The following is a 55,188-nucleotide window of genomic DNA, read 5'->3' on the forward strand; positions in this document are numbered from 1 at the left end:
TCGGCCAGCTTGGATTCCAGTGCGAGGTGACGGCCCTGCCGGATCTGCCGGGCAAGTTCAACCTGGTGGCGACCTATGGTCAGGGAGAAGGGGGGCTGCTGCTGGCGGGCCACACGGATACGGTTCCCTTCGATGAAGGAGCCTGGACCAAAGACCCCTTCAAGGTGACCGAAGAGGGCAACCGCCTGTACGGGCTCGGCACCATCGACATGAAGGGCTTCTTCGCCTTTATCGTGGAAGCGCTCAAGGAGGTCGACCTCAAGACCCTGAGCAAGCCGCTGCGCATCCTGGCCACCGCCGATGAAGAGACCACCATGGCCGGGGCCCGCGCCATCACCGCCGCAGCCGAACTCAAACCCGACTACGCGGTGATCGGCGAACCAACCGGGCTGGTGCCCGTGGTGGCCCACAAGGGCCACATGTCGGAAGCCATTCGCATCACAGGCCGAAGCGGCCACAGTTCGGATCCCGCCAACGGCGTCAACGCCATGGAGATCATGCACAAGGCCATGGGTCAGGTGCTCAGGCTCCAGCAGGATCTGAAGGAGAAGTACGCGGATCACCGTTTCGCCGTGCCCCAGCCCACCCTGAACCTCGGCTACATCCAGGGGGGCGACAGCCCGAACCGCATCTGCGGCTGCTGCGAGCTGCACATCGACATGCGCCCCACCCCGCAGGTGGGCCCCGACGAGCTGATGGGCATGTTGAAAGAGGCGCTCTCCCCCATCGAGATCCACCAGCCCGGCTGCCTGCACCTGCAGCACCTGCACGAGCCGATCCCCGCCTACGCCTGCGCCGATGACTCCGAGCTGGTGCGCGAGGCCGAGCGGGCGAGCGGCCGGGCCGCCGAGTCCGTGAACTATTGCACCGAAGCCCCCTTTATCCAGCAGCTGGGTTGCGAGACCATAGTGATGGGCCCAGGCCATATCACCCAGGCCCACCAGCCCGATGAATACCTGGATCTGTCGTTCGTCAAACCGACCACGGCGGTGCTGCAGCACCTGATCCGGCGCTTCTGCGTCTAGCCAAACAGGGATGTAAGTAAGTTACATGACAGGCGCCTTGGGACAGGTGAGGGAAATACATGTTCTGAATCGGCTTGTTATTTGACCTTGCGCAGACAATCTGGGTAGATTGTCCCCCTAAGATGACGGAGCATATGTTGTAATCGCACAACAATAAGTGAGGTCGCCTCCCGCCTGGAAGGTCAGGAGGCACCAACAAAATAAGGATGTGGAATGAACGAAAAGTACGCCGCACTACGGGCCAACGTAGGCATGTTGGGCCAACTGCTGGGTAAATCCATCAAGGATCATCAGGGGCAGGCCTTCCTCGACAAGATTGAGACCATTCGCCAACTGGCCAAGTCTTCCCGCAAGGGAAACGAGGCAGACAGAGAGCGCCTGCTCGACACCCTGCGTACCCTCTCCGATGACGAACTGCTGCCCGTGGCCCGTGCCTTCAGCCAGTTCCTCAACCTGGCGAACGTGGCGGAGCAGTTCCACACCATCTCCCGTCGCTGCGAAGAGCAGGTCTGCACCCCGGACCCGCTGGAGCAGATGTTCGACAAGCTGAAAGCCTCCAACCTGTCCCAGGAGGCCATCATCCAGGCCGTGCGCGAGCTGGACATCGATCTGGTGCTGACCGCTCACCCCACCGAGGTGACCCGTCGAACCCTGATCCACAAGCACGTGCAGCTCAACGACTGCCTCGAGGCCCTGGAACTCTCCGATCTGCTGCCCCGCGAGCGGGACAAGATCCAGAGTCGCATCGAGCAACTGGTCAACCAGGCCTGGCACACCAACGAGATCCGCGAACAGCGCCCGACCCCGGTGGACGAAGCCAAGTGGGGCTTCGCCGTGGTGGAAAACAGCCTGTGGCCGGCCATCCCCGAATTCATGCGCAATCTGGACGAGCGCCTGCAACACCATCTGGGTGTGCGGCTGCCCCTGGACGCCGCGCCGGTCAAGTTCACCTCCTGGATGGGCGGTGACCGCGACGGCAACCCCTTCGTCACCGCCAAGGTGACCGCCGAAGTGCTGGAGCTGGGCCGCTGGATGGCGGTGAGCCTGTTCTACAAGGACATCAAGGAGCTCACCTCCGAGCTCTCCATGGCCGATTGCACCGACGCCGTGCGTGCCAGGGTCGGCGACAATCCCGAGCCCTATCGCGCCCTGGTGCGTGAGCTGCGCGAACAGCTGCGAGAAACTCAGGAGTTCCTGACTGCCAAGGTACAGGGCCAGGCGAGCGAGAGCCGGGATCTGGTCAAGAGCACCGCCCAGCTGCGCGAGCCGCTGGAGCTCTGCTACCACTCCCTGCACGCCTGCGGCATGGGCAACATCGCCGACGGCATGCTGCTGGACGTGCTGCGCAAGCTGGCCTGCTTCGGCATCCACCTGGTCAAGCTGGACATCCGTCAGGATGGCGAGCGTCACGGCCAGGTCTTCTCCGAGCTGACCCGCTACCTGGGTGTGGGCGACTACGCCGAGTGGAGCGAAGAGGACAAGCAGGCCTTCCTGCTGCGCGAGCTGAACTCCCGCCGCCCCCTCATCCCGAGCGACTGGGATCCCAGTGCCGAGACCCGCGAGACCATCGACACCTGTCGCGTCATCGCCCAGCACGACCCCGATGCGTTCGGCATCTACATCATCTCCATGGCCGGTGCCCCGTCCGACGTCTTGGCGGTCCAGCTGTTGCTGAAGGAAGCTGGCTGCAAGTTCCGCATGCCGGTTGCCCCGCTGTTCGAGACCCAGGAAGACCTGATGGCGGGCACCGCCGTGATGGAACGCCTGCTGTCGGTGGACTGGTATCGCGGTTACATCCAGGGCCGTCAGTACGTGATGATCGGCTACTCCGACTCCGCCAAGGATGCGGGTATGATGGCCGCTGGCTGGGCCCAGTACGCCGCCATGGAATCCCTGGTGGCGCTGGCTGAAGCCAACAACATCCGCCTCACCTTGTTCCATGGCCGCGGCGGTACCGTCGGCCGTGGCGGCGCCCCCGCCCATCAGGCGATCCTGTCGCAACCCCCGGGATCCCTGCGCGGCGGCCTGCGGGTCACCGAACAGGGGGAGATGATCCGCTTCAAGTTCGGCCTGCCGAAGGTGGCCATCCAGAGCCTGAACCTCTACACCAGCGCCGTGCTGGAGGGGAACCTGCTGCCGCCACCCAAGCCGAAAGAGAGCTGGCGCGCCGTGATGGAGCAGCTGGCGTCTGTCTCCTGCGATCACTACCGCAGTATCGTGCGCGGTCACCCGGACTTCGTTCCTTACTTCCGTGCCGCCACCCCGGAGATGGAGCTCGGCAAGCTGCCGCTCGGTTCCCGCCCCGCCAAGCGCAAGCCCAACGGCGGTGTCGAGAGCCTGCGCGCCATCCCCTGGATCTTCGCCTGGACCCAGAACCGGCTGATGCTGCCGGCCTGGCTCGGCGCCCACAAGGGATTGCAACAGGCCATCGACGACGGCCAGAAGAGCGTGCTGGACGAGATGAGCCGCCAGTGGCCCTTCTTCCGCACCCGTCTCGAAATGCTGGAGATGGTGTTCCTCAAGGCCGACCTCTGGCTGGCGGAATACTATGACACCCGCCTGGTGCCGGAGAACCTGTGGGCACTCGGCAAGCAGCTGCGTCAGGAGCTTGCCGACTCCATCGAGGTGGTGCTGAAACTGCGCCCGCAGGGCGACCTGCTGGACGATCAGCCCTGGATCAAGGAGTCCATCAAGCTGCGCAACCCCTACACCGACCCGCTCAACGTGCTGCAGGCCGAGCTGCTCAATCGCTCCCGCAACCACCCGGAGACCCTGCACCCCGAGCTGGATCAGGCGCTGATGGTCACCATCGCCGGCATCGCCGCCGGCATGCGCAACACCGGCTGATCCCGGACCGTTGCAAACAAGGGCGCCTCGGCGCCCTTTTGCGTCTCTGCCGGGCACGGGGATCCCGATATTGCCGCCAGAACAGCCCCCTCTAAGGGAAAAAAACATCCACAACAAACAGGGCGCCATGATGGCGCCCTGTTTTATTTCGCGATATAGCCTCTCATCAGGAGACCTGGTTGCGACCACGACGTTTTGCCTCATAAAGTCGCTGGTCCACGCACTGAAGCCAGTCATCCATGCGCCTGTAACTCATCTGATAGGGGGTGAGCCCCACGCTGATGGTGACGGTGATCGCCTGGTGCTGGTACAGGAAGGTGTGCTGCTCCACCTGGTGCCGGATGCGCTCCATGATGGTGTGGGCCTCCTCCAGGGTCGTGCCCCGCAGCAGCAGGATGAACTCCTCCCCGCCAAATCGCGCCACCAGATCCTTGCTGCGCACCGCCTGCATCAGGAGCCCCGCCAGCGACGCCAGCACGGCATCTCCGGCAAGGTGTCCATATACATCATTGATTTGTTTGAAGAAGTCGATATCTATCAAGGCCAGGCAGCAGGCCTCCCCTTCGGCGGGATGGTGCTGGACGTGATCCAGCAACACGTTTGCCTGCTGGAAAAAGCTGCTGCGGTTGGGCAGCTTGGTCAAGAAGTCGTGCTCGGCGTTGAAGCGCAGCACCCGCTCCATGCGGCTGCGCTCGTCCTCCAGGTTGCGGGCGTGGATAAGGGTGCCAAGGGCCGTGGTGAGGGGCTCGAGCAGGCTGACATGGGTCTCGTCAAAGCCACCCGGGCGGTTGGCCAGGGCGATCATGCCGATCGCCTCTCCCTTGTGGCGGATGGGAATGCCGAGGAAGCTCTCCAGGTGCGGATGACCACGGGGGGAGACACCGCGACTGGCTGGATGGCTCGGCAGATCATTGCAGCACACCAGGGTATTGTGGGTCACCACGTGCCCAAACAGGTTGTCGAGCTTGCTGAAGATGAGCCCGCCCCGGCTCTGGCGCTGCTGCTCATACCAGGCATGGGTCGCCTCGTCCCAGGAGACATTGGAGATGGAGGGGACATAGAGACTGGGACAACCATCCTCGTACTGGATGATGCCGATGAAACCATAGGAGCTCTCGCTCACGCTCAGCAGGCGCTCGAAGACGGTATCGCAGGCGGAGCCGAGATTGCGATCGAGCAGAAAACTCTGGTGAGCGGCCACCACGATGTCAAACAGCTGGCTCTGCTGCTCGACCCGCTGCTTGGCCATCACAGCCGAGGTAATGTCGTGCGCCAGCTTGACCACCCCCAGCAGGATGCCTGCCTCGTCGGTCACGGGCATGTAGGTGGCATGGAGCCAGAGGGGGCTGCCACCTTGCCTGACCCGGCGAAACTCCCCCGACTGGATCTCGCCACCCAATACCTTCTGCCAGAAGAGATCATGCTCCGCCTGCAGATCCGGCGGCAACAGCATGAGATGGGACTGGCCCACCAGCGCTTCGGGAGGATAGCCCAGCATGTCGCAAAACAGGGGGTTGACCGACACCATGCGACCATCGAGATCGAACTCGACCATGCCATAGGCCCGATCAAGGGCGGTCAGCCTGGCAAGGGTCTCATATCGATCCACCGCGTCGATATCGCGAGCGCAAAGTGCTGTGGTATTCATGGCTACGATTCCTTTCGATCGCCGGCGCATTGCATTGGAATGCGGGGACAAGTGCCCAAATCATAGGATCCGGCACCCGGTTACGCTAACACAGGCCCCGATTGGGTGTGAAGACTGGTTCTTGCCACATCCGGCTCCCGGGCGCAGACTGTCTGGCCTTGCCACGGTTCGAGGAGACCCCATGACACCCGCCATCAACTTGCTGAAAAAGCTCAAGATCCCCCACAGGCTCTACCCCTACGAGTGCGAAGCCCACGACGACTTCGGCAAGCATGCCGCTACCCAGCTGGGTCTGCCCGAGGCGCAGGTGTTCAAGACCCTGCTCGCCCATCACGACAAGCAGGCGGTGGTGGCCATCGTGCCCTCCTCGGGCATGTGCAGCCTCAAGCAGCTCGCCAAGGCAACCGGGCTCAAGAAGGTGGAGATGATGAAGCCGGCGGAAGCCGAAAAGCTGACCGGCTACAAGGTGGGTGGCATCAGTCCCCTGGCCCAGAAGAAGCTGCTGCCCACCGTGCTGGACGACTCCGCCATGGCCTTCGACGAGATCCTGGTGAGCGGTGGCAAGCGGGGGCTCTCGGTCGGCGTGGCCCCCGGGGACATGGTCCGGCTGATGAACTGGATTGCGGCCCCCATCGGCGATCATCACGACTGAACAAACAAAATAGGCGCCATGACTGGCGCCTCTTGCGTCTGGATATCGGATCTGGCGCCTTGCGGGCGAAGCGCCCAAGGAACCCGACCGGAAACCGCCCCGTCCCCGCGGGTGATCTGTCGCCCTCAGCACGCCGCAGAGCGGCAGGCGGCGGTCAGTTCGGAGAGCCGGCGACGCTGACGCCCGGCATGGTCGAAGTTGCCGTCCTCCAGCCAGCGCTCGAAGCACCCTTTCAGGGCGGGCCACTCGCTGTCGATGACGGAGAACCAGGCCGTATCCCGGTTGTGTCCCTTGTCCACCCGCGCCTGACGGAAGGTCCCCTCATAGTGAAAGCCCAGGCGCAGGGCCGCCTGGCGCGAAGGCAGGTTCAGGGCATTGCACTTCCACTCGTAGCGCCGGTATCCCAGAGCAAAGGCATTGGCCATCATCAACACCATGGCCGCCGTCGCCAGCCGTGACTGCTGCATGGCGGGGGAGAAGTGCAGCCAGCCCACCTCGATGCTGCCCGCCAGGGGATCGATGCGCAGGTAGCTCGCCAGCCCCAGCGCCCGTCCGCTCCCCTCGTCGATGATGCCGTAGAACTGGGGATCCCGCTTGGTGGCGACCTCCCGCAGCCAGACCCCCATGGCGACCTCGTCCGCGAAAGGGCCGCTGGTCAGGTAAGTCCACATGGCCCCGCTGTCGGCACTGAATGCCTGCCACAGATCCCCCAGGTGGCGCTCGGGATCAAGGGGCTCGAGACGACAGCCCCAGCCATGCAGTGCGCGGTGGGGAGGGAACTCGGCGCCGCGCCATTCTGGCTGCGCACGCCCCAGAGGCTGCCCAAAGTCGTTGAAAAGGGCGGCGCCGGACAGGGAGGCGTCGCCCCCCTCATTGCAACGTTCAACAGGCACAGGCAATTCCCCCTTCCAGCAGCACTCCGGGCTCGCTGCCCGTGGCGACGGCGAAACCGTCCTGACGCCACCAGTGCAGGCCCCCTATCAGCTCCTTGACCTCAAACCCGAGGGACGCCAGCTTGTAGGCCCCCTGGGTCGAACCGTTGCAGCCGATGCCGTCGCAATAGCAGACATACACCAGGTTCCGGTCCAGTACCGCCGTGGTCGACGCCGTCATGGTCCTGTGGGGGAAGGAGATGGCGCCGGGAATGTGCCCCTCGGCATAGTGTGCGGGGGAGCGGGTATCGATGACCACGATCCCCGCCGCCCCGGCCAGCAGATCGGCGGCCAGATCCGCCGGATCGGTACGAAACTTCAGCTGGGCCTCGAAAAAGGCGCTGGCTTCGGCGGCCCCTGCCACCCCTGTGCTCAATACATGACTCATCCTGAACGCTCCTGATGACTAGATGACGATCTCTGTGGTGACGACGGTGTTGACCGAGTTGGCGATGAAGCACTCCTCATGGGCCTGGTGGTGCAACTGCTCCAGATCCGCCAGGGCGGGCTCCCGCTCTCCCCCGAAGATCACCCTGGGACGCAGGGTGACCCGGGTCATGGCGAGGCGACCTTGTCCGTTTTTCGCCATGATGCCGACCGCTTCGTCCCGGTAGCTCTCTACCCGATAGCCCGCCTTCGCCGCCAGCCAGAGGAAGGTGAGCATGTGGCAACTGGAGAGGGCCGCCACAAACGCCTCTTCCGGGTCCACATGTTCCGCCACCGAGTAAGGCAGCGGCACCACATGGGGAGAGGAGGAGGCCGGCACCCTGACCCCGCCATCAAACGCCCACTCATGGGACCGGCTGTAACGCTGATCGACGAAGGGCTCGTGCTCCCCCCGCTGCCAACTGATGGTGGCACTGTATTCCGACATGCAGACTCCTTGTGTTGCCAATCCGTGCCGCCCGCTGGCGCCACCCTGTGACCACCAATGTAGCGACAAAATGGCCTTGCCACGCCGACCAATTTTGCCAATATGGGCAGACCAATTTCATCGAGCCGCCACCATGACCATCCACCCCACCCGCTCTGCCCATCGGTCGCCAGCCCCACTCCCGCGCCATGCCCTGCGGGCAGGCTCCCTGCCTCGAAAGAGGCGCAACCCCCGAGCCAACGGGAGCACACCATGACCGTTCTGCCAACGCTCTTCGCCAGCCAGCAGCAAGGGGATCTGCCCCTGCACGAACAACTGGTGCGTACCCTGCGCGAGGCCATCCTGGCGGGCCACCTGCCCCTGCACAGCCGCCTGCCCGCCAGCCGTCTCCTGGCCCGGGATCTCGGTATCTCCCGCAGCACGGTGGAACTGGCCTATGGCCGGCTCGAGGCGGAGGGGTATCTGGTGCGCAAGGTGGGCGCCGGCAGCTTTGTCGCCCTGGCGGCGGTGCGCCCCGCGCCGCGCCCGCCCCAGTCAGCGGCGGGCCTCTCCCGTCGCGGTCAGGAGATGGCCCTGGGTGGCGCCTGTCACGACGTGCCCGAGGTGGGCACCACCTTTGCTTCCAGCCAGCCGGATCCCCGTCTCTTCCCCCAGGCACTCTGGGGTCGGCTGATGCAGCAACAGTGGCGCCAGCGCGCCAGCGACTGGATGAACTACGGGGATCCCCAGGGGCTTGGGGAACTTCGCGCCGCCATCAGCAGCTATCTGGTGCAGTCACGCGGCGTGGTGTGCGAGCCGGATCAGATACTGATCCTCACCAGCTCCCAGCAGGGGATCCTGCTGGCGACCCAGTTGCTCATCGATGCCGGTGACACCGTCTGGGTGGAAGACCCCGGTTATCCCGGGGCTCGCACCGCCATGGAGAGCGCCGGTGCCCGGGTGCATCCGGTGCCGGTGGATGAAGAGGGGCTCAACCCTCATGGGGATCATCCTGCACCACGCCTCATCTACTGCACCCCGGCACACCAGTATCCCCTTGGCGTCCCCATGAGCCTGCCCCGCCGCATGGCGCTGCTGGCCGAGGCAGAGCGTCACGGCGCCTGGATCCTGGAGGACGATTACGACGGGGAGTACCAGTATGATCAGCGTCCCCTGCCCGCCCTGCAGGGGCTCGACGGCCAGGGGCGGGTGATCTATGTGGGCACCTTCAGCAAGGTGCTGTTCGGCTCGCTGCGCCTCGCCTACCTGGTGCTGCCCAGGCCGCTGATGGACTCCTTCTGCCGCGCCCGGGCCGCCGTCGACGGCCACAGCAACCAGTTGCAGCAAGCGGTCACGGCAGACTTCATCCGGGGCGGGCACTTCGCCACCCACCTGCGCCAGAGCCGCCTCCTCTACCAGAGCAGACGGGATCTGCTGCTGGCGGAACTGGCCGAGCACTGCCCGGGGCTCACTCCCATCCATAGCGGCGCCGGCCTGCAGTGCGCCGTGCTGCTGCCCCCCGGTGGCGAGGCGCGCTGGACCGATGCCGCCAACGCCTGCGGGCTGGGGCTGCGCCATCTGGGCCAGTTCTACCTGGGCCCGCCGACGCTGGAAGGGTGGCTGCTCGGCTTTGGCTGCCTCGACAACCAGAGGCTGCGCCAACTCTGTCGTCGCCTGGGTCTCTTGATGAAATCCGCATGACCCCCTTCTCAAGAGATCAGATCTGCCAGAGCCTGATAGCGCTGTGTCGACGGGAATGGCCCGTCTATACTGGGCACAATCCCGTTGCCGAACCCGGTCAAGATGCATCGAATCCTGCTCCTTTTGCTCGCCCTCTCCCTCCCGTCCCTCACGATGGCGGCCACCCGCTTCACCCTGATCACCGGGGAAACCCAACAGGATGTCCGCATGAATTATTACCGGGCGGCGATGCGGCTGGCGCTGGAGAAAACACGGCCCGATTACGGCGACTATGAACTGCTCGACGCCATCAGGATGAACAAGGCGAGGATGCGGCTCGAAGTGCAAACGCCGGGCAAGAATGCCCTCTTCATCGTCGACAGCTGGCCCCAGGAGATCCCTCAACCCGGCGTCACCCTGGTCCCCTTCCCCATCGATCTGGGTGTGCTCGGCTACCGGGTCTGTTTTGTCGGCAGCGCCCGTGCCCAGGCCCTGGCCGGGGTTCACACCCTGTCCCAGTTGCAGCAGTTCACGCAAGGGGTGGGCACAGGCTGGCGGGATGCCGACATCCTGCGCTACAACGGCTTCAGGGTGCAGGAGGTGGATAACTATGAGTCACTGTTTCGCCTGGTGGCCCGTGGCCGGATCGATCTCTTCTGCCGTGGTGCCAACGAGATATTGAGCGAGTGGAAAAACCACAGACCCGGCCTGCCGGGGCTGACCGTGGATAGCCATGTCGCCCTCTTCTATCCGCTCATCCACTCCCTCTATAGCCACGCCACCTACAGCAAGGAGCGCGAGCGCCTTTTGCGCGGCCTGCAACTGGCCTGGAAAGATGGCTCCCTGCAGCGCCTCTGGCGCCATCATTTCCAGCCTTCCCTGGTCTTTGCCCGGCTCGATTCACGCCAGATCTTCCGGCTGACCAACCCGCAGTTGCCCGACGAGAGCACCGACTACCGCTCCTATCTCTATGACCCGATGAGGGATGACTTTGGCATCGCTCCCTGACTGGCTCGCCGGTTCTCCCCTGTCAGGCAGGCTCCCCTTGCGCACTCTCTGCCTGGCGCTGCTGCTCTGGTTGCTGCCGACCTGCGTCATGGCCGCTCCCGGCAGCATTCGTGCCTGCATGGAGAACAGTGATTCGCCTCCCTGGTTGCTGATGTCCGGCGAGGGGATAGTGCAGTTCCACCTCAAGGAGGTGGCAAACCGGATCGGGCATCCCATCATTCTCACCCCCCTGCCCTGGAAACGCTGCCTCTCCCTCGTCAGCCAGGGCCAGCTCGATGCCGCCGTCAAGCTGAGCTACAGCGAAGAGCGTGCTCGCACCATAGGGGTCTACCCCATGCGACACGGGGCACCTGATCCCGCCAAGCGCCTGCTTACCGAGAGCTACAGCCTCTACCAGCCAAAAGGCGGACAGGTTCGCTGGGATGGCCGGCAGCTCGTCGCCCATGGCGTCATTGCGGCGCAGTCCGGTTTCTCCATCGTCGCCCAGCTGCAGGAGAGCGGTGTCAGGGTGGATGACTCCAGCAGGGAACCACTGATCCTGCTCAAGAAGGTCGCGATGCAGCGCGCCGTTGCCGCCGCCCTGCAAACCGGGGTCGCAGAACGGACCCTGGCCGCCCACCCGCAGTTGCAGGCCACACTCGAGCGGATCACCCCTCCCCTGGTCGAAAAACCCTACTACCTCATCTTCTCCCACCCCTTCCATCAGGCCCACCCCGATCTCAGCCAACAGGTGTGGGACGAGATTGAGGAGGTGCGACACTCCGCAGCCTATGCCCGCTTCGTCACAGGCATGGCGTCACCGGGGACCCCCTAACCCCAGACCCGCTCCTCAGCCCTGCTCGCGGCACAGGGCAAGCCAGGCCTCGGCGGTGCGGGAGAGGTAGCGATCCCCTGGCCAGATCACCCCGAGCCGCCAGCTCAGCGCCGGGGCCAGAGGGCGCAACACCAGCCCATCCGGCGTCAGCCGCCGACAGATGGGCTCCGGCAGGAAAGCGACCCCCATGCCGCTTCGCACCATGGCGGTGAGAAAGTCCCACTGGCTGCTGCGGGCCGCCACCTGGGGCACGAACCCGGCTTGCTCGCAGGCCTGCTCCAGCCGCTCGCTCAGGGTGAAGGCCTGGGTATAGAGCAGGAAGGGTTCGTCCCGCAGAGCCTCCAGCCGGATCTCTCCCCCCTCGCGCCAGCGGGGCAGGTCCGGCAGCACCACCCGGATGGGGTAACTGTCCAGATCCAGGGCGCAGAGGGCCCCCTCTTCCCTGGTCGGCAGCATGGTGATGGCGAGATCCAGCTCCCCCGCCAGCACCGCCTGCTCGATGCGCCGCCCGCCATATTCGACGATGGAGAGCTCCACACCGGGGTAGCGGCTGCGATAGGTACGAATGAGATCCGCATAGACATGGCCCACCATGGGCGGGATGCCGAGAGCAAGACGCCCGGATTGCAGGCTCTGCAGATCCGCCAGCTCCGCCTCCAGCTGCTGCATCTCCGCCAGGATGGTCTGGGCCCGATTGAACAGCACCTGGCCGCTGTCGGTCAGGGTGAAGCGGCGGCCGACCCGGCTCAGCAGGGGCTGGCCCAGCTCCTCTTCCATGTTGCGGATCATTTTGCTGATGGTGGGCTGGGTGACGAACAGTTTCTCGGAGGCGCGGGTGAAGCTCTGCTCCCGCACCAGCTCGACGAAGTAACGCAGGGCTCGAATATCCATGGTGCTCTCTTGACGGGGATGGCTGGCTAAATCATGCCTCTTTGGCATGATTTTGATAATTTAAATTCATTTTTTGCAGGTTTGGTCCCTCTCTATACTGTGAGCAGGTTCACAGAAAGACGCTTGCCATGAAAACCCTCTGCCTTCGCTGGTTGCAAACCCCCTTCCAAATCGCCCTGCTGGCGGCCATCTGGTTGCTGGCCGACATCGCAGTGCGCACCTTGCACCTGCCCCTGCCCGCCAACCTCACCGGCATGTTGCTGCTGCTGGTCTGCATCCTGCTCGGGGTGGTCAAGGCCCAGTGGTTCAGTGCCGGGGCCCGCTGGCTGCTGGCGGAGATGCTGCTCTTCTTCGTCCCCGCCGTGGTGGCCGTGGTCAACTATCAGGAGCTGCTGCTGCAGGAGGGGTGGCGCATCATGGTGGTCCTGATCGTCAGCACCGTGCTGGTGCTCGGCACCACGGCGCTGGTGGTGGACAGGGTCTATCGCCTCGAGCTGAAGCTGGCCCGCCGGAGTCGCCGCCATGTCTGACACCCTGCTCGGCCTGCTCTGCTTCGCCCTGACCCTGCTCTTCTACTACGCCAGCAAGTGGCTCTATGGCAAAAAGCGCATCCTGCCCCTGATGCCGCTGCTGCTGGCCCCCACCCTGCTGGTGGCCGTGGTGATGTTGTTCCACATTCCCTACCGGGACTACATGGCCGAATCCCACTGGCTGCTCTGGCTGCTGGGCCCCGCCACCGTCGCCTTCGCGGTGCCCGTCTACGAGAATCGCCAGCTGATGCGCCGCCACTGGCTCTCCCTCTCGGTCGGGGTCGTGGCGTCCGTGGTGATGGCGGTGGGCAGCACAGTGCTGCTGGCCCGCTGGCTCAACCTCTCCGAGCTGTTGCAACGCAGCATGGCCATGAGATCCATCACCACCCCCTTCGCGGTGGAGGCAACCCGTTCCGTGGGTGGCAACGCCGATCTCACCGCCCTGTTCGTGGTGCTGACCGGCGTCATCGGCATGGCGGTGGGAGAAAGCGTGCTCACCGTGCTCGCCATCCGCAGCCGCCTCGGCAAAGGCGCGGGCTTTGGTGCCTCGGCCCACGGGGCCGGGACAGCCAGGGCCTATCAGATGGGCAACGAGGAGGGGGTGGTCTCCAGCATGGTGATGATGATCGCCGGCATGGCCACAGTGCTGCTCGCCCCCCTCCTGGGCCGACTGTTCTGGTAACTCCGCCACCCGATAACAGAAGAGGCGCCCTGGGGCGCCTCTTCTCATTGCATCGTGTCACGCAGCCTCAGAGGCTGGCGCAGATCTGCCAGAGATCGTACTGGATGGCGGCGGCCGTCACTTCCCGACCCGCTCCCGGCCCCTGGATCACCAGGGGGTTGGTGCGATAGCTGTCGCTCTCGATGGCGAACACGTTGTCGCAGGGCAAGAGGTTGGCAAACGGGTGATGGGGCTCCAGCGCCTCCAGCCCGACGCGGGCCTTGCCGTCGTGCTCGAAGCGGGCGACATAGCGCAGCACCTTGCCGACCCGGCGCGTCCCCTCGAAGGCGGTCTGGATAGGGTCATCCAGCTCCTTGAGCCTGTCCATGAACTGATCCGCACTCACCTTGCGCAGCGTGACAGGCACCAGATTCTCCAGCTCGATGTCGGCGGAGTCGAGCTCGAAGCCCGCCTCCCGCGCCAGGATGAGCAGCTTGCGGCGCACATCCTGACCGGAGAGATCCTCCCGGGGATCCGGCTCGGTCAGGCCATGTTGCCACGCCTCGTCCACCAGTTCGGAGAAGGGGCGAGTGCCGTCATACTGCTGGAACAGCCAGGAGAGGGTGCCGGAGAAGATGCCGGAGACCCCCTGGATGCGGTCACCGCTCTGACGCAGCATCTGGATGCTGGACTGGATGGGCAGCCCGGCCCCCACGGTGGCGTTGTAGCGCCACTGCACCTGATGGTCGCGGCAGGTCTGCTTGATGCGCTGGTAAAACTCGCTGTCGGCGGCACCGGCAAACTTGTTGGCGGCGATGATGTGGATGCCGAGCTGGGCAAAGTCCGGGTAGTAGCGGCTCACCGTCTCGCTGGCGGTCATGTCGAGCGCGATCAGGGAGTCAAAACTGTGCTGCTCCAGCTGGGAGAGCAGCTCCGGCCAGATAAGCGGCTTGGGATTGAAGTTGTCCTGTACCTTGAGGGGATCCAGCCCCTCTTCGTCCAGCAGCCCGCCCTTGGAGTCGAAGACCCCGTAGAGGGTGAGCGCCAGATTGAGCTCATGCTCGAGGCGCGCCTTCTCGCGGGCGTAGAGCCCCAGCCAGTGACCACCGATATTGCCCTTGCCGAACACCACCAGCCCGACCCGGGTCGGGCGGCTGAACAGGGCACTGTGCAGAGCGATGAGCAGCGGCTCCAGCACGATCTGGCGCAGCACGGCCACCAGGCTCAGGCCGTCTTTGGCCACCTGCACGAACTCCAGAGGCTGATCCGCCAGCAGCTGGTAGAAGCGATGGCACTGCTCGGCGTTGTCGGTGACGCCGGCCCCCACCAGGGCGACCAGGCTGAACCCCTCCTTCTGGATGAGGCCGGTAAAGTTGCCCTGCAACTGGAAGTCACGGAGCACCTCGAAGGCCCCTTGTGCCACCTCCAGGGTGTAGGCCAGACGCAGCACCCGCCGATCCGGCTGGCGCTGCAGGGTGAGCGGATGGAGGCGATGGCGGGCCAGATGGGCCTCGATGGCCGCCACTGTCTGCTCAAAGTCCGTCTGCGGCAGCACCTTGAGCTCGATGAGGGCTATCTGATCCACCGAGGAGACGATGCGGGCACCGCCGGAGCGGGGCGCACGGCGCAGGATGTGGGTGCAGCCTTCGTCCGGATTGTAGCTGCAGCGCAGGGTGAGGCGCTGACGGCTGTCGGCCACCGGCTGCAGGGTACGCGAATGCAGCACCGAGGAGCCCAGGCGCGCCAGCTCGTTGGCCTCGGCCAGGCTCAGGCGCTCAAGCAGACGAGCCTCTTTCACCCGGCGCGGGTCGGCACTGTAGACCCCGGCCACGTCGCTCCAGATGGTGGTGGACTCCCCGTCCGCCAGCGCCGCCAGGAGGCTGGCACTGTAGTCGGAGCCGTTGCGTCCCAGCAGCAGGGAACGCCCCTCCATGTCGGCGGCAATGAAGCCGGTCACCACGATGCGACCAGCGTGCTCAGCCAGGCGGGCCTTGAGCAGCTCGCTGGAGAGGGCGGTATCCACCTTGATGAGGGCACCGTCTTCTGCGCGCAGGAAGCTGCGGGCATCGAGCCAGGCGGCCGCCTCACCCCGGCTGGTGAGCAGGGCAGCCAGCAGGCGGGCGGACCACACCTCGCCAAAGGCGAGCAGGCCGTTGCGCTCGAAGCGGTCAAACTGCCCCTCCAGGGTCTTGGCGATCAGCTGCATGTCGCCCGTCAGTTGCTGGCTCAGATCGAGGTGAAGCTCCCCTTCCAGCAGGCCGTCGATCAGGCTTTGCTGATAGGCGTGCAGGGCGGTGATGGCTTCGCCTGCGGCCTCATCCCCCGCTTCCGCCAGCTCCACCAGCTGGATCAGCCGGTTGGTGGTCTTGCCCGCGGCGGAGACCACCACCAGCTCGTTGCCCCCCACCTGTTGCTCGACGATGCTGGCGACCCGGCGATAACAGACCGGATCCGCCAGGCTGCTGCCGCCGAACTTGTGTACATGGCGCCGCTTGAAGACTGCCTCTGTTGCCACCACACACTCTCCTTGTTGTTGTTCCATTACTTCACCTGCTCTGCCTGTTGTGCCAACTGCGCCTGTTCAAACCCCTGGGCCAGATCGGCCACCAGATCCTCACCGTGTTCGATCCCCACCGACAGGCGCAGCAACTGGGCACTGATACCCGCCGCCTGCTGGGCCGCAGGGGTCATGGCCCTGTGGGTCATGCTGGCCGGATGGGCCACCAGACTCTCCACACCGCCGAGGGACTCCGCCACCGAGAAGAGGCGCAGCCCCGCGAGGAAGGCGCGCAGCCCCGTCTCGTTGCAATCGAGCTCAAAACTTAGCATGGCGCCAAAGCCGGACTGTTGACGGCGCGCAATGTCGTGGCCTGGATGGCTCGGCAGGCTGGGGTGATAGATACGCTTGACCAGCGGCTGCTGCTGCAAGAAGGCGAGGATGCGATCCGTGTTCTCCTGATGGGTGCGCAGGCGCGGAGCCAGGGTGCGCAGACCCCGCAGGGTGAGGTAGGAGTCAAAGGCACCGGAGGTGAGCCCCAGGCAGTTGGCCCACCACACCAGGGAGTCGGCCAGAGCCTGATCCTTGGCGATCGCCACACCCCCTACCACGTCGGAGTGGCCGTTGATGTACTTGGTGGTGGAGTGGACCACCACGTCGGCACCAAGGGCCAGGGGCTGTTGCAGCAAGGGGGAGAGGAAGGTGTTGTCCACCACCACCTGGGCCCCCACCCCGTGAGAGGCCTCGGCGATGGCGGCGATGTCCACCACCCGCAGCAGCGGGTTGGAGGGGGTCTCCACCCACACCAGTGCGGGTTTCTGGGCCAGCGCGGCGGCCAGCGCCACCTCGTCTCCCTGATCCACGAACTGCACCTGGTAGTGGCCCTTGGCCGCCAGATACTCGAACAGGCGCCAGGTACCGCCGTAGCAGTCGTGGGGGGCGATCAGCAGATCCCCCACCTTGAGCAGAGCCGTGGTCACCAGGTGAACGGCCCCCATGCCGGTGCCGGTCACCACGGCGCCGGCCCCCCCTTCCAGGGCCGCCAGGGCATCCGCCAGATTGGTGCGGGTCGGGTTGCCGGAGCGGGCATAGTCGTATTGACGGGGCTCGCCAAAGTCGGCAAAGGTGTAGTTGCTGGAGAGGTAGATGGGGGGCACCACGGCACCGTGCTGCGTATCTGTCTCAATCCCGGTGCGTACCGCCAGGGTGGCCTTGTGGGTCATGTCACTCTCCTTGATGGGTTGCCGGAGCCGGTCCGCCTCGTGGGTCGTCCAGCCCCGCTCTCATTTTCGCTGGCCGGACTGCCGGCCCATGGTGCACCACACTACGCCACCTTAAAAAAGCCGTCAACACTTCTAGACGTCTAAATGGCTTTGCTGTTGGATTGCCATTGAATTCCTTAAGGGTTAAAATCCGCGCTCACGGCCAAACGACTACAGGTGGAACATGGGTACAGAGTGGAACGGCGACTACGTCAGCCCCTATGCAGAGCACGGCAAGAAGAGCGAACAGGTCAAGAAGATAACCGTCTCGATCCCGCTCAAGGTGCTGAAGGTGTTGACCGATGAGCGCACCCGTCGCCAGGTGAACAACCTGCGTCATGCGACCAACAGCGAGCTGCTCTGCGAAGCCTTCCTGCACGCCTTCACCGGCCAGCCGCTGCCCTGTGACGACGACCTGCGCAAGGATCACCCGGACAGCGTCCCCGCCGAGGCCCGCGCCATCATGGAAGCCCTTGGCAAAGAGATCGAAGACTTCGACGCCGAGTAATGCGGCTGCCCATGGCAAACGATGCATCCCTTTCAATGACGCGGCCCGGTGCCGCGTCATGCTTATCTGCCGCCTCCCCCTTCAGCCTGCGTCACTACCAGAGCGACATGCAGAGCCACAGTCATGACCACGCCCAGCTGGTGATCCCCCTCGTCGGCCCCCTCGAGATCGAGGTGCAGGGCCGGGGATGTCGCCTCGCCCCCGGTTTTGCCTGCATCATCGCCCCTGGCCTTCGCCACGACTACGCCGCCGACCCGGCGCACGTGTTTCTGGTGCAGGAGAGCCACTGGCTGCCGGCCGCCCTGGGGGACCACCCCTTCGTCGAGCTGGATGAGGCCCAGCGCCACTACCTCGCCTTCCTGCACCGCATGGTGGCCGAGGGGCGCCACGTGGCCGGCATGGATCAGGTGTGGCTCGGGCTGCTGACCGAGGGACGCGGCATGGGCCCCGCCGTCGCTCCCCGCATAGCCCCTCGTATCGCCAAGGTGCAGCGTCATATGGAAGCCCACCTCGCAGACCCCCTCACCAACGAGGAACTCGCCGCCATCGCCTGCCTCGGCCTGAGCCAGTTCAAACACGCCTTTCGCCAGCAGGTGGGCACGAGCGTCTCCCACTACCTCAGGATGCGGCGCATGGCGCTGGCCCGCACCCTGCTCGCCCGCACCCGGCTGCCCGTCGGCGAAGTGGCCAGCCGCTGCGGCTACCAGAACCAGGGAGCCTTTGCCGAGCGTTTCCTGGCCGAGACCGGGCTGACCCCTTCCCTCTGGCGCCGGCAAAACGGCTGCCTGCCGTAATCAGTCGGCTCTTTGCCGAAGACAATCCCCGGGCATTCGAAGCATGCTGAGGCTCATGCAAGGTATGGGCAACGAGGAGCCAAGATGCAGACCATAAGCTGGCAGGATTTCGAGATGGTGGAGCTCAGGGTGGGCACCCTGGTGCGGGTCGAGCCCTTCCCCGAGGCGCGCCGCCCCGCCTACAAGGTGTGGGCGGATTTCGGCCCCGAGCTCGGGGTGCGCAAGAGCAGCGCCCAGATCACCGACCTCTATCGACCGGAGGATCTGGTGGGCCGCCAGATCGTCGCCGTGGTGAACTTTCCCCCCAAGCAGATAGGCCCCATCCAGTCGGAGTTTCTGCTGACCGGCTTCTATCGCCCGGATGGCGCCGTGGTGATCGCCATCCCCGAGCAGGCGGTGGAGAACGGCGCCAAGCTGGGGTGAGACGACGGCAAGGCAACCAGAGAGCAGAAGCAAGAGAGGCGACCCCAGGGGTCGCCTCTCTTGTTTGATGCTGACGGCCTGGCTTATTTCAGCAGGCTGAACAGCAGGGCCGAGACCGCCAGGGCACCGGTCAGCAGGATGAAGCCGTTGACCCAACGGTGACGGAAGCGGGCCAGCGCCTCCACCTTGTAGATGGCCACCACCGGCATGATGAAGAGGATCATGGCGATGACGGGACCGGAGAGGGTCTCCATCAACCCCAGAATGCCCGGGTTGATGATGGCGGCGCCCCAGATGGCGAAGAACATCAGGGCGATGCCGAGCTTGTCCGCCTTCGCCAGCGGCAGGCCGGTGGGCTTGGCGATCAGGCTTTTCAGGCTCTCGCGGGCACCGAGGAAGTGGCCGAGGAAGGAGGAGCTGATGGCGATGAAGGCGATGAGCGGCCCCAGGGTCACGATCACCGGGTTGTCGGTGATGTTGGCGAGATAGGAGAGCACGGAGACGTTCTGGGCCTTGGCCTCGGCCAACTGAGCCGGGGAGAGGCTCAGCACGCAGGAGAAGACGAAGAAGAGCACGAATCCCACCAGCATGACGGTGGTGTTGCGCAGGATCAGGCCGCTCTTGGTTTCGGCCTGCTCCCCGTACTCCCGGCGCTGCACGTTGGCAAAGCCCGAGATGGCGGCGGCGTGGCTGAAGGCGAACACGGTGACCGGCAACGCCAGCCAGACGGTGTTGAGGAAACTCGTGCCTTCAAAGGCGGTCACTTCCGGCCACTGCCACTGGGGAATGAGGTAGCAGGAGAGGGCCAGCAGGATCGCCGCCAGCGGGTAGACCATGACGGCGAAGGCCCGCAACATCGCCTTCTCGCCGGCCAGCATCACGGCGATCATGGCGAACACCAGCACGCCGGAGAGCATCACCCGATCCGGGGAGGCCAGGCCGAGCTGATTGACCATGAAGCTCTCCACCGTGTTGGTCAGCCCGACGCCGTAGATGAGCAGGATCGGGAAGATGGAGAGGAAATAGAGCGTCGAGATGAGGCGCCCGGCCATCTTGCCGAAGTGCTCCTCGGCCACCTCGGTGAAGTCGGCCTGGGGGCGCGACGACGAGAGCACGAAACGCGCCAGCCCGCGGTGGGCCAGGAAGGTCATGGGACCGGCCAGCACGGCGACGATGATGAGGGGCCAAATCCCCCCCAGACCCAGGTTGATGGGCAGGAACAGAATGCCGGCGCCGACGGCGGTACCGAACAGGCTGATGACCCAATGGGTGTCGTGGCGACGCCAGCCGGTGCTGGCCATGGTGGAGGGGGAACCGGACAGCTCCCGTGAGACGTCTGCAGATAAACTCATCGATAAATCACTTTTACGTAGTATTAAAATCTAAAAACATTGTGCTCCTTTAGCATTTAATTCTCAAAAAGGGAGACTGGCAGATCTCACTGGCAAAGCCCTGTTCCACCAGTGAGATTGGGAGGAAATCTCACCCCGGATTATTCAATTAATCCTGATACAAACCAAAAGCTAGGAATATAAAACCAAAATTAAAACCCACACCGATTTTTTGTTTCGATGAAATGCATGTTTTCAGAATTAACTGAAAATTATGCCAGTGCAGCCAGATTGGATGTGATGATCCACTGCCGTTATCGCCATAACTAGCGAATCTCCCTGAAATCCCCGTAACCAGCCAGTGGATCACACCAATGCAATCAGGCGACCCTGTGGTCGCCTGATTGCATTCCCTGCGAGCTGGTCGACCCGTCAGTGGGCCAGAATGCGTCCCCAGGCGAGATCCGGGTCCCCCATCACGATGAAGTCCGGGTTCTCCAGCGACTCGGTCTCGTTGTAGCGCAGCGGTTGCAGCGCCAGGCTGAGGATGCGCCCCCCTGCCGCCTCCACGATGCACTGGGCGGCAGCGGTATCCCACTCCCCGGTGGGGCCCAGGCGCACGTAGCAATCCGCCACGCCTTCCGCCACCAGGCAGGACTTGAGGGAGCTGGAGCCGAGCGGGATCAGCTCGTAGTGGATGGCCGGGTTGAGGCGACGGGTCAGGTTTTCCAGTTTCTGGCGGCGGCTGATGGCCACCACCAGGGAGTCAGGCTGATCGTGTTCATGATGGATGGCGCTGATGGGACGGCTCTCGCCGTTCGCCTCCTTGAAGGCGCCGTGACCACGCACCGCCCAGTAGAGCAGATCGGATTCGGGGGCATAGATGACCCCGAGCACCGGGACATTGTCCCGCACCAGGGCGATCAGGGTGGCGAAATCGCCGCTGCCTGCGATGAACTCGCCAGTGCCGTCCAGCGGGTCCACCAGCCAGTACTGGCGCCAGTTCGCACGCTGGCTGAAGGGGATGTCGGCCGCCTCTTCGGTCAGCACGGGGACATGGGGAGTGAGCGCCGCCAGCGCCTGTTTGAGGTAGGCATCGGCAGCAAGATCGGCACTGGTGACCGGGGTCGCATCCTCCTTCAACTGGCGTTCGAACTGACCGCCGCGATAGATCTCGTGAAGGATCCTGCCCGCCTCACGGGCGATCTCCTTGACCTCGGGTATCCAGGCCAACAACTCCTGCATGGTGCTTACCTCTGCCTCTGATTGCCAAAAAGACCCTCTGCGGGCTAATTTCCCTGCTCCGCCAGCCATTTGCTGGCCAGCAGCAGGGCACTGATGCTGCGCGACTCGGTGAAGTCCGGTCGTGCCAGCAACTCGTCGATCCGGTTGAGGGGCCAGGGGATCACCTCGAGAGGCTCGGGCTCGTCACCGACCCGCTGCTCGGGGTAGAGATCCCGCGCCAGCAAGATGTCCATCCGGCTGGAGAAATACCCCGGCGCCAGCGACACCTGCTTGAGCAGGGTCAGGCTGCTCGCCCCGAAGCCCGCCTCCTCCATCAGCTCCCGGTTGCCCGCCTCGAAGGCATTTTCACCGGGGTCTATCAATCCCTTGGGGAAACCCAGCTCGTAGGAGTGGGTGCCCGCCGCGTACTCGCGCACCAGCAGCAGGGTGTGGGCATCGAACAGGGGCACCACCATGACGGCACCCCGGTTGCCGCCGCGCATCCGCTCGTAGACCCGCTCCTCGCCGTTGGAGAATTTCAGGTGAAGGGACTCCACCTTGAACAGCCGGCTCTCGGCCACGATCTCGGCCTTGAGGATCTCCGGCTTGCTCTTGTCATGGGCCATGGTCTCGACACTGAGGTGGACGGGATTGCGCTTGTGGGGATCGCTCATCGGAGGCTGACTGCTCGTTAAAAAATCGTGTTTCAAGAGTAAACGACTCCCCTGCCGAACACCACGGGGCAAAGAGGGGAAAGATGTCTGAAAAATCCGTTATAATGCGCCCCGTTTTTCCCATCACCACAGACATCGCGAGGCCCCATGTCGACTCCCCTGCCCTGGCACCAGATTGATACCGTGTTGCTCGACATGGATGGCACCCTGATCGATCTCCATTTTGACAGCCATCTGTGGCAAACCCTGGTGCCGGCGCGCTACGCCGAGCGACTCGGCCTGCCGCTGGCCGAGGCGAAGGCGCAGATAGACACCCACTATCATGCGGTCAACGGCACGCTCGACTGGTACTGCGTGGATTACTGGACCCGGACGCTCGGGCTCGACATCCGCGCCCTCAAACAGGAGATCCTGGAGAAGATCCAGTGGCGCCCCAACGTCATTCCCTTCCTGGCCGCACTCAAGGCCGCCGGCAAGCAGGTGGTGCTCTTCACCAATGCCCATCCCGCCAGCCTGTCGGTGAAGGATGCACGCCTCGGCCTCGCCCAGCACCTCGATCTGATGGTGAGCACCCATGAGCTCGGGTGGTCGAAGGAGAGCCAGCACTGCTGGCAGGCACTGGCCGAGCGGCTGGCCTTCGACCCGGCCCGCACCCTCTTCGTGGATGACAGCGAGCGGATCCTGGCCGCCTCGGCCGAGTTCGGCATCGCCCACCAGCTCGGCATCCGTCACCCCGACAGCCAGATGCCGCCGCTCACCTTCCAGCACTTCCCGGCGCTCGACGACTACGCCGACCTGCTCCCTCTCGGCGCCTGACACGCACAAGGCCCTCTTCACGAGGGCCTTGTCACATCAGCTCAACAGCCTGCCGAGCGCATACCGTTCATGAAAGCCCTCAGGCCGCATCGCGCGGGGCCAGCACCCCCATGCCGGCCAGGTAGTCGAGGGCGCTTGGGGTGAAGCCAACCTCCGTGAGGTGCGCCGCCGTGAAAGGGGCTACATGCAGAGGCAGGCCGCGGCTCACCCGTTCCATCCAGTCCGGATTGCCAAGGGCCGCCGTGCCCACCGCCACCAGATCGGCGCCGCCGGCCAGAGCCCGAACCGCCGAATCTGCGTCGCTAATCTTGCCCGCCACCATGAGCGGCACCCGCCCGGCCAACCCGACCCTTACCGCCTCCAGCAGGGCGCCGCCGTCGGGATCCCCCGCCACCGCCTTGAAGCTGTCCCCCATGGAGAAGTGCAGGTAGTCGATCCCCTCGTTCGCCAGCAGGTGCGCCACCGCCAGCTGATGGGCCAGTTCGATGCCCTGGATATGGGCATAGCTCTCGGGGGAGAGACGCACCCCGACCAGGAAACCCCGGGGTAGACGGGCGCGAATGCCGCGCACGATCTCAACCAGGATCCGCGCCCGGTTCGCGAGGCTGCCACCCCAGCGGTCGGTGCGCCGGTTGTGCAGGGGGTTAAGGAAGTTGCAGAGCAGGAAGTGGTGGGCTGCGTGCAGCTCGACCCCGTGCAGGCCGGCGCCATGGGCCCGCTCCGCAGCGCTCACAAAGGCGTCAATGAGCGTCAGAATCTCCTCCTCGCTCAGCCCCTTGACCCCGAGGGGGTAACGCCCGCCCGGCGCCAGCACGCACGGGCCGACCGGCACCCCGTCGTTCAGCTCGGGCAGAGCCCGCATCCCGCCGTGATGCAGTTGCACCACCGCCAGTGCCCCGGCCTGCCGCGCACTGTCGGCCAGGGCCGTGAAGGCCTGCTGCTGGGCGTCCGTCATCAGGGCAGGCTGCCCCGCCCAGCAGCGTCCGCCGGGCCGCACCTGGGTGGCGGCGGCAATGAGCAGGCCGAAGCCGCCACGGGCGCAGCGCGCCAGCCAGTCGAGCTCGGCCTGGCCGGGATCACCGCCTGCGCCGCTCATGATGTGGGTCAAAGGGGCCAGCACGGCACGGTTCTTGAGCCGCAATCCGGCTCGCTCGAAGTGGAAGCTGTCGCCCAGTGTCTTGTTCATCGTCCTCTCCCGGGATAGCAATGGCATGGCGGCCACTATAAACCCGGGACAGGAGGATATAATCAGGCACACAAGCAAGACATTCATTCCCAGCAAGACACAATAGGCCACCCCTCATGAGTCACCACAAGCTCGACACCCTCTACCTGATGCGCCTGCTGGTCGCCATCGTCCGCTGTGGCTCCTTCGCCGCGGCGGCGGCCCGCCTCGGCATCACCCCGAGCAAGGCGTCAAAAGATCTGCGCCACCTGGAGCAGAGCCTCGGCAGCGTGCTCCTGAGTCGCACCACCCGCCGGGTGCAACTGACCGACGCAGGAGAGCTCGCCTACCGCCAGGCTGACCAGATGATCGCCCTGCACGAGCAGTTGCTGGACGGCCTGCAGCGCCGCCGCTCGGCACTGTGCGGGGAGCTGCGCATCACGGCGCCGGATCTCTGGGGAGAAGTGGTGCTGACTCCGGTGCTGCTGCGCTTTCGCGCCGACCACCCGGAGGTGCGGATCATCGCCGACTTCAGCAATACCCCGGCCGACCTGCTGCGCGACAACCTGCACGTGGCGTTTCGCAGCACTGAGCTCGGCACCCAGCCCTACCTGGCGCGCCCTATCGCGGTGGACGATCTGGTGCTCTGCGCCAGCGCCGACTACCTCGACCGCCACCCGCCCCTCAGCACACCGCAGGATCTGCACCAGCACAGCCTCATCACCCGCAGCCAGGAGTACGGCCGCCACGAGCGCTGGCCCCTGCTTGCCCAGGGGCGCGAGATCCCTCTCGAGGTAGCGGGCGAACTGGCCTTCAGCAGCAAGAAGGCGATTCACCAAGGGATGCGCCAGGGACTGGGGATAGCCCGCCTGCCGCGCTACCTGGTGGCGGCCGAGCTGGCCGAGGGGGTGGTGCGCGAAGTGCTGCCGGACTATCGCCCCAAGGGGGCCCATTTCTACGCCCTCTATACCCAGCGCCGGGCCGAGTCGGCCCTGGTCGGCCACTTCCTCGACTACGTCATCGATGCGCTCACCCCTTCATGAGCAGATCACCAGGTGGTACTGCTTCTTGCCCCGGCGCAGCAGCAGGTAGCGGCCGAACAGCCGATCGTCGGCGGTAAGCGGCTCATCCCGGCGGATCGCACCGTTGACGCTGACGGCCCCCGCCGCCAGCAGCTCGCGGGCGATCCGCTTCGAGTTGGCCAGGCCGCACTCCACCAGCAGGGTCACCAGATCCGTTTCCCCCTTGATCGGGCTGCTTGGCATGCCATCTTGCGCCAGCTGGGCCAGATCGCTCTCCCCAAGGCGCGCTACCTCGCCACTGAACAACGATTCGCTGATGCGCTGCGCCGCCGCCAGCGCCCCCTTGCCGTGTACCAGTTCGGTCAGCTCGTCCGCCAGCACCTGCTGGGCCAGCTTGCGCCCCTGCCGCTTCGCATCCTCCGCCTCCAGCGTCTCAATCTCGGCCAGCGGCATAAAGCTGTAGTAGCGCAGGAAGCGGTAGACATCCTCGTCCGCGGTGCCGATCCAGAACTGGTAGAAGGCGTAAGGGGAGGTGAGCGCCGGGTCGAGCCAGATAGCACCCCCCTCGGTCTTGCCGAACTTGGTGCCATCGGCCTTGGTGATGAGCGGCAGCGTCATGCCATAGACCTGGGCCTGATGGAGGCGGCGGGTGAGGTCCATGCCGCTGGTGATGTTGCCCCACTGGTCGTTGCCACCGATCTGCAGGGTGCAGCCGAGGCGCTGGTTGAGCACGGCAAAGTCCTGGGATTGCAGCAGGGCGTAGGAGAACTCGGTGAACGAGATGCCCTGATCCGGACGGGCCAGGCGCTGGCGCACCGATTCGCGGGCCAGCATGGCGTTGACCGAGAAGTGCTTGCCGATGTCCCGCAGAAAATCGAGGGCGGACATCTGCCCCATCCAGTCGGCGTTGTTGACCAGCAGCGACGCCGCCAGCCCGTCGCTCGCCGGCAACAGGGCGCTTATCTGGGCCGACAGGCTGGCGACCCAGCCCTGCACCGTTTCGGCGCTGTTGAGGGTGCGCTCGCTTGCCTTGAAGCTGGGATCGCCGATAAGGCCGGTGGCCCCGCCCACCAGGGCCACCGGGGTGTGGCCCGCCAGCTGGAAGCGGCGCAGCATCAGCAGTGGCACCAGGTGGCCGATGTGCAGGCTGCCAGCGGTGGGATCGAACCCGCAGTAGACGGTGCGAGGGGTGGCAAGATGGTCGGCCAGCGCCACCGGGTCGGAATTCTGGGCCACCAGGCCGCGCTGGGTCAGCTCATCGAGCAGGTGAGGATTTGTCATGGAGGGCTCCAACAGCAAGAGAAAGAGGGCCATCCTCGCCATTTGCGGTGCTGGCAGATATGTCCCCCAGGGGACAGTTTTGCCACTCCCGTGCTAGCATCCTGCCATCGTGGGGAAACCATTCCCTGACCCGGAGCCCATCGCCATGCCCCTGTCTCCTGCCACGGATACCCTGAGCCTGACCGCCGCCGTCGATGCCCTGCACGGCAGCGGCTTCCCGGCAGCCCTGGTTCGCCTCATCCAGCAACAGGTGGCATTCGACTGTGCCCTGCTGCTCGGGGTGGGGGTGCGCCCCGTCTACCTCTACGACAACCTGCATCATCAGCGGGCCCTATTGTTCGACCGCTACCTCACCCGCCACTTCAGTCAGGATCCCTTCATGCAGGCGCTGGAGCAGGGGCTGGGTGCCGGGGTCTGGACCCTGTCGCAGGTGTCGCGGGGGCGGCTCGACCCCGAGTATCGCCACCACTTCTATCAGGCCACCGGCTGGCAGGAGGAGGTGGGGCTGATCCTGCCGGTGCGCGGCGGCCTCACCCTGATGCTGTTTCTGGGCCGCCTCGACAAGCGCAGCTCCCTCAGCCGTGACGAGCTGGTCAGGCTGGAGGCACTGTTCCCGCTGGTGCATTCGCTGTGTCGCCAGCACTGGCGGGAAGAGACACCCCGCCTGGCCCGCAGTCCGGCCAGGTCAGATGGCACTGACCTCAAGGGGGCGGTGGAGCAGGCTATCGCCAGTGTGGGGGGAGATCAGCTAACCCGGCGGGAGCGCCAGGTGGCGGGATTGCTGTTGCAGGGGCTGGATACCGAGGCCATTGCCGGTGCGCTCGGCATCGGCAGCGGCACGGTGAAGAATCACCGCAAGCATCTCTACGCCAAGTTGAACCTGCACTCCCGGGCCGAGCTGTTCAGCTTCTTCCTCAATCACCTCATCACGGCGCCAGCCGGCGCGCCCCCATAACAACACCACCCCGCCGGGGCGGGGTGGTTCAAACCATGGGCAACGCCGTCAGATGCGGCCCTGATAACGCAGCGGGAAGCGCCCCTGCCCATCGGGCTGGCCGAGGAAGGGGAGCCCCTGTTTCATCTGGTCCGGCAGCTCGGGACCCGGTTTCAGGGTGCCCTGGAACAGGTACTGGCGATTGGCCTGCAACTCCAGCTTGCCCAGCACCTGCAGCGCCTCCGAGCCCTGCTTGATCTCGGCCACCAGCCGGGAGTCGAGACAGGTGAGCGTGATCTCGGGATCCCCCAGGGCCAGCTTGCCCGCCGGGGTGTCCGCCTGTGCATCATACCAGTGAAGATCCCCGTAAAGGTTGTCGCACCAGGGAGTGCCCTGGGCAAACTGATCGATCTTGAGCTGCAACTGACCCGTCGCCGTCAACGGGAAGGGGGGTCTCATCGGCACCCGATCCAGCACCCAGGGGGCCGGCGCATTCAGGGTGATGTCGCGCCCGAAAGCGGCACCGTTCCAACCCAGGATCCCCTGCCCGTTGAGTCCGCTGCGCTCGCCAAAGCGCACCGACACCTCGGGCGCCAGCCGCAGCAGGGACCAGCCATCGAGATCCCAGCGCAACTGGGTGAGGGACTCGCTGGCATATTGCACCCGGGCGGCCTGACCGCTCCAGAGGGTGCCGCTCACCCCCTCCAGCCGCACCAGATTGGGGGGCAGAGGCAGATGGCGCACCACCAGGGATGCTGGCAACTGGGCCAGCAGGAAACCGAGATAGGCCAGCAGGAAGAGACTGGCGATCACTATTTTTCGCTTCATTGGGAACGACTCAACTGCAAACGTCTGACCTTGACCAGCCCGGGGGCCAACCCCTCGCGGGCCAGCTCGATGATCTGCACCTGGACGCCGTATTGATCCGAGAGGGTCGCAAGCCAGATCAGCAGATCATCGAACGGCACTGTGTCTATCCATACCTGCAGCTCCTGACCCTGGGGCTGCAAGCGGGCAATCTTGATCTTCTGGTTGAAGGCGGTACGGTTCACCACGCCGTCCAGGGTACCGCCGGTATCGATCTGGCGCCCCTGTCCCCCCTGCATCGCCAGCACCTCCTGTCCCTTCTCCTTGAGCCAGGCCAGGGTCTGCTGCTGGTTCACCACCTGCCGCTCGCGCTCGGCAATGCGATTTGCCACCGGCTGCCAGATCGCCCAGTAGAAGAGCCCGATGAGCAGCACGCTGCCCCCCACCGCCACCAGCCGCTGCTCGCGGGCACTGATGCCGCGCCACCAGCTCTGCAGTTTGTCCATCATGACGACCTCCCCTTGAGCACCAGCGCCCCTTCGACCTTGCCTTCGGTGCTTCGCACCTCACCCTGCTGCACCTCGAAGCGCTTGCCCGCCAGCTCGCGGAAACGTTCGATCTCGGTGAAGCCGGGGGCCGTCACCTGCAACCTCAGCTCGCCCCGGGCTGCATCGAAGCGCAGCACCTCGGGCTTGAGGCCGGGCACCTCGGCAAACACCGGGGCCAGCTCGGTCAGGAGCAACAGGACGCCATCCTGGGGAGCCTGCCCCAACTGCTGGAGGTGCTGGGTCATCTGGCTGCGCACGTTGACGATACGCGTCTCCCCCGGGAAGATCCGGGTGTAGACCTGCCGGATCTCCGCCTTGAGGGCCTTGTCCTGTTCCGCCAGCTGGTGCAGATGCACACCGCGCTGCACCAGGGCCACCAGCAACAATACGCCTGCCAGCACCGCCACCTTGCGCCACTGCAACCAGTAGCGGGCGTATTCGGTCTGGGGACGATAGGGCCCCTGCAACAGGTTGGCCTGGCAGGTCAGCGCCCCTTTCGCCAGCAACAGCATGGGCAGTTCCGGGTCAGCCCCCTGCCAGTTGCCCGCCGCCATGGCAGGGATGGGAGTATGGCAGTGAAGGGTGACGGGTTCGGTCTGCGCTGCCAGCAGCATGGCCAGCAGGGACTCCTCCGCCACTATGCCCTGACGGGGGCCCTGGCGGACCAGCCACTCCTCCCCCAGTTGCAGGGCTGACCAGCCATCGGCGGCGAGCGGCAGCGCCAGCACGTCGGGCAGCAGGTGCAGGGTCTTGAGCCCTGCCTGCTCCAGCCAACCGAGCCAGGACTGCATCTTCCCCTTGTCCACCGCCATCAGATCCACCTCGCGGCCCTGATGGCCGAGCACCACCAGGTGCAGATCGTCCACGTCTGAGGCGATCTGCTCCTCCAGCAGATAGGGCAGGGCCGCCGCACTCTGGCGGCTGTATTTGCCCGGCAGATTGACCCGCCGGAAGATAAGATCGCTGCCGGGCACCAGGGTCACCACGGGGCGACCACCGGCACGCTCCTGCAGCTCGCCGAGGGCGTGCGCCGAGGCCAGGATGCCGGAGGCGATGATCTCCTGCTCCTGCGCCGACCAGACCAGCCAGTGCACTGGCTGCTGCGCATTGGTCCCCAGACGGATGACCAGACTCTCGCTCACTAATGTCTCTCCTGCCATGCCCGCTCCTCCCTCAGGGGGGCGGGCGCACAGCCATGGGTTGCAGTCCAATCGGGGGATGCGCAGGTCAGCTGAAACCACCCCACGCCCCCTTGTTATTCGGCGCCGCCGCTCAGGCGACGCAACATCACCAGCTTGTTGTCCTTGCCACGCTGGAAGACGGTCTCAAGCCTGGCGCGGGTCTCCCCCACCTCCGCCAGCAGGCGGGCCTCGAAGAAGCTGCTCTTGATGTCCAGGGCGCCATCCAGCCCGGTGATGGCACCCGGCTGAACCTGCAACTGCTCCGTCATCTCCTGCTTGTTCTTCCACCCCTTCTTGGGGCGGCTGGTCAGCACCCGCTTGGCATCGTCCAGCCCGATCTTCCCCTGGTAGAGCCCCACCAGCAGGGCCGCCTGCTCCGGCCGGATGGTATTGATGTTCACCACCAGCTTGTCATTGGGCAGGGAGCACACATAGGGGGCCAACCGGGCGTACAGGCTGGCGCTCACCCCGCGCACCGCCCGCAGTTCGTCGGTGCCCAGCATCCGCTGGTTAGCCACCAGGTAGGGGGGATTGAGTCCCTCGTAGTAGGCATCCTCGGCCCCGTTGCTCGAGACCAGCTGGGTATCCTTGTCGGTCCAGTCACGGATGGCGTCCGTCAGCTGCACCGCTTCGTAATCATCCACCTCGAGCTGGGCGAGCAGGGCCCGGAACACCTTGAACTGGTAAGGCTGGGCGTCAAGATCGTCGCCGTTCTCCCCCTCCTTGAGGGGCACGCTCAGGCTGTTGAGGTTGAAGCAGGATTGCAGATCCCGCACCCGGCCCGAGAGAGTGCCATCCTCCACCGGGAAGACCCCGTCCTCCCGCGCCCAGTTCTGTCCCAGACTCACCCGATCCGGGTCGTCCTTGAAGTCCTGGTTCAGCACCTTGATCACCAGGGCCTCCGCCGACATGGCATACCACCAGGCCTGCTTGCCCAGGGTGAGGTTGGCGGTGCGACGCAGCTCCAGTTGCAGGCGGCCGCTCATGTTGCTGGCGACGATCACCATCACCGCGAGGATGAGCAGCACCACCAGCAGGGCCATGCCCCCCTGGCGGCCCAGTGTAGTGCGGGATCGGCCCCGGTCGCGCTTAATTGCCATTGTCCACTCGCTGGCCACCAGCACCGATCAGGAACTGGCGACGTCGAATAGTGCCGTCATCCTCCGTGACGGACAGGGGAAAACGACGATCAGTTACCATTCTCTGCCCTCTGGCCACCAGCACCGATCAGGAACTGGCGACGGATGGTGCCGTAGTCTTCAAGCTCCAGCTCCACCGCCAGCCCGTAGGGCAGCAGGTCGCGCTGGGTCCACTCCTCCTTCCACTGTCCCTTGTCGTAGAAATAGAGGCGCAGCGCCGTCACGCCAGTCAGCACGGGCTGAATGCGCGGCTCGGTGCCAATGGCCGGATCCGGATAGAGGTAGCTCAACCGCTCCAGGGTCTGCCCCTTGAGACGCCAACCCACCCGTTGCAGGCCGGAGCGCGGCAGTATGCCGTCCGGATTGAGCCAGCCGCCGCGAATGAAGGCCATGCCCCAATCATCGCTCTGCTGGCCGAAGCGGGACGCCGCCAGCAGCACCTTGTTGTTCTCGCCGTCGATGCGACCGCTGCGCGGCACCATCTGGGTGACGTCCCGCTCCAGCAGGCTGAAGGCGAGCTGCAGTTCCGAGAGACGGGCCTCCTTGCGCTTGGCCACCTCGTCGCTGGTCAGCACCCCTTGCAGCACCTGATAGGCCCCCAGGCTCAGGGTGGCGAAGATGGCGATGGCCACCAGCATCTCAAGCAGGGTAAAGCCGCGGTGGTGCAATGGGTGGGTGTTGCTCTGGATCATCGGCTGACACCGGCTCCGGATCATGGACGCACGTTGATGAATGTTCATCGGCTGAGATAGGTCCGGATCATGGCCACCGGGCTGTCGGCCTTGGGCGCGGTGCGCACTTCCATGTCCAGCGCCCTGAAGTTGCTGTCCGCCGTGGCGACGCCGCGATAGCGCCAGTACCAGGTCTGCCCGGCCATCTCCTCGTCCCCTTCCACCCAGCTGTCTCCCGGCCACTTGCCTTCGAGCTTCTGCTGCACCAGCTGATTCTCCACCACCCAGGTCGCCAGGGTCTTCTGCTCCAGATAATTGAGGCCGGCCAGGTGTTCGCTCGCGGTCTTCATCACCGCCAGCCCGGCGATGGCAAACACCGCCAGGGCCACCATGACCTCCAGCAGCGTCATGCCGCGCACCCGGGCGGGGCCGCCCGACAGGGCGGTGCGACGCGCTAGAGCGCTCCCTGCGGGCCTGGCGCTCTTCACTCTTCTTCCTCTTCATCCTGCAACAGGGAGAGACGACCGAACTCGTCCCCTCTGACGGTGCGCAGGTAATGCAGATCCTCGTCCTGCTGGCTCAGGGTCAGCACGAAGGGAGAGAGCTCTCCCCCCGGAAAGACCAGGATCTGGGGTGTCCGCTCACGCTCGTCCCGACCCTGCTCCTGGCGTTCGTCCGACGCAGTGCGCCAGTTGAAACCTTCCAGCTCCACCGCCAGGGTCATCCCCTCCGGCAACGTCACCGGCCCCAGCAGCTTGTCACCGGTCAGGGCGCGCCACTTGCGATCCTTGGGATCCCGGGACATAAACTGCCAGCCGTTCTCCTCGACCCGCAGCCCCAGCAGCCTGCCATCCATGACCGAATACTCCTGGGCCTGCTGCAGGGTCGCCATGAAGCGGCGCGCCTGCTTGTCGAGCTCCCGATCCCCCCTGGCGCCCCCCATGCTGAGGGTGACGGCGGTCGCCACCAGTCCCATCAACATGGCCACCAGCAACACTTCCAGCAGGGTAAAACCGGCCTGGTGACGGGCCCAAGAGGTCACCTTCATTCAGGCAGCCCCGGGGTAGCGCAGTGAGCACGACGCGGCGGAATCACTTATTGGAAGTCCTTCAGGTTCCAGTTGCCGATGTCGTCATCGGTCCCGGCTTCGCCGTCCATCCCCATGGAGAAGATGTCGATCTTGCCGAACTGGCCCGGGCTCAGCAGCTGGTACTGGTTGCCCCAGGGATCCTGCGGCAGGCGCTTGATGTAGCCCCCTTCACGGTAGCTGCGCGGCTCAGGGGATGCGGTCGGCTTGTTGACCAGGGCGTCCAGCCCCTGCTCGGTGGTCGGGTAGCGGTTGTTGTCCAGCTTGTACATGTCGAGGGCGTTTTCCAGCGCCACTATGTCGGAGACCGCTTTTTGCTGATCCGCCTTCTCCTTGTTGCCCATCAGGTTGGGCACCACCAGGCTGGCCAGGATCCCCAGGATCACGATGACCACCATCACTTCCAGCAGGGTAAAACCCGATTGACGACGCTTTTGCATGACTGACTCCCTAACGAAATGAGATGGCATGAGCCATCAACGATTAACTGTTAAACCACGATCGTTCGATGACGCCTGTCGGCTAATCGAACCTGCGGAGTTGATTGGATTGGTAGGTTCGAATAGCGAAGCGTATTCGAACGTCCGAACCTCACAAATTCACCATGTTGTTGAGCTCGAGGATCGGCTGCAGGATCGACATCACGATAAACAGCACCACCCCGGCCATGGAGACCACCAGCATGGGCTCGAACACCCCGAGGGCGATGTTCACCTGGGTTTCGAACTCCCTGTCCTGGTTGTCCGCCGCCCGCTCCAGCATGCTGTCGAGCTCGCCGCTCTGCTCGCCCGAGGCGATCATGTGCAGCATCATGGGCGGAAAAATTCTGGTTTCATCCAGCGACTTGCGCAGGCTGGTCCCCTCCCGCACCCGCTCGGTGGCCTCACCGATGCGCATGCGGGCATAGTCGTTGGAGAGCACTTCGCCAGCGATCTTCATTCCCTCCAGCAGGGGGACCGCGCTGGCGTTGAGGATGCTCAGGGTGCGGGCAAAGCGGGCGGTGTTGAGACCGCGGCTGACCCGACCGATCACCGGCAGGCGCAGTATCACCTGGTGCCAGCGACGACGACGCTTGTCGTCGGTCAGCCACCAGCGCCAGATCAGGCCGCCAATGCCAAGGAGCAGCAGGAACCAGAGGCCGTAGTGCTGCAACAGCTCGCTGGTGCCGATGAGGAAACGGGTGGTGCCCGGCAGTTGCTGGCCCATGTGTTCGAACTGGGCCACCACCTTGGGCACCACGGCGGTGAGCAGTATGGAGATGACCCCCACCGCCACCAGGGTGAGGACGATGGGATAGATCATCGCCTGCAGCAGCTTGGTGCGCATGTGCTGGCGCTGCTCGGTGTAATCGGCGAGACGGTTGAGCACCTTCTCCAGGTGACCGGACTTCTCGCCGGCCGCCACCATGGAGCGGAACAGCTGGTCGAACACATGGGGGAAGGCCCCCAGCGAATCGGCCAGGGAATACCCCTCCACCACCTTGCTGCGCACCGTCGCCACCAGGCTGCGCAGGTGGGCCTTCTCGCACTGTTCTGCGACCGCCTTGAGGGCCTCCTCGATGGTGAGACCGGCCCCCACCAGGGTCGCCAGCTGGCGGGTGATGAGGGCAAGCTCCGAGGTGGAGGCGCCGCGGCGAAACAGCACGAAGCGGTTCGCCTCCCGCTTGGCCTTCTCGGTGGTCTCGTTCACCTCGAGGGGGGTCAGCCCCTGCTCGCGCAGCAGCTGGCGCACCTGGCGGGCGGAATCCCCTTCCAGCACGCCGCTCTTGTTGCGCCCCTTTCCGTCGAGGGCCTTGTATTCAAATGCAGCCATCTCAGTCTTCCCGGGTCACGCGCAGCACCTCTTCGAGGCTGGTCTGCCCCTTGAGCACCTTGTCGATGCCGTCGCGGCGGATGCTGGGGGTATGACCCCGGATCAGACGCTCGATGGCGAGCTCGCCGCTGGCGCTGTGGATCGCCTCGCGCACCGCCTCGTCCACCACCACCAGCTCGTGGATGCCGGTCCGGCCGCGATAGCCGGTGTGGTTGCACTGCTCGCAGCCCACCGGACGCCAGATCTGCTGATCCGGCGCAAGCTCGATGCCCATGGCAACACGCTCCTGCTCGGTGGCAGGGTGCGGTGCGCGGCAATCCGGGCAGAGGGTGCGCACCAGCCGCTGGGCCAGTACCGCCAGGAGCGACGAGGAGAGCAGGAAGGGCTCGATCCCCATGTCCCGCATCCGGGTGATGGCGCCGATGGCGGTGTTGGTGTGCAGGGTCGACATCACCAGGTGACCGGTGAGGGATGCCTGCACCGCGATCTGGGCGGTCTCGAGGTCACGGATTTCCCCCACCATCACCACGTCCGGATCCTGGCGCAGAATGGCGCGCAGACCCCGGGCGAAGGTCATGTCCACCTTGCTGTTGACCTGGGTCTGGCCCACCCCTTCGAGGTCATATTCGATGGGGTCTTCGACGGTCAGGATGTTGCGATCCCGGGAGTTGATCTCCGAGAGGGCCGCATAGAGGGTGGTGGACTTGCCCGAACCGGTCGGGCCCGTCACCAGGATGATGCCGTGAGGCTTGCGAATGAGTTCGCTGATGATGTTGCGGTTGGCCAGCGTCATGCCGAGCTGCTTGAGCTCGAGGCGCACGTTGTTCTTGTCGAGCAGTCGCAATACCACCCGTTCACCGTAGCTGGACGGCATGGTGGAGACCCGCACGTCCACCGCCCGGCCGCCGATGCGCAGTGAGATGCGGCCATCTTGCGGCACCCGCTTCTCGGCGATGTCCATGCGCGACATCACCTTGATGCGCGACACCAGCAGGGAGGCGAGCTTGCGATGGGGGCGCAGGATCTCCCGCAGCACCCCATCGATGCGAAAACGGATCACCAGGGCCCGCTCGAAGGTCTCGATGTGGATGTCGGACGCCTCTTCTTTTATCGCCTCGCTCAACATGGCATTGATGAGGCGAATGATGGGGGCGTCGTCGTCGGCATCCAGCAGATCCTCGCTCTGGGGCAGCTCTTCGGCCAGGGCAAAGAAGTCCATCTCGTTGCCGAGATCCTCCATCAGCTGACGCGCCTCGGAGGAGTCACGCTGATAGTGGGCCATCAGGAGCGTCTCGAACTCGTCGTTGCCAAGCTGCTCCACCGCGAAGGCACAGCCCGCCACCCGTCGCACCTCCAGCAGGGTCTGGGGGGAGATCCCCTGACGACAGAGCAGCACCGGGGCACCCTGGCGCTCGGTCAGGATGGCCCCGAAGTTGCGGGCAAACGCGAACGGCAGTTCCGGCAGGGGAGCCGGCAGCTCGCTGCCATCGAGCTGGTAGGCGGCCATCAGGGCTTGCTCTGCACGAAGGGCTGCTCCTGCACCTGGGCGCGCACGCCGGTGGCGGTCGCCTGCTGCTGGGCCTGCATTCTCTGGATCTGCTGCTGCACCTCGGGGGACATCATCACGTCCTGGCCATAGGCGGGCAGCACCTGGCGAGCCGGCGAGGTGGCATAGCCCTCTTCCGCAGCCCGGCTCAGCTGTTCGGCCCTGAACAGGGTGTACTTGTTGCTGGAGACCCCGGAGTAGACATTGGCGTCACGCAATATGGTCGGGCGGATGAAGACCATCAGGTTGCGCTTGGCGGTGGAGGTCTTGGAGGAACGGAACAGGTAGCCCAGCACCGGAATGTCCCCGAGCAGGGGCACCTTGGAGATCTGCTCCTGGGTCTGTTCGTCCATCAGGCCGCCCAGCACCACTGTCTCGCCGCTCTTGACCAGCACGGCGTTCTTCACGGTGCGGGTATCGAAGGTGGGGCCCAGGTTGGCGGTCCCGGTCGCCTGCTTCTGTGCCACGCTGGAGACCTCCTGCTCGATGTTGAGCAGCACGGAATCTCCTTCGTTGATCTGGGGCGTCACCACCAGCTTGGTCCCCACCGTCTTGCGCTCTATGGTGTTGAACACCTGATCGCTGGTGGTGGAGCTCTGGGAGCCGCTCTGCACCGGCACTTCCTGACCGACGTTGAAGGAGGCCTCCTTGTTGTCCATGGTGACGATGCTCGGGGTGGAGAGGATGTCGTTCTTGCTGTTGGTGGAGAGCGCCGTCACCAGCGCCGCCCAGTCCCCGTGATAGAAGCCTGCCGCCATGCCGCTGAAGCTGCCCGCCAGGGATGACAGGCCGTCGGTGTTGCCGTTGTCTTTGTAATCCTTGGCGGCGATGGCCAGGGAGCCGATGGGCAGACCGGTGTCGGTGAACTGGGTGCCGCCGCCATTGGTGTTGGCCCACTGCACCCCGAGGTTCATGCCGTCACCATCCGATATCTCGACGATGATGGCCTCCACCAGCACCTGGGCACGACGAATGTCGAGCTTGGCGATGACCTGCTCCAGCTCGGCCATCACGTCCGGCTGGGCGGTGATCACCAGGGCATTGGTGGTCTCGTCGGCGGAGATGGCGAGCTGGCCGCCGCCGATGCTGGCGCCGCCCGTGGCCGTGGCAGCCGCCCCGCCCTTCTTGTCGGCGGCGATGCTGGAGCTGACCCCCTTGAGGACGTCCACCAGATCCTTGGCCTTGCCATATTTCAGGTAGAAGACCCGGGTGTTGCCCTGGCTCTGCAGATCCCGGTCGAGCTGGCGCACCATCTGGATGATGCGGGCACGGGCCTTGGGCTCGCCGCTGATGACCACGGAGTTGGTGCGCTCGTCGGCCACCACCTTGGGGGAAAGCAGCAGCGAGGCGTTGGCCCCCTGATTGCTGCCATCCTTGTTGAGGTTGGTCACCAGCCGCACCATCTCGCCGGCGGAGGCGAACTTGAGCTTGATGACGTCCATGTCCTGATCCCCCGCCTTGTCCACCCGGCGAACCACCTCCACCAGGCGGTTGACGACGGCGGCGCGGCCAGTGATGAGCAGCACGTTGGAGGGCTCGTAGTGGACCACGTTGCCGCCGCCGGCGTTGTCGTTGAGCTGACGCAGCAGGGGGGCCAGTTCACGGACCGAGACATTGCGCACCGGCACGACCCGGGTCACCATCTCGTCACCCACGCCGGGGTTGGTGTCATCCACCACGGGGATGGCCGAGGTCTTGGCATCCTTGGAGCGCACTACCTTGAGCACGCCGTTGTTCATGGGCACCACGGCAAAGCCGTAAACGTCGAGCACGCTCAGGAAGAACTGGTAGTACTGATCCTCGTTGAGCAGGTCATAGCTGCGCACGTTGATCTTGCCGCGTACCGATGGCTCTATGATGATGGTTTTGTTCAGGTTCTTGCCGACCGTGTTGATGAACTCCTCGATGTCGGCGTTCTTGAAACTGGCGGAATACTCGGTGGCCCAGGCAGAACCGGCCATCATCAAGGCTGCCGCCATGGTGGCCAGACGCCAGCCCTTCCCTTTATTTGTCATTCTTGGTGCTACTCCAATTCATTATTCTGACAAGCCGACATAGACGTCGTAGAGCTGTCCTTGCCGCTCGACGGTGACGGTCATTTCCGTGGCGCCCGCCACCTGCTGCATCGCCTGCATGGCCTGGGCGTTGTCACGCAGATCCAGGCCGTTGATGCTGACCGCCAGATCGTTGGCGACCAGTCCGAGTTGATTGAACAGTTCCGGATTGCGACCCGGGTTGAGGCGATAGCCGGTCATGCGACCGTCCACCCGGACCGGAGAAATATTGAGGTAATCGGTGATCTTGCCCGGGTTGCCCAGCAGTTCGCTGCGCACGGAGGAGAGCCCCTCCTGGCGGGCCGGTTTGGGCAGGGGCTTGCCATACTCTTCCCCGTCCAGCATCAGGGTCTCGTCACGGCCGTCCCGGGCGATGATGACCCGATCGGCAAACACCTGGCGTATCCTGGCCTGGGTACCGTCGATGTAGTCCCCGATGCCGTAAGAGTTCTGTGTCCCGTTGTGGGCGATGATGGCGATGGACTTGGCGGGATCCGAGCTTGCCAGCACCCCGTTGAGCTGGGCATTGAGCTGGGTTTTCGGGGCATCCGCCGCCACCGTCTCTGCCGCCTTGTCCGCCTGGGGTTGCAGCGCCTTGCCAAAGAGAGAGAGGCGGCTGAGGTTGCCAAGATCGAGGCGATCGCCGCCACTCCCCTGCACCGAGGTGACCGAGGGTTGCCAGGGGGTCAGGGGAGCGGGCTGGGCCAGTTCGTACAGGCGCCAGGTGAGCACGGCACACTGCTGGGCCAGCAACAGCAGCAGAAGCCAGAACAGGGGCTGGCTGAAACGGGAAAGTGGCATGGCCTTGCAGCGAGCCAGAAGGGAAGTCAACAAATCATCCCTGAACGGTAGCGTCATCTTTCTCAAAATTGTCTGGCATCCAAGTCGGTTGGCTATTGTGTACGGCAATGGACCCAGAGACAACCGACCGGATGGGACCAAGGGGTGAAAATTCAGTTTCCGTCACACCCGGATGCCCCCTGTTTCTATCCCGGGGCCCGCCTCTGGTATAATCAGGCACCTTTTCAGCCATCCCGGAGCCGATCCATGTCGAATCCAGCACAAAGCAGCACTCAGGTCCGTCTCGACAAGTGGCTGTGGGCCGCCCGCTTTTACAAGACCCGCAGTCTGGCGCGGGATCAGATCGACGGCGGCAAGGTGCACTACAACGGCCAGCGCACCAAGCCGGGCAAGGCGGTCGAGGTCGGCGCCCTGGTTCGATTCTGGCAAGGCCAGGACGAGCGGGAGGTGCGGGTGCTCGAGGTGAGCGAGCAGCGCAAATCCGCCCCGCTGGCCCAGCAACTCTATGAAGAGACAGAGGCCAGCCTGAAGAAACGGGCCGAAAACAGCGAAGCCCGCCGCTTCAACAGCCAGTTTGCCCCAAGCCCGGAGCGCCGACCCGACAAGCAGGAGCGACGCCAGCTTATCCGGGTCAAGCAATCCTAATCCGCGTCTGTGGCCCCTTTATGACGACAGGTGGAGGAATTAGTTCCTAACCACCTGTTTAACAATGTGTTTATTTTTCCCCAAGAACATCCTAGGAAACCATGATGAGTAACCAAGACCTCCTGTATCGCTATCTGTTCGAAGAGTACGAAGTGCGTGGGGAGCTGGTCCAGCTGGATCGTACCTACCGCCACATCATCGACGCCCAGAACTACCCGGTACAGGTGCAGCACCTGCTGGGCGAGCTGCTGGTTGCCACCAGCCTGCTGACCGCCACCCTCAAGTTCGAAGGCTCCATCACGGTGCAGCTGCAGGGGGACGGTCCGGTGCGTCTGGCCGTCATCAACGGCGACAACAACCAGCAATTGCGCGGCGTGGCACGCTATGAAGGGGAACTGCCGACGGACGGCAAGCTGCAAAGCCTGATCGGCAACGGCCATCTGGTCATCACCATCACTCCGGATCAGGGAGAGCGCTATCAGGGCATCATCGCCCTGGAGGCCGACACCCTGGCGGCCTGCCTGGAGCACTACTTCGCCCAGTCCGAACAACTGGCCACCCGCCTCTGGATCCGCACCGGCCACCACGAGGGCGAGCCCCGTGCGGCGGGCATCCTGCTGCAGGAGCTGCCGGCCCAGAGCGAGGATCACAGCGAAGATTTCGACCACCTGGTCCAGCTCACCACCACCATCAAGGACGAAGAGCTGTTCGGTCTGGACGCGGAAGAGATCCTCTACCGCCTCTACCACCAGGACAAGGTACGGGTGTTCGATCCCCAGGCCATCGAGTTCCGCTGCACCTGCTCCCGCGCCCGTTGCGAAGGGGCCTTGCTGCAGATAGACAAGGAGGAAGCGGTATCCATGGTGCAGGAGCTCGGCAAGATCGACATGCACTGCGATTACTGCGGCGCCCACTACGAATTCGACGGGATAGACATCGAAACCCTGTTCAGCAGGGCTCCCGGTAATGATGCAAACCAGTTACACTAATCAAAGGCGGGCAAAACCCGCCTTTAACTTAAATAACAAAAAAATACCCTATTTTATAAAGTTTGATGGCGATCGCTAAAAACTACCACCTAGGTGGTAGCATGAACGTCAGATAGAACCCTACACACCTCTGAACCCAGGAGAATACAATGACAATCGTGGTAGAACCCACCCTGGCCCAACAACTGAAGCTGGACCAATACGGTATCAAAAACAGCCAGGAAATCGTTCGCAACCCCTCCTATGAGCAGCTTTTCGCTGAAGAGACCCGCTCAGACCTTGAGGGCTTCGAACGTGGCGTCGTCACCGAGCTTGGCGCCGTCAACGTCAACACCGGCATCTTCACCGGCCGCTCCCCTAAAGATAAATATATCGTCAAAGATGCCACTACCCAGGATACTGTGTGGTGGTCTGACCAGGGTAAAAACGATAACAAGGCGATTACCCCGGAAGTGTGGTCACATCTGAAAGGGCTGGTCACCAAACAGCTCTCCGGCAAGCGTCTGTTCGTGGTGGACGGCTTCTGCGGCGCCAACCCGGACACCCGCCTGGCGGTGCGCATCATCACCGAGGTGGCCTGGCAGGCGCACTTCGTGAAGAACATGTTCATCCGCCCGAGCGAAGAGGAGCTGAAGACCTTCAAACCGGACTTCGTGGTGATGAACGGTGCCAAGTGCACCAACCCGAACTGGAAGGAGCAAGGTCTCAACTCCGAGAACTTCGTCGCCTTCAACATGACCGAGAAGATGCAACTCATCGGCGGCACCTGGTACGGTGGCGAGATGAAGAAGGGCATGTTCTCCATGATGAACTACTTCCTGCCCCTGCGCGGCATCGCCTCCATGCACTGCTCCGCCAACGTGGGCAAGGATGGGGACGTGGCCATCTTCTTCGGCCTCTCCGGCACCGGCAAGACCACCCTCTCCACCGATCCCAAGCGTCAGCTGATCGGCGATGACGAGCACGGCTGGGATGATCACGGCGTGTTCAACTTCGAAGGGGGCTGCTACGCCAAGACCATCAAGCTCTCCGAAGAGGCCGAGCCGGACATCTACCACGCCATCCGCCGCGATGCGCTGCTGGAGAACGTGACCGTGGCCGCCGATGGCACCATCGACTTCGACGACGGTTCCCGCACCGAGAATACCCGGGTCTCCTACCCCATCTATCACATCGACAACATCGTCAAGCCGGTCTCCAAGGCGGGTCACGCCACCAAGGTGATCTTCCTGACCGCAGACGCCTTCGGTGTGCTGCCCCCGGTCGCCAAGCTGACCAAGGAGCAGACCAAGTACCACTTCCTGTCCGGCTTCACCGCCAAGCTGGCCGGTACCGAGCGCGGCATCACAGAGCCGACCCCGACCTTCTCCTCCTGCTTCGGCGCGGCTTTCCTCAGCCTGCACCCGACCAAGTACGGCCAGGAGCTGGTGAAACGGATGGAAGCGGCAGGGGCTGAAGCCTATCTGGTCAACACCGGCTGGAACGGCACCGGCAAGCGGATCTCCATCAAGGATACCCGTGGCATCATCGACGCCATCCTGGATGGTTCCATCGAGAAGGCGCCGACCAAGGTACTGCCGGTGTTCAATCTGGAAGTGCCGACCGAGCTGCCGGGCGTCAACCCCGCCATCCTGGATCCGCGAGACACTTACGCCGACCAGGCCGAGTGGGATGCCAAGGCGGCCGATCTGGCCGGGCGCTTCATCAAGAACTTCGAGCGCTTCACCGACAACGACGAAGGCAAACGCCTGGTCGCGGCGGGCCCGCAGTTGTAAGAAACGCGCCTCGCGTCTCGCAATCCCGTACCGGTCAGCCCTGCTGGCCGGTATTTTTTTGGCCGATGCGCGGCATATGGCTCCCGCCAAGCCTTGCCTTGACGGCCCTTGCGCGTTAGATTCAGCCAAACTTTATACAATATACAATTTTGCAACCTGCCCGTGACCCCAGCATGACCCCACCTTACAAGACCCGAACCCAGATGGTGATGGAGAACCTCCGCGGCCGGATATTGCGTGGCGAGTTTGCTGCGGGCGCCCCCCTGCGCCAGGACGCCATCGCCAAGGAGCTGGCGGTGAGCCGCATCCCGGTGCGGGAAGCCCTGATGCAACTGGAAGCGCAGGGGCTGGTGAAGTTCGAGGCCCATCGCGGCGCCGTGGTGACCATGCTGGATGCCTCGGCCATCGAGGAGCTCTTTTATTTGCGGGCACTGCTCGAAGCCGATACCCTGTTCCACGCCGTCGACCTGATGACGGAGGAGACCTTCGCCCAGGCGCAAGCCATCCTCGCCCAGTTTGATCTGGCGCTGGAGTCTGGCACCCAGATCGAACACTGGGCCGAGTTGAATCACCGCTTTCACGCCACCCTCTACCAGGCAGCCAATCGCCCCCAGGCACTGGACCTCATCGCCCAGATCAATCTGAGCTGCGACCGCTATGTGCGTTTCGAACTGCTGTTCGCCCAGGGCGGCGTGGACAAAGCCGAGCGGGAGCACGCCCGACTCCTTGAACTGTGCCGCGCCCGGCGCAAGCACGAAGCAGTGGTACTGCTCAAGCAACACATCGAGGCGGCAGGCCAATCGATCAGACAGATCCTGGCAAGCGGCCACCATCAATGAACACTCACATCACCACAAGCTGGCAATAACGACATGAACCATTTCGAGATTATTGAAACCCGCGTCGCCCAGGTCAGGGCCACACTGGCCACGCTGGAGCTGGACGCCTTCATCGTTCCCCACGACGACGAGCATCTGGGGGAGTACATTCCCGCCTATGCCGAGCGGCTGGACTGGATCACGGGTTTCAACGGCTCCGCCGGGCTCGCCATCATCATGGCGCATCGGGCGGCCCTGTTCATCGACGGTCGTTATACCGTGCAGGCGCGCATGCAGGCGCCGGCCGAGCTGTTCGAGTTTCTCCACCTCAATGAAGACCCCCACGTGCAGTGGCTGGCGGAGCAGTTGCCCTCAGGCTCCCGGGTCGGTTTCGATGCTCGCCTGCACAGCCTGGCCTGGTATCAGAACGCCAACGCCGTGCTGGCCGATCACGGCATCGAGCTGGTACGCATCGACGAGAACCCCATCGATCTGCACTGGAGCGATCGTCCCGCTCCGACCAAGAGCCCTGTCATCCTCTACAGCGAGGAGCTGGCGGGCCAGTCCAGCCAGGCCAAGCGCGAAATGCTGGCCAGCGATCTGCGCAAGCGCGGGCTGGATGCGGTGCTGCTGACCCAGGCCGAGCCCATCAACTGGCTGCTCAACCTGCGTGGTCGCGACGTGGAACGCCTGCCGGTGGTGCTGGGCTTTGCGGTGCTCTACGCCAACACCACCATGGATTTCTTCGTCGATACCGACAAGATCGACTGCTTCGCCTTCAGCCAGCACGTGGGGCAGGATGTCTCCGTCTACCCCATCGACAAGCTGGGTGACGTGTTGCAGCGCATCGGCGAAGATCAGCAGAAGGTGCTGGCCGACCCCAACACCGCCAACGCCTGGACCCAGCTCGTGATGGAAGAGGCAGGCGCCATTCTGGTGGCCGGCCAGGATCCCACCATGCTGCCCAAGGCGTGCAAGAACCCCGTGGAGCTGGCCGGCATGCGCGCCGCCCATCTGCGCGACGGCGTTGCCGTCACCCGCTTCCTGGCCTGGCTGGATCGCCTGATCGCCAGCGGCGAGTTCGACGGTGTGGACGAAGGCACCCTGGCAGACCAGCTGGAAGCCTTCCGCCACGAGCAGGAGCACTATGTGGAGCCGAGCTTCGACACCATATCGGCACTCGGCCCCAACGCCGCCATGTGCCACTACCGCCACACCAACGGTACCCCGCGGGCCTTCGGCCAGGACAGCATCTATCTGGTGGACTCCGGCGCCCAGTACCTGGACGGCACCACCGACATCACCCGCACCGTCAAGGTGGGTGAGGTGACCGACGAGCACAGGGCCATGTTTACCCGGGTGCTGCAGGGTCATATTGCCCTGGATCAGGCCCGCTTCCCCCGCGGTACAGCCGGCATCCAGCTCGACGTGCTGGCCCGCATGCCCCTGTGGCAGGCCGGCTACAACTACGACCATGGCACCGGCCACGGGGTCGGCCACTTCCTCAGCGTGCACGAAGGCCCGCAGCGCATCGCCCCCAAGGGCAGCCTGGTGGCCCTGCAGCCGGGCATGGTGCTCTCCAACGAGCCGGGCTACTACCGGGAAGATGCCTTCGGCATCCGCTGTGAAAACCTGGTGGTGGTGACCGAACAGGAGGCCCGTGGCGAGCTGCCGATGCTGGGCTTCGAGCGACTGACCTATGTGCCGTTCGACATCCGCCTCATCGATCGCAGCCTGCTGAGTCCGGCGGAGTTCCGCTGGATCAACGAATACCATGCGGAGGTCTACCGCCGTCTGAGTCCGCTGCTGGAGGGCGAGGATCTCGCCTGGCTGGAGCAGGCAACCAGCCTCCTCTGATGACACAGGGCCTGCGGGCCCTGTTTCTTTATCTGCGACATGCCACAAATGCCCCCCTTGCATCGACTCCCCGCCCCTTCTACCCTGTGCCTCCTTTTTGGCTGCCCCGCAGCAGAGACCCGATCAGAGGAGCCCCGATGCACTCGTCCCCCGTATTGCGCCTTGCCACCCACACCGACATGCACGCCATCTGGCAGATAGATGCCGATGTCTTCGGCGAGGATGTCTACCCCGGTTTCTTCTTTCGCCAGGCCATGGATCTGTGGCCCGAACTGCTGGTCGTCGCGGAACGGGAAGGCCGGCTGCTGGGCTATGCCCTCGGGGGGCTTGGTCAGGATCGGTCGCAGGGCTGGCTGCTCTCCCTCGCAGTGCGTCCCGAAGCGCGCGGCTTCGGCCTGGCCGAGCAAATGATGTTGCAGGTGGAGCAGGCTCTGGCGCATTTGCAGGTTGCCCGGGTGAGGCTGACCGTGGATCCCGCCAATCCGGCCCAGCGCCTCTACTTCAGGCTGGGTTATCAGCAGTTGGCAGAAGAGAGAGGCTACTTCGGGCCGGGCGAGGATCGCCTGCTGCTGGAAAAAGCCCTGACCTGACCATCCACCACCGGCACGGGAGCCTTCCGGCCACATAATTGGTTACACTTTGCGGGTTTAATGCGCAATCTGGTTGGCGTAAAGTGCAATTCATCACCAGATTAATCCGATGCCCGCCCAGGAGGCCCATCATGTTCAAACGTATTGCTCTCGTCACCCTGCTGGCGGCCACCACCGCCATCACCGGCTGTGCCAACAGCGACGTCTACTCCGGCGATGTCTACACCAAGGATCGCGCCAAGCAGGTACAGACCGTCAGCTATGGCACCATCCTCTCCACCCGCCCCGTCAAGATCCAGGCCGATGAGAACTCCCTGATCGGCACCATTGGCGGTGCCGTGGTCGGCGGCCTGCTCGGCAGCACCATAGGCGGCGGTCGTGGCAGTGACATCGCGGCGGCCGGTGGCGCCATTGCGGGTGCGGCGGCCGGCAAGGCGGCAGGGGACAAACTCAACCAGGTTGACGGGGTCGAGCTCGAGATCAAGAAAGAGAACGGCGAATCCATCGTGGTGGTACAAAAGGCCAGCCCCACCTTTGTGCCTGGCGCCCGGGTCCGCATGACCCAGGGCAACGGCACCATCAACGTGGCCGTGGTGAACTGATAGCGCCGCTCAAGGTGCAACTGCCATGAAAAAGGTGAGCCCGGGCTCACCTTTTTGCGCTCTGCACCACCGAGGATTCACTCCCCCAGATGCAGCCAGGCCGCGATGGACAACTGCAGGCCCACCAGGTCGGCATGGTGGAACAGGGCATGCAATGATGCACGATCCCCGGCCACCTGCATCATCAGACGCTGTTGCGCCTGCAGGCCGGCCAGCCAGGAGGGGGGCACCGTCAGCGTGCCTGCCGCCTCGGCAACCAGGGATACCCCCTCGAGCAGAGCATGCAGCGCCCGTTGTTGTTCGCCAGCATCGTCACTCTCGAGCCAGAGCTGCTCATGATACTGCCAGTGCTGCATACCCAGGGTAATGCTGGCCTTCTGATCTTTGCCCTCAATCCTTTGCAGGGGCTGCACGGCCAGTGGTTTGCCAAGCCCAGCCAGCCTGTATCCGCGCTGCGCCTTGGACTGGGCACCCAGCCGCAATCCTCCCAGCGCCGCCAGCTTGCTCGCCAGGGTGAACAGGGCGCGGGCATCACCGGATTTCAGCTCCAGCTCCAGCTCGTCGATCCCGGTACGCCCCAGGGCACCGGCAATCTCCCCCTGATCCCAGGCCAGCTCGATCTCGGCATCTCCGAATGCGATCAGCCAGTGGCGGCGCAGGAAATCGGTGCTGAACTGGGCCACCAGACGGCTCTGGAGTTCATCGCGCACCGCCAGACTCGGCCAGATATCGGCAGGAAAGGCAGACAGGGTCGGAATGGTGCCCTCTACCGGGGTGTTGTACTCGGGTCTGGCGTGCAATCCGCCCACGACCTGCCCCCGGCACTTGATGGTCTGCTCGGAAAAATCATCGCTGCGACGAATGCGCAACCCCATCTCGAGCCCACGCAAACCCAGATCGGGCGTGTCGAAATAGACGTTGCCAAGAGCGGCTTGATTGGAAGAAATAATCTCTAGTGAATTCAGAAGGTTGGAGAGGGATTCTTGAATATTGCTGGTGACGAAAAACTTTATCTCGATCTCAGTTTGCATAGTCATTCCGGGCTGGCGGGCAACTTTGGGGGGCATGTTCAGGGTCGCGAGGATATAATGCCAGCGACAGTTCACGATTAATTCACGGTTTTATTGATGGCACAGTTCGGTTACCATGCGCCCCTCATAAAATCGTATCGAGTGTTTTTTCACCGACACAGGTTTGGCCATGCCAGTAAATACTATTTTGGGTCTTTTTGCCAAGTCCCCCATCAAGCCGCTGCAGAAGCATATCGTCAAGGTTCACGTGTGCTGCGAACAGCTCATTCCCTTCTTTGATGCCGTCGCTGAAGACCGCTGGGAAGATGCCGAGAAGATCCGGCAACAGATCGCCCAGCTGGAAAAAGAAGCGGACATCCTCAAGCGCGAAATCCGCTTGAAACTCCCCCGCGGCCTGTTCCTGCCGGTCGCCCGTACCGATCTGCTGGAGCTCTTGACCCAGCAGGACAAGATTGCCAACCGTGCCAAGGATATTTCCGGTCGCATGCTTGGCCGCAAGATGGAATTCCCCACCGAGATGCGCGCCGATTTCATGGCCTATCTCAAACGCTGTATCGATGCGACCGCCCAAGCCGAAAAAGCCATCGGAGAACTCGATGAGCTGCTCGAAACCGGCTTTAAAGGACGTGAAGTTGAAATGGTTGCCGAGATGATCCACCAGCTGGATCTCATCGAGGACGATACTGACACCATGCAGATCGGACTGCGCCAACAGCTGCAAGCCGTTGAGCACAAATACAATCCGATCGACGTTATGTTCCTCTACAAGATCCTCGAATGGGTAGGTGACCTGGCTGATCAGGCAGAGCGCGTTGGCGCCCGTCTGGAATTGATGCTGGCTCGTTCGTAATCGACTGACTGGGTAAACACTACTAATGGACATTATCGCAAATTACGGCACCACCCTGGTGCTCGTGGCGGCCTTGTTCGGCTTTTTGATGGCCTGGGGCATTGGTGCGAACGACGTCGCCAACGCCATGGGCACATCGGTCGGCACCAAGTCCCTGACCATCCGTCAGGCGATCATCATCGCCATGATCTTCGAGTTCGCCGGTGCCTATCTGGCCGGTGGCGAAGTGACGGCCACCATCCGCAGCGGCATCATCGACAGCAACGCCTTTGCCGACACGCCGGATCTGCTGGTGCTCGGCATGATCGCCTCCCTGCTGGCTGCGGGTCTGTGGCTGATCCTGGCCTCCTATTTCGGCTGGCCCGTCTCCACCACCCACTCCATCATCGGCGCCATCGTGGGCTTCGCCGTGGTGAGCATCGGTCCGGAAGCGGTACAGTGGAACAAGTTTGGCGGCATCGTCGGCTCCTGGGTAGTCACGCCGGCCATCTCGGGCATCATCGCCTACTTCATGTTCATCAGCGTGCAGAAGCTCATCTTCAACACGGACAACCCCCTGGACAACGCCAAGCGCTATGTCCCCTTCTACATGTTCCTGACGTCCCTGGTCATCTGCCTGGTCACCATCAAGAAGGGGCTGACCCACGTCGGTCTGCACCTGAGCAATGGCGAGGGCGCCCTGCTCTCCGTCGCCATCTCCATCGCGGTGGCGTTTGCTGGCTGGATCTATATCCGCGGCCAGCAGTACAACCCGAAAGATGACAGCAAGATGCACTTCGCCAACGTGGAGAAGGTGTTCGGCATCCTGATGATCATCACCGCCTGCGCCATGGCCTTCGCCCACGGCTCCAACGACGTGGCCAACGCCATCGGTCCGCTCTCTGCAGTCGCCTCCATCGTGGCGGCCGGCGGCGAGATCGGCGGCAGCTCCCACATCGCCTGGTGGATCCTGCCCCTTGGCGGCATCGGCATCGTCATCGGTCTGGCCACCATGGGCGAGAAGGTGATGGCGACCGTCGGCACCGGCATCACCCACCTGACCCCGAGCCGTGGCTTCGCCGCCCAGCTGGCCACTGCCGCCACCGTGGTGATCGCCTCCGGCACCGGTCTGCCCATCTCCACCACCCAGACCCTGGTGGGTGCCGTCATGGGCGTCGGTCTGGCACGGGGCATCGCGGCCCTGAACCTGGGCGTGCTGCGCAACATCGTGGTCTCCTGGGTCATCACCCTGCCCGCGGGCGCCATCCTGGCCATCGCCATCTTCTACGTGCTGCAGGCCTGCTTCTCCTGAGCAGCCCACGCCGCACGACAAAAAGCCCGGGTCATTGACCCGGGCTTTTTTATGCTTCGCGCATATCACGCCGTCTATTCAGCGTCGATCGGTTGCGGCGTTTACTCCTCGATAAAGGTCCACTCGTCGCGCACCCGGCTGATGGCATCAAGCCGCCGCTTGGCAAGCTGCTCGCGGATTGCCTCCCCCTTGAAGCCGGCCGCCACTATCTCCTTGACCGGCACAGCCTGCGCCGCCTCCAGGGCCTGAGCGACATAGTCCGGCTGGCTGTAGACCTTCTCTTCGAAGCCGGTACGACCATGGAAGTCGGCGCGACAGGCATCGAGCAGCTGGGCAAAGCGCTCCGGTCTGCGCCAGGCATCAGCCTTGTCGAATACCTTGAGCAGGGTCGCGGGTTTGAGCTCGAAGGCTATATGGATATGGGTATGCAGGTCGCTCACCAGCAGCGCCAGATCGCGACACTCGTTCGGCACCCGGAAGCGCTCGCAAAAATCCCGAATGAGCGGCAACCCCTTCTGGCCATGGCCGTGATGGCTCGGCCAGAAGGCGGGCGGGGTCAGCCCCTTGCCAAAGTCGTGGCAGAGGGACGCGAAGCGCACGGTCAGTTCGGGGGAGAGACGACATGCCTGCGCCAGCACCATCATGGTGTGGATGCCGGTGTCGATCTCCGGGTGCCATCTGGCAGGGGCCGGCACACCGAACAGGGCATCGAGCTCGGGGAAGAGCGCCTTGAGTGCGCCGCATTCGCGCAGCACCTCGAAGAAGATCTGGGGTGTCGGCCCCAGCAGCACTTTTTCCAGCTCCTTCCAGACCCGCTCCGGGGTCAGGTGGGCCAGCTCCCCAGCCTCCGTCATCTCACGCATCAGCCCCAGCGTCTCGGGGGCCACCACGACCCCCTGGGCATGGAAACGGGCGGCGAAGCGCGCCACCCGCAGGATGCGCAGGGGATCCTCGGCAAAGGCCGGCGAGACATGGCGCAGCAACCGCGCCTCCAGATCCTGCACGCCGCCGTAGGGATCGTGCAGTTGCCCGTCCTCATCTTCGGCGATGGCGTTGATGGTGAGATCCCGGCGCAGCAGATCCTGCTCCAGCGTCACCTCGGGGGCGGCATGGCAGACGAAGCCGGTGTAACCCTGCCCCTGCTTGCGTTCGGTGCGCGCCAGGGCGTACTCCTGCTGGGTTTTCGGGTGAAGAAAGACTGGAAAGTCTCGGCCCACCTGGGTGAATCCGAGACCCAGCATCTGCTCCACCGTGGCGCCGACCACCAGGTGATCCCTGTCACCCTGGGGCAATCCCAACAGGCGATCCCGCACCGCCCCTCCGACCAGATAAATCTGCACGCGCACTCTCCCTCGATAAACTTGCCCCGATGATACCGCTTTTGGCCAAGAGAGACGATGTGCACCCGTCGCACCAGGCTCGCCATCACTCAGCCGGGCGGCGGCTTCCCGTCATCGTCCCGGGCGACTCAGCCCGTGGTTCGCGCCAGCTCCCCTTATGGTATCCGGGTCTTTGACATCCCTTTTGGGAGGCTTTAACCTGCCGCCCATAACAATGGAATGGATCCTTATGTACACACAGTTCTTCGGTCTGTCGGAGCCCCCGTTCTCCATCTCGCCCAACCCCAAATACCTCTATATGAGCGAGCGTCACGGGGAGGCCCTCGCCCACCTCAACTACGGGTTGCAGGACGGTGGTGGCTTCGTGCTGCTGACCGGGGAAGTGGGTACGGGAAAGACCACCGTCTCCCGCTGCCTGCTGCAGCAATTGCCCGCTGACACCGAGATCGCCTACATCCTCAATCCCTCTCTGACCGAGCGGGATCTGCTGGCCGCCATCTGCGACGAATTCCAGTTGCCCTACGGCGAAGAGGCCAGCCTCAAGCAGTTGTTCGACCTTATCCGGGATCATCTGCTGGCGAATCTGGCGGCAGGCAAGCGCAGCGTGGTGCTGGTGGATGAAGCCCAGCACCTGCTGCCCGGCGTGCTGGAGCAGTTGCGACTGCTCACCAATCTGGAGACAGACGAGAAGAAACTGCTGCAGGTGGTGCTCATCGGCCAGCCCGAGCTGCAACAGATGCTGCGCCAGCCCCTGCTGCGCCAGCTGGCGCAGCGGATCACCGCCCGCTATCACCTGCTGCCGCTGTCGCGCCAGGATGTGGATGCCTATGTCCGCTTCCGGTTGCAGGTGGCAGGCTGCGTCCAGCCCATCTTCACCCCCAGGGCCATCCAGACCCTGCATCGCCTCTCCGGGGGCATTCCCCGTCTCATCAACCTCATCTGCGACCGCGCCCTCATCGCCGCCTTCGCCCGTGGCAGCCACAAGATAGTGCACGGGGACATCAGCCAGTCCGCGTATGAGGTGAGCGGCATTCGCGACGAGGGAAGCTGGCAATCCGGCCTGACGGTCGCCCTGGTGGGCGCCCTGCTGGTCGCCACCGGCTGGTGGGGCTGGCAATTCTTCGGATTCTTCCCAGCCCGCCCCCTGGTCAAGGTCGAGGTACCGGTCAAGGTGGATGACACGCCGGAGCAGCAGGCCCAGCTGACCCGCGCCATCAATCAGGCGCTGGAGCCGGACGTCGCCATGCAGAATCTCTACAAGGTATGGGGCTACCAGGCCGAGCTGGAGGAGGCAACCTGCGACAATGCTCCCCGTGCGGGCCTGCGCTGCCAGGAGGGAGAAGCCTCCCTGGCGCAATTGCAGGCGCTGCAATACCCGGCCCTCATCAGTCTCACCGACGAGACCGGCGGCCTCTATTACGCCACCCTGGTCAGCCTGGGGGCGGACAAGGCTTCCCTGCTCATCGGCAACCAGAGCTGGCAGGTGGACAGGCAGTGGCTCTCCGACGCCTGGGGCGGCAGCTACACCCTGCTCTGGCGCATGCCCAGGGGCAACGTGCCCCTGATAGCGAGCAATGCCGGGGCTGCCCAGGTTCAGTGGCTGGACAACGCCCTTAGCCGCGCCATGCAGCAACCCGATCGCAAGGTGAGTCGCTTCGATGCCACCCTCAAGAACAAGCTGCAACAGTTCCAGCGCGAGCAGGGACTGACCCCGGACGGCATCGCCGGCAGCAACACCCTGCTGCGGCTGAATGTGGCCTCCGGCGAACCCATGCCCAGGCTGGAGGATGAATCCCTGCGAGCCAGTACGCCGGTCGATCTCGACAGCGTGGCGGATGATGAGACGGATCCCATGGTCGAGGAGGCCTCCTGATGTCCACCCTGCTCAAGGCCCTGCGCCGGGCCGACCAGCCCCAGTTCACTCCCCATATGCCGCTCATGGGTCTGCCCGTGAGCCAGGAAGAGGAGCCCAACCGCCGCTGGATCTGGTGGGCCCTGGTGCCCCTGGCCCTGGTGATGGGCGCCGCCGCCAACTATGGCTGGCACCTCTATCACCTCAAACCCGTGGAACAGCAGATCGAAGTGAAGGAAGTGGTGACTCCTCCCTTCGTGCGGGTCGAACCCAGGCCCATGATCACCCGGCCGCTGCCGCCCCCCTTGCCGGAGCCCGTGGTCGCTCCAAGACCTGCCGCAACCCCGGCTGCGACTACCGCAAACCAGGGGGGACAGAGTCTGGCAGAACGGCTGATGGCCGCCCTCAACAACACGCCGCTGGTGGAAGAGAGTGCGCCCCAGGCTCAGGTCCAGACCAGTGCCATCCCCCTCGGCGCCCTGGCCCCGGCCCTGAAACAGCAGGTACCGTCCCTGACCTATGGTGCCCACAACTACTCCTCCGACCCGGCCAAGCGGGCCGTCGTGCTCAATGGACGGGAGTGGCGCGAGGGCAATGAGATCGCCCCCGGTGTCATCCTGGCAGCCATCGCCCAGGACTACATCGTCCTGCAGGTCGGCGGCCAGTATGCCAGCCTCAAGGCGCTGCAAGACTGGCGCGGCTGATCTGCCGGCATCCAGTGGCCCTCCCCCGGGAGGGTCACCGCCCATTCTGAGGGAGCCCGAGAGCTCCCCTTTTTAATCAATAACCTACACTCGACCTTTGCCATGCGCCGGGTCGGGGATCGCCCTCCTGATGGCGGGCGGACTTATCATCAGAACATGAGCACACTGTGAGCCACTCAGACAACACCACTTTCGCCACCCGTATTCTGGACTGGTACCAGATCCACGGCCGCAAGACCCTGCCCTGGCAGCAGGACAAGACCCCCTACCGGGTCTGGGTCTCCGAGATCATGCTGCAACAGACCCAGGTTGCCACTGTCATCCCCTATTACGAGCGGTTCATGGCCCGCTTCCCCGACGTGCTGGCCCTGGCCAACGCCCCCATCGACGAGGTGCTGCATCACTGGACCGGGCTTGGCTACTACGCGCGCGCCCGCAACCTGCACAAGGCCGCCCAGCAGATCCGCGATCTGCACGGCGGCCTCTTTCCGGAACAACTGGAAGAGGTGATGGCTCTGCCCGGCATCGGTCGCTCCACCGCCGGGGCCGTGCTCTCCCTCTCTCTGGGCCAGCCCCACGCCATCCTGGATGGCAACGTGAAGCGGGTACTCACCCGCTGGCTGGCGCTGGCGGGCTGGCCGGGCCAGAAGCAGGTCGAGCACGATCTCTGGGAGCTGGCGACCCGCCTCACCCCGCGCGTCGGGGTGGCCCAGTACAACCAGGCCATGATGGACATGGGGGCCACCGTCTGCACCCGCAGCAAGCCCGCCTGCGAGCGCTGCCCGGTGCAGGCCGATTGCCAGGGGCTGTCGCAGGGCAACCCCACCGCCTACCCTCACAGCAAGCCGAAGAAGAGCATTCCGGCACGCAACGGCATTATGCTGATCATCCGCCACGGCGATCAGCTGCTGCTAGAGAAGCGTCCGCCGCAAGGGATCTGGGGCGGGCTTTACTGCTTCCCGCAGGTGGAATCCCTCACAGAGGTGACCGGACGACTGCGGGAGTTGGGGCTGGAGGATGCCGCCTATCAGGAGCTCGCTGGATTTCGTCACACTTTCAGTCACTTCCACCTCGATATTCGCCCTTTGCTGATCGAAATGGCTGTTCCGCCCGCCCCCCTGCTCATGGAAGCGGATACCCGACTCTGGTATAACTTACGCCATCCTGCCGAGGTGGGATTGGCGGCGGCCACGGCCCGTCTGCTCGCCTACCCGGACTTACAACCAGACTTGCAACCACAGAGGTCAACATGAGCCGTACCGTATTTTGCCTGCGCCTGAAGAAAGAAGCGCCGGGTCTCGATTTCCAACTCTACCCCGGTGAACTCGGCAAGCGGATCTTCGACAACATCAGCAAGGAAGCCTGGACCGAGTGGCAGAAGAAGCAGGTCATGCTGATCAACGAGAAGAAGCTGAACATGATGAATCTCGAGCACCGCCAGTTGCTGGAAAAAGAGATGGTCAGCTATCTGTTCGACGCGGGTGAAGTCCAGATCGACGGCTACACCCCTCCCAGCCAGTGAGCGGGAATCGAGTCAAAGGGCCAGCGTCCCCCTGAGTCGTCAATATGCCGCAGGGTGACACCAATCCTGGCTCAGGCCAGTCAGTGACGGGCGGCCCCACCGCCCGGTTTGAGGATCTTATGGGTCGTTTTTTTGGGCTGCTGTGCGCCCTGCTGTTTCTCTCTGCCTGTTCATCCACATCCCAGACCAGCGGGAGTGGCGATG

General features: G+C 64.1%; 54 protein-coding genes and 1 pseudogene (2 of these 55 only partly in view). 28 read left to right on the forward strand and 27 right to left on the reverse strand.

Translation table 11 applies throughout. From position 1 onward, the window contains the following. Together argE and ppc are read left to right on the forward strand one after the other, a co-directional pair. Positions 1-1,025, forward strand: partial view of an acetylornithine deacetylase gene (gene argE, locus AB5Y89_RS07510; protein ID WP_368223343.1) — the 3' portion only. Its footprint begins 121 nt before the window's first position; the window shows 1,025 of its 1,146 coding nt (coding positions 122-1,146); its start codon lies beyond the left edge, outside the window; the stop codon is at positions 1,023-1,025. 213 nt (positions 1,026-1,238) lie between these two features. Next, positions 1,239-3,872, forward strand: coding sequence for a phosphoenolpyruvate carboxylase (gene ppc / locus AB5Y89_RS07515; RefSeq protein ID WP_128272740.1), 2,634 nt, complete (start codon positions 1,239-1,241; stop codon positions 3,870-3,872). Between the two features lie 166 nt (positions 3,873-4,038). Here ppc and AB5Y89_RS07520 read toward each other — a convergent pair whose 3' ends face one another. Beyond that, complete coding sequence (locus tag AB5Y89_RS07520; protein WP_368223345.1) at positions 4,039-5,520, reverse strand: diguanylate cyclase; 1,482 nt, start codon at positions 5,518-5,520, stop codon at positions 4,039-4,041. A gap of 181 nt (positions 5,521-5,701) precedes the next feature. On the opposite strand from AB5Y89_RS07520, the gene ybaK reads away from it, so the two are divergent. Further along, positions 5,702-6,172: a Cys-tRNA(Pro) deacylase gene (gene ybaK / locus AB5Y89_RS07525; RefSeq protein ID WP_010675694.1), complete on the forward strand. Its 471-nt coding sequence runs from the start codon at positions 5,702-5,704 to the stop codon at positions 6,170-6,172. Between the two features lie 125 nt (positions 6,173-6,297). On the opposite strand, the gene AB5Y89_RS07530 is transcribed toward ybaK, so the two are convergent. Genes AB5Y89_RS07530 through AB5Y89_RS07540 form a run of 3 tightly spaced genes read right to left on the reverse strand, consistent with a single transcriptional unit; the run spans position 6,298 to position 7,978 of the window. Continuing rightward, positions 6,298-7,065 carry a GNAT family N-acetyltransferase gene (locus AB5Y89_RS07530; RefSeq protein ID WP_223925270.1) on the reverse strand — a complete coding sequence of 256 codons (768 nt, stop codon included), beginning with the start codon at positions 7,063-7,065 and terminating at the stop codon, positions 6,298-6,300. Beyond that, positions 7,055-7,492, reverse strand: a complete 438-nt coding sequence (locus tag AB5Y89_RS07535) for a rhodanese-like domain-containing protein (protein WP_042878345.1) — start codon at positions 7,490-7,492, stop codon at positions 7,055-7,057. Before AB5Y89_RS07535 ends, AB5Y89_RS07530 begins: the two co-directional genes overlap by 11 nt. 18 nt (positions 7,493-7,510) lie before the next feature. Next, positions 7,511-7,978: an OsmC family protein gene (locus AB5Y89_RS07540; RefSeq protein ID WP_182956759.1), complete on the reverse strand. Its 468-nt coding sequence runs from the start codon at positions 7,976-7,978 to the stop codon at positions 7,511-7,513. 252 nt (positions 7,979-8,230) lie between these two features. On the opposite strand from AB5Y89_RS07540, the gene AB5Y89_RS07545 reads away from it, so the two are divergent. From AB5Y89_RS07545 to AB5Y89_RS07555, 3 genes are all read left to right on the forward strand, one after another. Next, positions 8,231-9,658, forward strand: coding sequence for a PLP-dependent aminotransferase family protein (locus tag AB5Y89_RS07545; RefSeq protein WP_223925268.1), 1,428 nt, complete (start codon positions 8,231-8,233; stop codon positions 9,656-9,658). A gap of 153 nt (positions 9,659-9,811) precedes the next feature. After that, complete coding sequence (locus AB5Y89_RS07550) at positions 9,812-10,645, forward strand: hypothetical protein (protein WP_080944108.1); 834 nt, start codon at positions 9,812-9,814, stop codon at positions 10,643-10,645. Continuing rightward, positions 10,629-11,459 (forward strand): ABC transporter substrate-binding protein, encoded by an 831-nt coding sequence (locus tag AB5Y89_RS07555; RefSeq protein ID WP_223933103.1) that lies wholly within the window; start codon positions 10,629-10,631, stop codon positions 11,457-11,459. Before AB5Y89_RS07550 ends, AB5Y89_RS07555 begins: the two co-directional genes overlap by 17 nt. Positions 11,460-11,474: 15 nt before the next feature. Here AB5Y89_RS07555 and AB5Y89_RS07560 read toward each other — a convergent pair whose 3' ends face one another. Continuing rightward, a complete protein-coding gene (locus tag AB5Y89_RS07560; RefSeq protein ID WP_039040573.1) occupies positions 11,475-12,350 on the reverse strand; it encodes a LysR family transcriptional regulator in 876 nt (291 codons plus the stop codon). Positions 12,351-12,478: 128 nt separating this feature from the next. Here AB5Y89_RS07560 and AB5Y89_RS07565 point away from each other — a divergent pair, with 128 nt between their 5' ends. Both AB5Y89_RS07565 and AB5Y89_RS07570 read left to right on the forward strand, forming a co-directional pair. Continuing rightward, a complete protein-coding gene (locus AB5Y89_RS07565) occupies positions 12,479-12,880 on the forward strand; it encodes a CidA/LrgA family protein (protein WP_039040574.1) in 402 nt (133 codons plus the stop codon). Beyond that, positions 12,873-13,562: an LrgB family protein gene (locus AB5Y89_RS07570; RefSeq protein WP_010675703.1), complete on the forward strand. Its 690-nt coding sequence runs from the start codon at positions 12,873-12,875 to the stop codon at positions 13,560-13,562. Before AB5Y89_RS07565 ends, AB5Y89_RS07570 begins: the two co-directional genes overlap by 8 nt. A gap of 67 nt (positions 13,563-13,629) precedes the next feature. On the opposite strand, the gene AB5Y89_RS07575 is transcribed toward AB5Y89_RS07570, so the two are convergent. Both AB5Y89_RS07575 and metB read right to left on the reverse strand, forming a co-directional pair. Then, positions 13,630-16,083, reverse strand: coding sequence for a bifunctional aspartate kinase/homoserine dehydrogenase II (locus AB5Y89_RS07575; protein ID WP_368223348.1), 2,454 nt, complete (start codon positions 16,081-16,083; stop codon positions 13,630-13,632). After that, a complete protein-coding gene (gene metB / locus AB5Y89_RS07580; protein WP_368223350.1) occupies positions 16,083-17,261 on the reverse strand; it encodes a cystathionine gamma-synthase in 1,179 nt (392 codons plus the stop codon). The genes AB5Y89_RS07575 and metB overlap by 1 nt, the downstream gene beginning before the upstream one ends. A 223-nt stretch (positions 17,262-17,484) precedes the next feature. On the opposite strand from metB, the gene metJ reads away from it, so the two are divergent. The 3 genes from metJ (at position 17,485) to AB5Y89_RS07595 (ending at position 19,025) form a co-directional block, all read left to right on the forward strand. Then, entirely contained in the window at positions 17,485-17,808 is a 324-nt protein-coding gene (gene metJ / locus AB5Y89_RS07585; protein ID WP_005327165.1) for a met regulon transcriptional regulator MetJ, read from the forward strand. Positions 17,809-17,843: 35 nt separating this feature from the next. Beyond that, positions 17,844-18,602 (forward strand): AraC family transcriptional regulator, encoded by a 759-nt coding sequence (locus AB5Y89_RS07590; RefSeq protein ID WP_052815545.1) that lies wholly within the window; start codon positions 17,844-17,846, stop codon positions 18,600-18,602. Between the two features lie 84 nt (positions 18,603-18,686). Continuing rightward, positions 18,687-19,025 (forward strand): tRNA-binding protein, encoded by a 339-nt coding sequence (locus AB5Y89_RS07595; protein ID WP_010675707.1) that lies wholly within the window; start codon positions 18,687-18,689, stop codon positions 19,023-19,025. Between the two features lie 83 nt (positions 19,026-19,108). Here the strand turns inward: AB5Y89_RS07595 and AB5Y89_RS07600 are convergent, their stop codons facing one another. The 3 genes from AB5Y89_RS07600 to nudE all read right to left on the reverse strand — a co-directional run bounded on the left by AB5Y89_RS07600 (position 19,109) and on the right by nudE (position 22,254). Beyond that, positions 19,109-20,377, reverse strand: a complete 1,269-nt coding sequence (locus AB5Y89_RS07600; RefSeq protein ID WP_368223352.1) for an aromatic amino acid transport family protein — start codon at positions 20,375-20,377, stop codon at positions 19,109-19,111. 411 nt (positions 20,378-20,788) lie between these two features. Next, positions 20,789-21,601: a 3'(2'),5'-bisphosphate nucleotidase CysQ gene (gene cysQ / locus AB5Y89_RS07605; protein WP_368223353.1), complete on the reverse strand. Its 813-nt coding sequence runs from the start codon at positions 21,599-21,601 to the stop codon at positions 20,789-20,791. Between the two features lie 44 nt (positions 21,602-21,645). After that, positions 21,646-22,254 carry an ADP compounds hydrolase NudE gene (gene nudE / locus AB5Y89_RS07610; RefSeq protein WP_039040577.1) on the reverse strand — a complete coding sequence of 203 codons (609 nt, stop codon included), beginning with the start codon at positions 22,252-22,254 and terminating at the stop codon, positions 21,646-21,648. 147 nt (positions 22,255-22,401) lie between these two features. Here nudE and yrfG point away from each other — a divergent pair, with 147 nt between their 5' ends. After that, complete coding sequence (gene yrfG, locus AB5Y89_RS07615; protein WP_041211711.1) at positions 22,402-23,070, forward strand: GMP/IMP nucleotidase; 669 nt, start codon at positions 22,402-22,404, stop codon at positions 23,068-23,070. A 79-nt stretch (positions 23,071-23,149) separates the two neighbouring features. Here yrfG and AB5Y89_RS07620 read toward each other — a convergent pair whose 3' ends face one another. Then, positions 23,150-24,256, reverse strand: a complete 1,107-nt coding sequence (locus AB5Y89_RS07620) for an NADH:flavin oxidoreductase (protein WP_368223355.1) — start codon at positions 24,254-24,256, stop codon at positions 23,150-23,152. A 116-nt stretch (positions 24,257-24,372) separates the two neighbouring features. Between AB5Y89_RS07620 and AB5Y89_RS07625 the strand changes: the two genes are divergently transcribed. Continuing rightward, complete coding sequence (locus AB5Y89_RS07625) at positions 24,373-25,278, forward strand: LysR family transcriptional regulator (protein ID WP_288212718.1); 906 nt, start codon at positions 24,373-24,375, stop codon at positions 25,276-25,278. Here the strand turns inward: AB5Y89_RS07625 and tyrS are convergent. Continuing rightward, positions 25,273-26,538: a tyrosine--tRNA ligase gene (gene tyrS, locus AB5Y89_RS07630; protein WP_368223358.1), complete on the reverse strand. Its 1,266-nt coding sequence runs from the start codon at positions 26,536-26,538 to the stop codon at positions 25,273-25,275. The genes AB5Y89_RS07625 and tyrS overlap by 6 nt on opposite strands. Positions 26,539-26,683: 145 nt before the next feature. Between tyrS and AB5Y89_RS07635 the strand changes: the two genes are divergently transcribed. Next, a complete protein-coding gene (locus tag AB5Y89_RS07635) occupies positions 26,684-27,493 on the forward strand; it encodes a helix-turn-helix transcriptional regulator (RefSeq protein ID WP_261999949.1) in 810 nt (269 codons plus the stop codon). Positions 27,494-27,541: 48 nt separating this feature from the next. Here AB5Y89_RS07635 and exeN read toward each other — a convergent pair whose 3' ends face one another. From exeN to exeC, 13 genes and pseudogenes are all read right to left on the reverse strand, one after another. After that, positions 27,542-28,300: a GspN family type II secretion system protein ExeN gene (gene exeN / locus AB5Y89_RS07640; protein ID WP_368223361.1), complete on the reverse strand. Its 759-nt coding sequence runs from the start codon at positions 28,298-28,300 to the stop codon at positions 27,542-27,544. Then, the gene (gene exeM, locus AB5Y89_RS07645; RefSeq protein WP_010675717.1) at positions 28,297-28,788 is read right to left on the reverse strand and encodes a GspM family type II secretion system protein ExeM; all 492 of its coding nucleotides are present in this window, start codon (positions 28,786-28,788) and stop codon (positions 28,297-28,299) included. The genes exeN and exeM overlap by 4 nt, the downstream gene beginning before the upstream one ends. After that, the gene (gene exeL, locus AB5Y89_RS07650; protein ID WP_080988563.1) at positions 28,785-29,969 is read right to left on the reverse strand and encodes a GspL family type II secretion system protein ExeL; all 1,185 of its coding nucleotides are present in this window, start codon (positions 29,967-29,969) and stop codon (positions 28,785-28,787) included. The genes exeM and exeL overlap by 4 nt, the downstream gene beginning before the upstream one ends. Positions 29,970-30,082: 113 nt before the next feature. After that, positions 30,083-31,108 (reverse strand): GspK family T2SS minor pseudopilin variant ExeK, encoded by a 1,026-nt coding sequence (gene exeK / locus AB5Y89_RS07655; protein WP_319887971.1) that lies wholly within the window; start codon positions 31,106-31,108, stop codon positions 30,083-30,085. Further along, positions 31,098-31,172: pseudogene (locus tag AB5Y89_RS07660) on the reverse strand (type II secretion system protein GspJ); the annotation flags it as partial. The gene exeK and the pseudogene AB5Y89_RS07660, both read right to left, overlap by 11 nt. A gap of 25 nt (positions 31,173-31,197) precedes the next feature. Then, complete coding sequence (exeJ, locus tag AB5Y89_RS07665; protein ID WP_368223364.1) at positions 31,198-31,839, reverse strand: GspJ family T2SS minor pseudopilin variant ExeJ; 642 nt, start codon at positions 31,837-31,839, stop codon at positions 31,198-31,200. Between the two features lie 44 nt (positions 31,840-31,883). Further along, positions 31,884-32,237 carry a GspI family T2SS minor pseudopilin variant ExeI gene (gene exeI, locus AB5Y89_RS07670; RefSeq protein ID WP_257713654.1) on the reverse strand — a complete coding sequence of 118 codons (354 nt, stop codon included), beginning with the start codon at positions 32,235-32,237 and terminating at the stop codon, positions 31,884-31,886. Between the two features lie 65 nt (positions 32,238-32,302). Further along, positions 32,303-32,866: a GspH family T2SS minor pseudopilin variant ExeH gene (gene exeH, locus AB5Y89_RS07675; protein WP_368223366.1), complete on the reverse strand. Its 564-nt coding sequence runs from the start codon at positions 32,864-32,866 to the stop codon at positions 32,303-32,305. Between the two features lie 47 nt (positions 32,867-32,913). After that, positions 32,914-33,345, reverse strand: coding sequence for a GspG family T2SS major pseudopilin variant ExeG (gene exeG, locus AB5Y89_RS07680; RefSeq protein WP_010675723.1), 432 nt, complete (start codon positions 33,343-33,345; stop codon positions 32,914-32,916). A gap of 151 nt (positions 33,346-33,496) precedes the next feature. After that, positions 33,497-34,717, reverse strand: coding sequence for a GspF family T2SS innner membrane protein variant ExeF (gene exeF, locus AB5Y89_RS07685; protein ID WP_045522076.1), 1,221 nt, complete (start codon positions 34,715-34,717; stop codon positions 33,497-33,499). Position 34,718: 1 nt separating this feature from the next. Then, positions 34,719-36,224 (reverse strand): GspE family T2SS ATPase variant ExeE, encoded by a 1,506-nt coding sequence (gene exeE, locus AB5Y89_RS07690; protein ID WP_201888138.1) that lies wholly within the window; start codon positions 36,222-36,224, stop codon positions 34,719-34,721. Next, positions 36,224-38,278 (reverse strand): GspD family T2SS secretin variant ExeD, encoded by a 2,055-nt coding sequence (exeD, locus tag AB5Y89_RS07695; protein ID WP_010675726.1) that lies wholly within the window; start codon positions 38,276-38,278, stop codon positions 36,224-36,226. Before exeD ends, exeE begins: the two co-directional genes overlap by 1 nt. Positions 38,279-38,299: 21 nt before the next feature. Continuing rightward, positions 38,300-39,151: a GspC family type II secretion system variant ExeC gene (exeC, locus tag AB5Y89_RS07700; protein WP_272865916.1), complete on the reverse strand. Its 852-nt coding sequence runs from the start codon at positions 39,149-39,151 to the stop codon at positions 38,300-38,302. A 213-nt stretch (positions 39,152-39,364) separates the two neighbouring features. Here exeC and hslR point away from each other — a divergent pair, with 213 nt between their 5' ends. The 7 genes from hslR to AB5Y89_RS07735 all read left to right on the forward strand — a co-directional run bounded on the left by hslR (position 39,365) and on the right by AB5Y89_RS07735 (position 46,394). Continuing rightward, the gene (gene hslR, locus AB5Y89_RS07705) at positions 39,365-39,763 is read left to right on the forward strand and encodes a ribosome-associated heat shock protein Hsp15 (protein WP_010675728.1); all 399 of its coding nucleotides are present in this window, start codon (positions 39,365-39,367) and stop codon (positions 39,761-39,763) included. A 104-nt stretch (positions 39,764-39,867) separates the two neighbouring features. Then, entirely contained in the window at positions 39,868-40,752 is an 885-nt protein-coding gene (hslO, locus tag AB5Y89_RS07710; RefSeq protein ID WP_010675729.1) for an Hsp33 family molecular chaperone HslO, read from the forward strand. Between the two features lie 149 nt (positions 40,753-40,901). Then, on the forward strand, positions 40,902-42,527 hold the full coding sequence (gene pckA, locus AB5Y89_RS07715) for a phosphoenolpyruvate carboxykinase (ATP) (protein ID WP_010675730.1): 1,626 nt from the start codon (positions 40,902-40,904) through the stop codon (positions 42,525-42,527). A 173-nt stretch (positions 42,528-42,700) separates the two neighbouring features. Further along, a complete protein-coding gene (locus AB5Y89_RS07720; protein ID WP_069784269.1) occupies positions 42,701-43,366 on the forward strand; it encodes a GntR family transcriptional regulator in 666 nt (221 codons plus the stop codon). Positions 43,367-43,399: 33 nt separating this feature from the next. Next, positions 43,400-45,202, forward strand: a complete 1,803-nt coding sequence (locus tag AB5Y89_RS07725; RefSeq protein ID WP_045522080.1) for an aminopeptidase P family protein — start codon at positions 43,400-43,402, stop codon at positions 45,200-45,202. A 137-nt stretch (positions 45,203-45,339) separates the two neighbouring features. Beyond that, positions 45,340-45,792, forward strand: a complete 453-nt coding sequence (locus AB5Y89_RS07730; protein WP_042882408.1) for an N-acetyltransferase — start codon at positions 45,340-45,342, stop codon at positions 45,790-45,792. 131 nt (positions 45,793-45,923) lie between these two features. Continuing rightward, complete coding sequence (locus tag AB5Y89_RS07735; protein ID WP_010675734.1) at positions 45,924-46,394, forward strand: glycine zipper 2TM domain-containing protein; 471 nt, start codon at positions 45,924-45,926, stop codon at positions 46,392-46,394. 77 nt (positions 46,395-46,471) lie between these two features. Here AB5Y89_RS07735 and AB5Y89_RS07740 read toward each other — a convergent pair whose 3' ends face one another. After that, positions 46,472-47,425 (reverse strand): inorganic triphosphatase, encoded by a 954-nt coding sequence (locus AB5Y89_RS07740; RefSeq protein WP_368223369.1) that lies wholly within the window; start codon positions 47,423-47,425, stop codon positions 46,472-46,474. Positions 47,426-47,594: 169 nt separating this feature from the next. On the opposite strand from AB5Y89_RS07740, the gene AB5Y89_RS07745 reads away from it, so the two are divergent. Further along, positions 47,595-48,275: a TIGR00153 family protein gene (locus AB5Y89_RS07745; RefSeq protein WP_010675736.1), complete on the forward strand. Its 681-nt coding sequence runs from the start codon at positions 47,595-47,597 to the stop codon at positions 48,273-48,275. A gap of 25 nt (positions 48,276-48,300) precedes the next feature. Beyond that, positions 48,301-49,566: an inorganic phosphate transporter gene (locus AB5Y89_RS07750; RefSeq protein ID WP_039040595.1), complete on the forward strand. Its 1,266-nt coding sequence runs from the start codon at positions 48,301-48,303 to the stop codon at positions 49,564-49,566. A gap of 101 nt (positions 49,567-49,667) precedes the next feature. Here the strand turns inward: AB5Y89_RS07750 and AB5Y89_RS07755 are convergent, their stop codons facing one another. After that, on the reverse strand, positions 49,668-50,906 hold the full coding sequence (locus AB5Y89_RS07755) for a multifunctional CCA addition/repair protein (protein WP_368223371.1): 1,239 nt from the start codon (positions 50,904-50,906) through the stop codon (positions 49,668-49,670). A gap of 229 nt (positions 50,907-51,135) precedes the next feature. On the opposite strand from AB5Y89_RS07755, the gene AB5Y89_RS07760 reads away from it, so the two are divergent. The 5 genes from AB5Y89_RS07760 to mltC form a co-directional block, all read left to right on the forward strand. Then, entirely contained in the window at positions 51,136-52,779 is a 1,644-nt protein-coding gene (locus AB5Y89_RS07760) for an ExeA family protein (protein ID WP_010675739.1), read from the forward strand. Continuing rightward, a complete protein-coding gene (gene exeB / locus AB5Y89_RS07765; RefSeq protein ID WP_182956709.1) occupies positions 52,779-53,462 on the forward strand; it encodes a GspB family T2SS assembly factor variant ExeB in 684 nt (227 codons plus the stop codon). The genes AB5Y89_RS07760 and exeB overlap by 1 nt, the downstream gene beginning before the upstream one ends. A gap of 167 nt (positions 53,463-53,629) precedes the next feature. Further along, positions 53,630-54,715 (forward strand): A/G-specific adenine glycosylase, encoded by a 1,086-nt coding sequence (gene mutY / locus AB5Y89_RS07770; RefSeq protein WP_042014850.1) that lies wholly within the window; start codon positions 53,630-53,632, stop codon positions 54,713-54,715. Continuing rightward, positions 54,712-54,984, forward strand: coding sequence for an oxidative damage protection protein (locus AB5Y89_RS07775; RefSeq protein WP_010675742.1), 273 nt, complete (start codon positions 54,712-54,714; stop codon positions 54,982-54,984). Before mutY ends, AB5Y89_RS07775 begins: the two co-directional genes overlap by 4 nt. A gap of 119 nt (positions 54,985-55,103) precedes the next feature. Then, on the forward strand, positions 55,104-55,188 hold the start of the coding sequence (gene mltC / locus AB5Y89_RS07780; RefSeq protein WP_323932328.1) for a membrane-bound lytic murein transglycosylase MltC. It continues 1,019 nt past the right edge of the window; only the first 85 of its 1,104 coding nucleotides appear in the window; its start codon is at positions 55,104-55,106; its stop codon lies off the right edge, out of view.

The organism is Aeromonas sp. s4 (assembly GCF_040907855.1).
In the GTDB taxonomy this organism is placed as follows: Bacteria; Pseudomonadota; Gammaproteobacteria; order Enterobacterales; family Aeromonadaceae; genus Aeromonas; species Aeromonas caviae.

Excerpts from the sequence above, each read along its gene's own strand:
- ppc (WP_128272740.1), top strand. The coding sequence starts at position 1,239 with ATGAACGAAAAGTACGCCGCACTACGGGCCAACGTAGGCATGTTGGGC.
- AB5Y89_RS07520 (WP_368223345.1), bottom strand. The coding sequence starts at position 5,520 with ATGAATACCACAGCACTTTGCGCTCGCGATATCGACGCGGTGGATCGA.
- ybaK (WP_010675694.1), top strand. The coding sequence starts at position 5,702 with ATGACACCCGCCATCAACTTGCTGAAAAAGCTCAAGATCCCCCACAGG.
- AB5Y89_RS07535 (WP_042878345.1), bottom strand. The coding sequence starts at position 7,492 with ATGAGTCATGTATTGAGCACAGGGGTGGCAGGGGCCGCCGAAGCCAGC.
- AB5Y89_RS07540 (WP_182956759.1), bottom strand. The coding sequence starts at position 7,978 with ATGTCGGAATACAGTGCCACCATCAGTTGGCAGCGGGGGGAGCACGAG.
- AB5Y89_RS07545 (WP_223925268.1), top strand. The coding sequence starts at position 8,231 with ATGACCGTTCTGCCAACGCTCTTCGCCAGCCAGCAGCAAGGGGATCTG.
- AB5Y89_RS07550 (WP_080944108.1), top strand. The coding sequence starts at position 9,812 with ATGGCGGCCACCCGCTTCACCCTGATCACCGGGGAAACCCAACAGGAT.
- AB5Y89_RS07560 (WP_039040573.1), bottom strand. The coding sequence starts at position 12,350 with ATGGATATTCGAGCCCTGCGTTACTTCGTCGAGCTGGTGCGGGAGCAG.
- AB5Y89_RS07565 (WP_039040574.1), top strand. The coding sequence starts at position 12,479 with ATGAAAACCCTCTGCCTTCGCTGGTTGCAAACCCCCTTCCAAATCGCC.
- AB5Y89_RS07570 (WP_010675703.1), top strand. The coding sequence starts at position 12,873 with ATGTCTGACACCCTGCTCGGCCTGCTCTGCTTCGCCCTGACCCTGCTC.
- AB5Y89_RS07575 (WP_368223348.1), bottom strand. The coding sequence starts at position 16,083 with ATGGAACAACAACAAGGAGAGTGTGTGGTGGCAACAGAGGCAGTCTTC.
- metB (WP_368223350.1), bottom strand. The coding sequence starts at position 17,261 with ATGACCCACAAGGCCACCCTGGCGGTACGCACCGGGATTGAGACAGAT.
- metJ (WP_005327165.1), top strand. The coding sequence starts at position 17,485 with ATGGGTACAGAGTGGAACGGCGACTACGTCAGCCCCTATGCAGAGCAC.
- AB5Y89_RS07590 (WP_052815545.1), top strand. The coding sequence starts at position 17,844 with ATGACGCGGCCCGGTGCCGCGTCATGCTTATCTGCCGCCTCCCCCTTC.
- AB5Y89_RS07595 (WP_010675707.1), top strand. The coding sequence starts at position 18,687 with ATGCAGACCATAAGCTGGCAGGATTTCGAGATGGTGGAGCTCAGGGTG.
- AB5Y89_RS07600 (WP_368223352.1), bottom strand. The coding sequence starts at position 20,377 with ATGAGTTTATCTGCAGACGTCTCACGGGAGCTGTCCGGTTCCCCCTCC.
- cysQ (WP_368223353.1), bottom strand. The coding sequence starts at position 21,601 with ATGCAGGAGTTGTTGGCCTGGATACCCGAGGTCAAGGAGATCGCCCGT.
- nudE (WP_039040577.1), bottom strand. The coding sequence starts at position 22,254 with ATGAGCGATCCCCACAAGCGCAATCCCGTCCACCTCAGTGTCGAGACC.
- yrfG (WP_041211711.1), top strand. The coding sequence starts at position 22,402 with ATGTCGACTCCCCTGCCCTGGCACCAGATTGATACCGTGTTGCTCGAC.
- AB5Y89_RS07620 (WP_368223355.1), bottom strand. The coding sequence starts at position 24,256 with ATGAACAAGACACTGGGCGACAGCTTCCACTTCGAGCGAGCCGGATTG.
- AB5Y89_RS07625 (WP_288212718.1), top strand. The coding sequence starts at position 24,373 with ATGAGTCACCACAAGCTCGACACCCTCTACCTGATGCGCCTGCTGGTC.
- tyrS (WP_368223358.1), bottom strand. The coding sequence starts at position 26,538 with ATGACAAATCCTCACCTGCTCGATGAGCTGACCCAGCGCGGCCTGGTG.
- AB5Y89_RS07635 (WP_261999949.1), top strand. The coding sequence starts at position 26,684 with ATGCCCCTGTCTCCTGCCACGGATACCCTGAGCCTGACCGCCGCCGTC.
- exeN (WP_368223361.1), bottom strand. The coding sequence starts at position 28,300 with ATGAAGCGAAAAATAGTGATCGCCAGTCTCTTCCTGCTGGCCTATCTC.
- exeM (WP_010675717.1), bottom strand. The coding sequence starts at position 28,788 with ATGATGGACAAACTGCAGAGCTGGTGGCGCGGCATCAGTGCCCGCGAG.
- exeK (WP_319887971.1), bottom strand. The coding sequence starts at position 31,108 with ATGGCAATTAAGCGCGACCGGGGCCGATCCCGCACTACACTGGGCCGC.
- exeJ (WP_368223364.1), bottom strand. The coding sequence starts at position 31,839 with ATGATCCAGAGCAACACCCACCCATTGCACCACCGCGGCTTTACCCTG.
- exeH (WP_368223366.1), bottom strand. The coding sequence starts at position 32,866 with ATGAAGGTGACCTCTTGGGCCCGTCACCAGGCCGGTTTTACCCTGCTG.
- exeG (WP_010675723.1), bottom strand. The coding sequence starts at position 33,345 with ATGCAAAAGCGTCGTCAATCGGGTTTTACCCTGCTGGAAGTGATGGTG.
- exeF (WP_045522076.1), bottom strand. The coding sequence starts at position 34,717 with ATGGCTGCATTTGAATACAAGGCCCTCGACGGAAAGGGGCGCAACAAG.
- exeE (WP_201888138.1), bottom strand. The coding sequence starts at position 36,224 with ATGGCCGCCTACCAGCTCGATGGCAGCGAGCTGCCGGCTCCCCTGCCG.
- exeD (WP_010675726.1), bottom strand. The coding sequence starts at position 38,278 with ATGACAAATAAAGGGAAGGGCTGGCGTCTGGCCACCATGGCGGCAGCC.
- hslR (WP_010675728.1), top strand. The coding sequence starts at position 39,365 with ATGTCGAATCCAGCACAAAGCAGCACTCAGGTCCGTCTCGACAAGTGG.
- hslO (WP_010675729.1), top strand. The coding sequence starts at position 39,868 with ATGAGTAACCAAGACCTCCTGTATCGCTATCTGTTCGAAGAGTACGAA.
- pckA (WP_010675730.1), top strand. The coding sequence starts at position 40,902 with ATGACAATCGTGGTAGAACCCACCCTGGCCCAACAACTGAAGCTGGAC.
- AB5Y89_RS07720 (WP_069784269.1), top strand. The coding sequence starts at position 42,701 with ATGACCCCACCTTACAAGACCCGAACCCAGATGGTGATGGAGAACCTC.
- AB5Y89_RS07725 (WP_045522080.1), top strand. The coding sequence starts at position 43,400 with ATGAACCATTTCGAGATTATTGAAACCCGCGTCGCCCAGGTCAGGGCC.
- AB5Y89_RS07730 (WP_042882408.1), top strand. The coding sequence starts at position 45,340 with ATGCACTCGTCCCCCGTATTGCGCCTTGCCACCCACACCGACATGCAC.
- AB5Y89_RS07735 (WP_010675734.1), top strand. The coding sequence starts at position 45,924 with ATGTTCAAACGTATTGCTCTCGTCACCCTGCTGGCGGCCACCACCGCC.
- AB5Y89_RS07740 (WP_368223369.1), bottom strand. The coding sequence starts at position 47,425 with ATGCAAACTGAGATCGAGATAAAGTTTTTCGTCACCAGCAATATTCAA.
- AB5Y89_RS07745 (WP_010675736.1), top strand. The coding sequence starts at position 47,595 with ATGCCAGTAAATACTATTTTGGGTCTTTTTGCCAAGTCCCCCATCAAG.
- AB5Y89_RS07750 (WP_039040595.1), top strand. The coding sequence starts at position 48,301 with ATGGACATTATCGCAAATTACGGCACCACCCTGGTGCTCGTGGCGGCC.
- AB5Y89_RS07760 (WP_010675739.1), top strand. The coding sequence starts at position 51,136 with ATGTACACACAGTTCTTCGGTCTGTCGGAGCCCCCGTTCTCCATCTCG.
- exeB (WP_182956709.1), top strand. The coding sequence starts at position 52,779 with ATGTCCACCCTGCTCAAGGCCCTGCGCCGGGCCGACCAGCCCCAGTTC.
- AB5Y89_RS07775 (WP_010675742.1), top strand. The coding sequence starts at position 54,712 with ATGAGCCGTACCGTATTTTGCCTGCGCCTGAAGAAAGAAGCGCCGGGT.